We start from the raw sequence: 56,944 nt of genomic DNA, 5'->3' as shown, positions 1-56,944 counted from the left end.
GGCGTGCGGCGTGAAGGGCATTCGCCCGGGCACTTACTGCGAGCCCAAGATGACCACGGTCGGCTCTCAGGACACCACGGGCCCGATGACCCGCGACGAGCTCAAAGATCTGGCCTGTCTCGGCTTCTCCGCCGATCTGACCATGCAGTCCTTCTGCCACACCGCGGCCTATCCGAAGCCCATCGACGTACAGACCCACCACACCCTGCCGGACTTCATCATGAACCGCGGTGGTGTGAGCTTGCGTCCGGGTGACGGCGTCATCCACTCCTGGCTGAACCGCATGCTGCTGCCGGATACCGTGGGTACCGGTGGTGACTCCCACACCCGTTTCCCCATCGGCATCTCCTTCCCGGCGGGCTCCGGTCTGGTGGCCTTCGCCGCCGCCACTGGCGTGATGCCGCTGGACATGCCGGAGTCCGTGCTGGTGCGCTTCAAGGGCGAGCTGCAACCGGGCATCACCCTGCGTGATCTGGTCCATGCCATCCCCTACGCCGCCATCCAGAAGGGGTTGCTGACCGTCGAGAAAGCGGGCAAGAAGAACATCTTCTCCGGCCGCATCCTCGAGATCGAAGGTCTGCCGACCCTGAAAGTGGAGCAAGCCTTCGAGCTGGCGGACGCCAGCGCCGAGCGTTCCGCTGCCGGTTGCACCATCAAGCTGGATAAAGAGCCGATCATCGAGTATCTGAAGTCCAACATCGTGATGCTGAAATGGATGCTCTCCGAAGGCTACGGCGACGTACGCACCATCACCCGTCGCATCAAGGGGATGGAAGAGTGGCTGGCCAACCCGACCCTGATGGAAGCGGACAAGGATGCCGAGTATGCCGAGATCATCGAGATCGATCTGGCCACCATCAAGGAGCCGATCCTGTGTGCGCCGAACGATCCGGACGACGCCCGTCTGCTGAGCGACGTGGCTGGCGACAAGATCGACGAGGTGTTCATCGGTTCCTGCATGACCAACATCGGTCACTTCCGTGCCGCCGGCAAACTGCTCGAGAAGTATCAGGGCGAGCTGCCGACCCGCATGTGGATTGCGCCGCCCACCAAGATGGACAAGGATCAGCTGACCGAAGAGGGTTACTACGGCATCTTTGGTCGCGTCGGTGCCCGCATCGAGATCCCGGGCTGCTCCCTCTGCATGGGCAACCAGGCGCGGGTAGCGGAAGGGGCCTCGGTGGTTTCCACCTCCACCCGTAACTTCCCGAACCGTCTGGGTAAAGGTGCCAACGTCTATCTGGCCTCAGCGGAGCTGGCCGCCGTTGCCGCCATCCTCGGCAAGATCCCAACTGTGGCGGAGTACCTGCAGTACGCCAAGGCGCTGGATGCCACTGCGGCAGATACTTACCGCTACCTCAACTTCAACGAGATCGCCTCCTACACCAAGAAGGCCGATGCGGTGATCCTGCAACAAGCCGTTTAACGGAGTTCTTGCGCGATTTGCGCGATAAGAAGCCAATAATGCCGCGTATTTACGCGGCATTATTTATTTGTGTGTTATTCACCGTCTTTTTTGAAGATTGTTTGCACGATCCTTGCTAGAGAGATCCAACCACCTGTTTGGTGGTTCGTTTTATAAACGCTTTGGGTTATGTTGTTCGGTTATGTGCGGTAATGATGAGGCATCGTTATCGAGGGAAAGTGGATATCTGTTCACTGGGTGCTTGCGTTGGCAGGCCTGACGAATTGCGGCGTGGTTCTTTATGTTTCTGTTCAGGATCGATCTCTCCCGAACCGGGTTACGCTTCGGCGGTGCCTTGCTGGTCTTTACCCTGCCGCTGCTGGTGGGAGCTTGGCTCATCCACAGCAATTATGTGCAGGAGCTGAAAGCGGAATCCAGCGCCTCGGCCCACAAGGCCAGAACCCTGATGGAGTCGATGCTGGATCATGCGGAGCAGGCCAATCGCTCTGTGCTGCCTCTGGTGAATGCTCCCTGTCACGACAACCTGCTGGTGCTGCGCAAGAAGGTCGCCATCGAGCCTTTCCTGCGTTCGGTCAATCTGGTGCGAAACGGCATCATCAATTGCACCTCGCTGTTTGGTGAGGCCAATGATGCCGATGACGGCTCCATCTACACCGGCCGCAAGCTGTTGCTGATGAGTGGCAACCGGGTGCGGCAAAATCACCCGCTGCTGGTGGTGCGCACCGAACAGGGCAAGGATGCCGCCTTGAGCGCCATCGACAGTACCCAGCTCAGCTTCATGCTCTCCATGAGCGGAAAATCCAGTGCGCTCTATCTGCAGGTGGGATCGGCCTGGCTCAATGAGTCTGGCCGCTATCTGAGCGAGGCGCCCACCCTCCATCGCGGGATCAGCCAGGCCCTCCGCTCATCCCATTATCCTTTCACCATCCATGCCGGTTATGCCATGCCGGTCTACTGGAAGTCGCTGTGGGCCGCGCGGCATGTGGCGCTGTCGTGGCTGGCTGTTTCCTCGCTTTTACTGGCCTGGCTGGTGTGGTGGGTGCTGGGGCGTCCCGGCTCGCCAACAGATGAGTTGCGACGCGCCCTGCGGGCCAGGGAGTTTGTTCCCTATCTGCAGCCGCTGATTGCCAGCCACGATGGCAAGATGATGGGCGCCGAGGTGCTGATGCGCTGGGAGCATGTCAATGAAGGGGTGATCCGGCCCGATCTCTTTATCCCGCAAGCGGAGGAGTCGGGACTGATCGTCCCCATGACCACCCATATCATGAAGCAGGTGGCGACACGGTTGAACCGCTCTCAGGAGCAGTTGCCCGACGGGTTTCATATCAGCTTCAACATCAGCGCCGCCCATTGCCACGATTTTGCCCTGCTGGCCGAGTGCCGCGCCTTTCTCGGTCACTTCCTCCCCGGCAAGGTGGTACTGGTGCTGGAGCTGACCGAGCGGGAGCTGCTGATGTCAGATCCCCAGACCCTCTCCCTGTTCCGCCAGCTGGACGAGATGGGGGTCAAACTTGCCATCGACGACTTTGGCACCGGCCACTCCAGCCTGGCTTACCTGCAGCAGTTCCATGTGGATTACCTCAAGATCGACAAATCCTTTATTGCCCGCATCGGTACCGAGTCGCTCTCGGAGCATATCGTGGACAACGTGATCGATCTGGCGACCCGGCTCGGTCTGGCGCTGGTGGCGGAAGGGGTGGAGAGTGAGCGTCAGGCTGACTACCTCAGGGCCAAAGGGGTCGATTATTTACAGGGATACCTGTTTGCCCGCCCCATGCCGCTGCGCCAGTTCTGCGAGGAGCTGCTGCCGGAAGAGGCTCAGACCCGGCAGCCAGATGGGGTGCGAGGCATCCCGAATGCGACCTGATCTATCGGTGACAGACGGGCGGCCACGCTCCCGTCTGGCAGGGTAGGGGAGTGCTCTCTCCCTATCCCCCCTCGAGTGCAGGGGCTTGTTTTTCATGCCTTGCGGCTCACTTTTCGGTAGAATCAGCGCTCATTTTGACGTCAGTAAAAGATGAGGCGCGGTATGACGGTTCAGTTCCAGGCATTTCACAGCATCAAGGCGATCGGTAATCGGGAGGTGCTGTTCAACTGGTCGAGAACCAATCCCCTCGGAGCGCTGGATCAGGTGTGGCGCCCGAAAAGCCGCGACGAGTTGCAAATGCTGCTGCGGGAACACCCCGAGCGCAAGCTGCGCCTTATCGGCTCCGGCCTCTCCTTCGAACCCATCCACAGCGTCTATGCCGAGGGCAGTCAGGCACTGCTGGTGGACTTGCACCACCTGCGCGGCCAGCTGGCGAAAACTGCCGATACCGTGACCTATCAGGCGGGGACGCCGCTCGATACCGTTTATGCCGAGCTGATCGCCATGGAGCGGATGCTTCCCGCATCCCCCGGTGTCATCGGCATCCAGACCCTGGGCGGCGCCCTCAGCACCGGCACCCACGGTCAGGGGCTGCACCAGTCTGCCCTCTGCGATGCGGTGGAGGCGATGACGGTGATGCTGGCCAATGGCGACATCATCCTGGTGGATCGCACTGATCCGCGCTTCGGCGCCTTCGTGATGGGGATGGGGATGCTCGGCATCCTGCTCGACGTCACCCTGCGCACCGTGCCAAATCGCATTATGCGCTGCACCAAGTTCACCACCGACTACCCCTTCCTGCTGGAACACAACGAGCGGCTCAACCGCGAGCACGGCTTTGTGAAGAGCTGGTGGTTTGCCTGGACCGGCGAAAGCCACATCTGGCTGGTGGATCCCGCCTCTGATGAGGAGGTAGCCCGCTATCGTGCCGGTGGCAGCGAGCCGCTGCTGCTGGATGGCGATATCGACGCCCACATGAACGCTGCTCTTAATGCCACTATCGACGCCACCTTGCAGAAGATGGCGAAAGATACCAAGGATGAGGCGTTGGCTGGCGAGCACTTCGAGACGGTGCGCCGCTTCAAGGATGCCTCCGATCTGGTGGGCAACGTCTACCAAATTCTCTGCAAGGGGATCCCGGCACCCCAGATCAACTGCGAGGTGGCGGTACCGCTTCATCGCATGAACGAGGCACTGGAGACCCTGCAGGCCTGGCAGCAGACCAACCCGGGCGTGTTGCACTACCCCTTTATCCTGCGCTGCACCGGCCCTTCCGAGGCCTGGCTCAGTGCCGCTTATGGCCAGTCGGTCTGCTGGATTGGTTTTCTGGTCTATCTGGCGGCGGACGGCACCTTCGTCAACGGCTCCATGGAGCAGATGCGCGAGCTGCAGCAACTGCTGGTGCCGCTCGGTGGCATTCCCCACTTCGGCAAGCATCTGGCGATGGATCTCTATGACTTCCCGGCCCTGCTGCCGCGCTGGAACGACTTCGTGGCGTTGAAAGCCGAGCTCGACCCCCACGGCCGCTTTGAAAACCGCTGGCTCAGCGACCTGTTTGCCAACCGGTAAGGATCTGACATGACCGATATGCAAGATACCCGTATCCCAGTGACCCTGCTGACCGGCTTTCTCGGCAGCGGCAAGACAACTCTGCTCAACCACTGGGTCAAGCAGCCGGAGCTTGGCGAGTGCGCCGTGCTGATCAACGAGTTCGGCTCGGTGGGGTTGGATCACCATCTGGTGCAACAGGTGGATGAGCAGGTGATGCTGCTCGACTCCGGCTGCATCTGCTGCTCGGTACAGGGCTCTTTGGTGGAGGCGCTGCAGGGGCTCTTTATGAAGGCCATCCAGCGCAAGATCAAACCGTTCAAGCGGCTGATTATCGAGACCACTGGCCTCGCCGATCCTGCTCCCGTGCTCTTTACCCTGCGCGAAGAGGGCTTTATCGCCCAGCGCTACCGCTTCGATGGCACAGTCACCGTGGTGGATGCCGGCCATATCGAGCAGCAGTTGGCGGCTCAATATGAAGCGGTGAAACAGGTGGCGCTGGCGGATCTGCTGGTGGTGAGCAAGGGGGATCTGGTGGACGGCGAACAGCTGGCGCGGGTCGAAGCCCAGCTGGCGGCACTCAATCCTGCGGCCCCCATCCAGCAGGTGACCAATGGCGAACTGTCGCCAGCGGTGCTGGAGAAGCTCGGCGCTTACAACGAAGCGGCCGGGCGCGATGTGCGCCAGCTGCTGGCCTGGCTGCGCACCGAATCCCCCAGGCAGGGGCTGGCGTCACCCATGCAGCCGAAGATGCAACCGTTTGCCGCCAAGGTGGGCACAGCTGCGCCCACCCACTTCGAGCACGGCAACATCGAGAGTTTCTCCCTGCGTATCGGCGAGCCGCTCAAGCCCTCCCGCCTGCTGGCCGCCATCGATGCGGTGCAGGCCCAATATGGCGATGCCCTGCTGCGGCTCAAGGGGATCTTGCAGCTGGAAGGGGAGAGCCAGCCGGTGGTGATCCACGGCGTCCACGGCCAGCTCTATCCGCTGCAGGCACTGGGTGAGTGGCCGGAGGGCAAGGCCCAGTCCCGACTGGTGTTTATCGTCAAGAGTCAGGACAAGGCCGGTATCGAGCAGCTCTTTATGGCGACCCTCAAGGCCCCCGAGCCCACTCTGGAAGAGCGGCTCAAAGCCATGCTGGGTCAGCCCGACAACTGATCTTGCGCGTTGCAGCTCTCCTGCACCGGGTCAGGACGGCGACGGTTGAACAGCACAAACGCCACCGGCACAAAGTAGAACGAGAGCAGGGTCGCCAGCGCTGTGCCACCGGCGATGGCGATGGCAAAGGGGGGCCAGAAGCCGCCGCCCCCCAGCAATAGCGGGATGAAGCCGCCCACCGTGGTGATGGTGGTTGAGACGATGTGGCGGCTGCAACCGGCCACCAGGTCACGGATCTGCGACAGATTGCCCTGTTGTGCCAGCGGGTCTGCCTTCAGCTCGGCCAGAATGACGATGGCGGCGTTGATGGCCAGCCCCATCAGTCCCAGCAGGGCGATGATCACCGTAAACCCGAAGGGGTAGCCCAGCAGCCAGACCCACAGCAGGCCGAGCCCCGCCGACTGGATCGCCACCAGGGTGACGATGCCTGCCAGCCGGAACGAGTTGAAGCTGAGCACCAGCACGGCCACCAGCAGCACGGCGACCAGGCTGACATGGGCCATCAGATTGCCCACCGATTCATCCCGCTTGGCGGCTTCCCCGCCAAACTCCAGTCGATAGCCCGGCGGCAACGCCAGCGCCTTGGCGGCCAGCCTCTCTTTGACCTGCTCCAGCACGGTTTGCGGCAGTACGCCGACCGCCAGATAGGCCTCCAGCACATTGACCCGCTCACCATCCCGACGGCTGATCTCCCCCCAACTTGGCAGCAGCTCGGGAGTGGCCAGTGCCCGCAAGGTGAGAGTGGCTGCCTCTTGCTGGCCGGTGCCGGTGAGCGACAGCGGCACATTGAGCAGCGCATCCGGATCCTGACGCAAGGGCTCGGCCAGCCGTACCCGTACCGGTATTGACTCGGTGCCTTCCAGCACAGTGCCGCCCAACCTGCCATCCAGTGCGCCCGCCAGCCGGGAGGCAACATCGGTCAGACTCATGCCTGCCAGTCGGGCGGCCTCCTCATCGACCTGCAACCAGAGTTTGGGGGCCCCTGCCTGCAAGGTGGCGCGGGTCTGCACCACGGCCGGGGTATTGGCGAGCAGACTGCGCAGCTCCTCTCCCAGACGGTGCAGCTGTTCGAGGTCGGGGCCAAACAGCCGCAGTTCGACCGGGGCATTGAAAGGCGGCCCCTGTTCCAGCTTGCGCACCAGGATCTGCGCTTCGGGAAATTTTGCATCGAGCCGCTGCTGCAGTTGTGGAATGAGCCGCTCGGCAGCATCGGCATCCTGCAGGGTGATCATCCCCTGGGCGTAATCGGCCCGCCCCTGTTTTCTGGGCACCAGGTTGTAGTAGAAGCTGGGGGCGTTGTCGCCCACCACCCAGTCCTGACGAACCAGCTCGGGGAGGCTGGCCAGCTCGACGGAGATCCCCAGTGCCAGCTCGCGGGTGCGCGCCAGGCTCGCCTGTGGGGATAGGCTGGCCTCGATGTGGATCATGTCCCGGTCGGCAGGGGGAAAGAACTGTTCGGTGAGGCGGCCCGCCACCCAGAAACCGAGCAGGGGCAGCAGACTGACCAGCAGCAGGGTACGCCAGGGTTGAGCCAGCGCCATGGCGATGCTCTGCTGGAAACGGGCGCTCACCCGGGGCAGGTGCAAGCCATCCTGATACCAGCGTCCCCCCTGGTCACTGCCAATCCAGCGGGCTGCAAGGCCAGCCACCAGGGTGTGGGCGACGAGGTAGGATCCCAGCAGCGAGCAGATCACCGCCCAGGCGATGCCGCCGACAAACTCGCCCGCCGGGCCCGGCATCAGAATGATCGGCATAAAGGCGAGCATGGTGGTGAGGGTGGAGCCCAGCAGTGGCAGCCAGAGGTGGCCGATGGCTTCCAGTGCGGCGGCACTCATGGCCATGCCGTGGCGGCGCTGATACTGCACCCGATCCGCCATGACGATGGCGTTGTCCACCATGATCCCGAGTGCCACCACCAGACCGGTGACCGACATCTGGTGAATGGGCAGATTGATCAGGTTCATGCAGGCGAATGAGAACGCCACGGTAAGCGGCAGCGACAGGGCCACGATAATGGCGGCCTTGACACCCAAGGTCACCAGCAGCACGGCCACTATGATGAGAAAACCCTGCACAATGTTGATAAGCAGGGTGTCGAGCCGCTGATCGGTATAACGCTGCTGATCGAAGCTGGTGACGAGGCCGATATTATCCGGCAAGTCCTGTTGCAGCTGAGTCAGCATGGAGTCGACCCGTGCCGACCAGAGGTCGATACGGTGATCCTGTGCCATGCGCAGACCGACCACCACGGCCCGCTCACCATTGGCAAAGGCCAGCTGGCTCTCCGGCTGGTGCAGGGTACGCCGTACCTCGGCCAGATCGCCAAGGCGCAGGGTCTGGCCCTGCTCGCCAGTCCGCAGCGGGATCTGGCGGATCCGCTCCAGGGTATCGAGGGCACCGCGGATCTCCACCTGAAAGCGATTGTGGCTGCCCTGCAACTCCCCAGCGGCCACTTTGGCATCGGCACCGCTCAGCGCCTGGGCAAGCTGTTCGCCACTCATACCGCTGGCACTGAGGGCGAGGGGATCGAACCGTACCTCGATCTCCTCCTGCGGTGCCCCGACCCGCTCGACGTATTCGGTGCCCGGCAGCTGGCGAGCCCGGCGTTCCAGCTCGGCGCTGTAGCGGGCGAGACGATCCAGCTGCGGCTGGCCCGGCCCGCGCCAGACCACATTGACCAGCCGGGTGAAGGGGTAGCCCTTCTCGTCATCCAGCTTGGGGGCACTGGCGCCGGCTGGCAGCCCGGCGGCCAGATCTGCCAGCCGATCACGGACTCTGGACCAGACGGGTTCGACATCGCTGACCTCATCCTTGAGCTCCAGATTGATGATGGAGAGACCGGGGCGAGAGCTCGACTCGATCAGCTTGATCTCGCTCTGGGCCCGCAGCCGGTTCTCGATGGGCTCGCTCACCAGCGCCTCCACCCGCTCGGCGCTGGCCCCGGGGAAGTGGGTAACCACGCTGGCAAAACGGCTGGTGAGCTGGGGATCTTCGGTTCTGGGCAGGGTCTGCAATGCCGCAAGGGCGGCCGTCAGCAGCAGCGCGACCGTCAACAGCAACAGGCGGCCATTTTCGATAAACGGGCGGATCATGACTGTGGCTCCGGATGCGCCGCCTGATGATCCACGCTGGTGGTCAGGGTGACCTGCTGGCCCGGCACCAGTTTATGCAGGCCATCGGTCACCAGCTGTTCTTGTCCATTCAGGGCACCACTGATCCAGGCCCGCTCGCCATCTTGCTGCAGCAGAGTGACGTCCCGACTGACCACCCGGGGTGGCGTTTCGTCGTTGAGCAGATAGAGGGTCCAGCTGCCGCGCAATCCCTGGGTCAGCGCGGTGAGCGGCACTTCGTAGGCGCGGGTAGGCTCGCGGGTCTGATGCAACAGGGTGATCAGTTGCCCCTCTGCCAGTTGTTCGCCGCCCCGGGTCAGCTGGAAGCGGGCGGTGCGGGTGTGGGTCTGCCCGTCCACTTGTACCCCCAGATTAAGCAGGCGCCCCTCCAGTGATTGCGCACCGCTTTGCAGGGGGTAGTGTTGGCCGACGCTCAGGGACTCGGCCTGTTTCACCGGCACGCCGATATCGGCCTCCCACTGGCCGCTGCGGGTCAGAGAGAAGAGAGGCTGGCCTGCGGCCACCACGGCCCCCAATGCCTGCTCGCGGCTGACCACAATCCCGTTGAAGGGGGCGCGCAGCTGTGATTTCTCCTGTTTGACCCGGTTGGCTTCGAGGGCGGCGGCCAGCTGGTTGGCGCTTGCCTCCAGCATGCGGACTTTGCTTTGCTGTTCATCCAGCGCCTGTCGGGAGCTGAACTGCTGCTGGCGCAGGGCGGTGAGTCGTTCGAGCGTCTGCCGGGCAAGGGTCAGCTCGGCCTCGTTCTGGGCAGCCCGGGCGGCCAGCTCTTTGGCTTCCACTGCCAGCAGCCGGGTATCCAGTGTGGCGAGCAGTTCGCCAGCCGCGACCGGCTCTCCGCGTCCCTTGTGCAGGGTAGCGACCCGCCCTGCCAGCTCGAAGCCTATCTGGCTGTGCTCGGGGGCGATCACCCGGCCATTGAAGCGGTGCAGCACCGGGTAGTGATCGCTGGCTTGCAGCGGCTGGGCGATCACCCGGGTCAGGGCGGGTGTTTCTTCTGACTCTGTGACCGGGCTGCAGCCACTCAGTAACAGCGCCAGCAGGATTAAGCAAAGTGTCATGACATCATCCTCTGGTTGACATAACATCAAATCACACCGGTGAGTCTAGTTTTTCGAAACTAGACTGTCCAGTTTGATTGTGGAGGAAAAATGAACATTTCACCCCGTAGTCAGCAGAAGCGGGCTGCGATCCTCGATGCTGCCGGGCGGCTCTTCTGTCAGCACGGTCTGCATCTGGTCAGCATGGACATGGTGGCCAGTGAAGCGGGCGTCTCCAAGCAGACGGTCTACAGCCATTTTGCCAACAAGGAGTCGCTGTTTGCCGAAGCGGTGGGCAGCAAGTGCGTCAGCAGTGAGCTGATGCCGGAGGTATTGTTGCGTGGCAACAATGTGCGGGAGAGCCTGATTGCCTTTGGTCGCAGCTTTCGCAAGTTGATCCTGAGCGATGATGCCATCAATATCTTTCGCACCTGCATCAGCTGCAACGATGCCCAGCTGGCCACCCTTTTTTTCGAGGCGGGCCCGCTCTACGTGACCGAGATGCTGTCCAACTGGCTGGAGCAGCAGAAGCAGCAAGGCCTGCTTTGCCATCAAGACAGCGAACAGGCCGCCTTGCAGCTGTTGCTGATGTGGCAGGGCAAGGAGCGCATGCTCCGTGAGCTGGGTCTGTCGTTGACCCAGAGCGCTGCCGAGCAGGATGCCTGGACCCTGAGTTGTGTCGATCTCTTCCTGACCGCCGCCGCTCCCCCGCAAAAATAATGGAGGTGGCAATGAGCCACACAGTGACAGATGCTCAGCGCAAGTGGCTGCCCCTGCTGGCGGCGGTCGGTTTCTTTATGCAGGCGCTGGATGGCACCATTCTCAACACCGCCCTGCCCAGCATGGCCGAGACGTTGGGGGAGAGCCCGCTGCAGATGCAGTCGGTGATCATCGCCTACATGTTGACGGTGGCGTTGCTGATCCCGGCCTCCGGCTGGTTGGCTGACAGATTCGGCACCCGCCGCATCTATCTGGCTGCCATCTCGCTCTTTACCCTCGGCTCGCTCGCCTGCGCCGCCTCCAATTCGCTCTCCATGCTGGTGGCCGCCCGGGTGTTGCAGGGGATTGGCGGTGCGCTGCTGATGCCGGTGGGACGGTTGGCGGTGCTGCGGGTCTATGACAAGCACGAGCTGCTGCGGGTGATGTCGTTTGTCACCATTCCGGGGCTGCTCGGCCCGTTGATGGGGCCGGCACTCGGTGGCTGGCTGGTGGAAGTGGCGAGCTGGCACTGGGTATTTCTCATCAACCTGCCGGTGGGGTTGCTCGGCTTTATCGCCAGCTGGCACTTTATGCCGGAGCTGCGGCAGCAGACCGCCCGGTTCGACTGGCAGGGCTTTGTGATGTTCAGCGTCGGTATGGTGCTGGTGTCGGTCGGCTTGCAGGGTCTGGGGGAGCACAGCATCTCCACCGGTTGGGCGCTGTTTGCACTGATCTTCGGCTTGGCGGCGATGGCGAGCTACTGGCTCTATGCCGCCAATGCACAGCAGCCGCTCTTTAGCCTGAACCTGTTCAAGACCGCTACCTTTGCCATCGGCATCTGGGGCAACCTGTTTGCCCGCCTTGGCAGCGGTGCCATGCCCTTCCTCACCCCGCTGTTTCTGCAGCTGGGGCTCGGTTTCTCCCCGAGCAAGGCGGGGATGACCATGATCCCCACCGTGATTGGCGCCATGCTGACCAAGACGCTGGTGAACAAGCTGATTCCGAAGGTGGGCTATCGCCGCATTCTGATCGGCAACACCCTGTTGCTGGGGGCGATGATCGCCAGCTTCTACTTTATCGACAACCAGCTCCCCTACGGGGTCCTGCTGGGCTGGTTGGCGATCTTCGGCGCCATCAACTCGCTGCAGTTCTCCGCCATGAACACTCTCACGCTGCAAGATCTCAGCCCGACCCTGGCCAGCAGTGGCAACGGTCTGCTCTCGGTAGTGATGCAACTCTCCATGAGTTTGGGGGTGGCGATTGCCGCCAGCCTGCTCGGGCTCTTCTCGGCGGGTACCTCAGCGGCTAACGGCCAGTGGCTGGCCGGGTTCCACCTTACCTACCTCTGTGTCGGGTTGCTCTCCATGCTGGCGGCGCTGATCTTTGCCCAGCTGGCGCGTGATGGGGCTACGCCGTCGGCGAGGGCAGATAGCTGACCTCGCAGGGGAGCTGCGCCAGTACTTCGGCCAGATGCTCGGTCGCCAGCAGAAAGGTCTGCTCCGGGTGGCCCGGAGTCCAGGTGAAGGCGGTGTGGTTGAGCAGTTGCTGATCCACCAGTAGCGGAATATCGGCGCGGGGCAGGAAGGGGCAGACAGCCCCCGGCAGGCAGCCGATCTCCGCCTGCATCTCTTCGGCGGTGCAGATGGAGGGCTTGGCACCGAGTGCGGCCTTGACCGCCTTGTTGTCGAGCCGTCCGTCCCTGTGGGTCAGCAGCAGGGCGAAGCGGCCATCCTTGAACTTGAGAAACAGGGTCTTGCTGAACTCCGCCTGCCAGCCGAGGCGGGCCTTGACCTTTTCATCGGTGGCGTAGTCGAGAATGGGTTCATGCTCATAGCGCTGGTGGGGCAGTTCAGCCAGCAACTGGCAGTTGAAATGGTGAATGGTATCGAGTGGCATGGGGTTCTCCTGTAGTGGGCGCTATCCTGCCAGCCTCGCAGGGTCAGGCCCAATGACACTTTCTTATCCGTGATAAGCAACCCTGTCCGTGGAAACAACAAGGGCGCCGTGAGGCGCCCTTGCGGATCAGTGATGCTGCAATTCGCACGCTTCCCAGTGAAAGGGAATGGGGCACAGCTGCTGGGAAGCCTTGTCATAGGCTTGCCACAGCTCGCCCATGGTGCGGCCATCGACGGGGTGGCGCAGATTGGGGGCCAGTTCGGCCAGCGGCCACAGCACGAAGGCGTTAGTGAGCACTTCACCGCGCGGCAGCACCAGCGGGGTGTCACAGACCAGATCGCCATAGAGCAGCAGGTCGAGATCCAGGGTGCGCGGGGCGAACTTCTTGGCATCTGGCTCGCGGCCGTGGGCGAACTCCATGGCCCGCAGTCGCTGGCAGACGGTGGTCAGCGGCAGATCGGTCTCGGCAGCCGCCACCAGGTTGTAGAAGGGGCGGCCGTTGAAGCCGACCGCTTCGCTCTCGAATACCCGGGAGACCCGCAGCTCGCCAAATTCGGCGTGCAGGGCATCGAGCCCGGCGCGGATATGGCGATCCCGCTCGATGTTGGAGCCGAGGCTGATATAGATGGTGGTCATCAGTTGCTGCTCGCGGCCGGCGTGCGATGGCGCAGGATCTCGACGCCGACTCCGGCGGCATTGGGCACGGCGCCCGGCTTGGTAAGGGTCACCTTGACCCACTGCACCCGCTCGTCGGCGAGCACCAGCATGGCAACCTGCTCGGCCATGGTCTCGACCAGTTCGACGACTTTGCCGGTGACATGCTCGCAAATCTTGTTGGAGAGGTCGGCATAATCCAGTGCCAGATTGATGTCGTCGGTTGCTGCCGCGGGGCGGTTGTCGAACCCCATCTCGAGGTCAAAACGGAGCTTTTGGCGAATGCCCTTCTCCCACTCATATACACCGATGGTGGTCAAAACTTCGAGTCCGCGAATAAACACCTTGTCCATGACTGTACTTCTTCTTTACTCTTGATGGGCTGTGATGACAGCGCAGGGATGCTGGCCGGGCAACAGGCTTGCCGAGGCGCTCTGGGTGGGCATGGGCCCATGCCAGCGTATGTGGCCCGCATCATACCCCATTCATATCGTGGTAAAAACGACCAAGATGACGGCCCTGACGATTTTGATGATTATTCTGGCCTACCTGGGTGGTTCACTATCCAGTGCTGTGCTGGTCTCCCGTTGCACCGGTCTGCCCGACCCGCGGGATCATGGCTCCCACAATCCGGGGGCAACCAATGTGCTGCGCCTCGGTGGCCGGATGGCGGCGCTGGTGGTGCTGCTGCTTGATGTGCTCAAGGGGACTGTGCCCGTCTATCTCGCCTGGTATCTGCAGATCAAACCCGTCTACCTCGGCTTTATCGGGGTCGCCGCCTGCCTCGGCCATATGTACCCCATCTTCTTTCATTTTCGTGGTGGCAAAGGAGTCGCCACGGCACTGGGCACCATGATGCCCATCGGCTTTACCATGGGGGGCGCCGTGATTGGCACCTGGCTGCTGGTGCTGCTGGTGAGTGGCTACTCCTCGCTGGCCTCCATCATTACCGTGCTGCTGACGCCGCTGTTTACCTACCTGCTCAAACCCGAATATACCCTGCCAGTCTCGTTGCTCTCCTGCCTCATTCTGATCCGCCATCACGAGAACATCTCCCGCCTGCTCAAGGGGGAGGAACCCAGAGTCTGGGGGCGAAAACGCGCGGCCTGTGCCGAAGAAGTGGCAGAAATGGACGATGTTGCGCAAAAAAGAGACGAACGAGACAAAAAGTGAAATTTCCCGTTGACCATCCGCCTTAAAATCCGTTTAATAGCGCCCACGCCCAGATAGCTCAGTCGGTAGAGCAGGGGATTGAAAATCCCCGTGTCGGCGGTTCGATTCCGTCTCTGGGCACCAATTTTGGTGCCATGAAATAAAAAATTTGTTCATGCACAATGGTTTAAAGTGTGCCGGCTTAGCTCAGTAGGTAGAGCAACTGACTTGTAATCAGTAGGTCACCAGTTCGATTCCGGTAGCCGGCACCATTTGCCCAGATAGCTCAGTCGGTAGAGCAGGGGATTGAAAATCCCCGTGTCGGCGGTTCGATTCCGTCTCTGGGCACCAATTACAATTCCTCCTTAGTTCAGTCGGTAGAACGGCGGACTGTTAATCCGTATGTCACTGGTTCAAGTCCAGTAGGAGGAGCCAATTCAAAAAGCCCTTGTCGCAAGACAAGGGCTTTTTTCTATTTGGCGCAGCCATTTTTTAACCATAAAAACAACCACACACGCACAGATGAACCGCAGGATAGATATGGAAAATCATGTAGTTATAGAGTCAAAGGGGCGACTTGCCGCCATTCGGAACTGGATGGAACCCGTGCTGGTACTGCTTATTCTTGGCAGCCTGTTCGGTTACCTCGGCAGCCAGATGGGCCTCTCTGCCATGGTCAACACCCTCTTCAATACCGCCCACCAGCTGCTGCTCAATACCGTGCTCTTTATCATGGGGATCACGGTGCTCTCCGGTGCCCTCAGCCAACTCTTGAGCGAGTTCGGGGTGATCCGTCTGCTGGAGGTGCTGCTGGCCCCCCTGATGAAGCCGGTGTTTCGCCTGCCCGGTCGCACCGCGCTGGCGGCCCTGATGACCTTCTTCTCCGACAACCCGGCGGTGATCAGCCTCGCCAAGGACAGCCGCTTTCGCAAAGGCTTCACTCCCTGGCAGCTGGTGTCGCTCACCAACTTCGGCACCGCCTTCGGCATGGGGCTGATCGTGGTCACCTTTATGGCCACCCTGCAACTGCCGAGCGGTGAATCCACGGCCAGTGCGGCGCTGATCGGGCTGCTCGGTGCTCTGGTGGGCTCGGTGGTCTCTACCCGACTGATGCAGCGGATGATCCGCCCCTTGGTGGGGGAAGTGCTGAACGATGACGCTGTATCGTCCGACGGCCGCAAGGTCGGGGTAACCAAAGAGGCGGCTCCCGGCTGGCTGCGGATCCTCAACTCTCTGCTCGATGGCGGCAAATCTGGCGTGGAGCTGGGGATGGCGGTGATCCCCGGGGTGCTGATCATCAGTACCTTCGTGATGCTGCTCACCTTCGGCCCCGGCGACAAGGGCTATACCGGCGAAGCGTTTCAAGGGGTAGCCCTGCTGCCAGTGCTGGCCGCCAAGGTGAGCTGGCTGTTTGACCTGCTGTTCGGCTTCCAGCAGCCGGAGCTGGTTGCCTTCCCGGCTACCTCCCTCGGTGCGGTTGGTGCCGCCATGTCTCTGGTGCCCCCCTTTATCGCCAAAGGGTGGATCACCGGTAACGAGGTCGCGGTGTTTACCGCCATGGGGATGTGCTGGAGCGGCTTCTTGAGCACCCACACCGCCATGCTCGATGCCCTCGGCTATCGCCACCTCACCTCCCGCGCCATTGTCGCCCATACCATCGGCGGCCTGTGCGCCGGTGTGGCCGCTCACCAGCTCTATCTACTGCTGGGCTGAGTCGGGTTCAGACACGGATACAAAAAGAGGCTCTTCGGAGCCTCTTTTCATTTCTATTGGTCACGCCTTGTGGGCGGATCACCGCTCGATTAGTAAGCCCGCAGGTCGTTATTCGGTGCCTGATCGCTGCGGTGCTTTTGTCAGGTTTTACTCTGTTGGTGCCATCAGCAGCGCAAGTGGCTCAAAGAGTTGGCGATCAGGGGGTGAAAGGAAGGGGTCGCGGCTCGGGTGGGCGGCAAAACGCTTTGCCACCACATTGCCACTACCGCCCGTGGCGGCAGCCACTGGCCGCCTGACACCCCTTTGCGCTCGGCCATCTCCTGCGTGCTGGTTGAATAAATAGATCAGCCATTCAAGGGATTAGCCGGTGTGGTGCGTTTTATCATCGTGCTGGCCCCGCTTATGCAGACCTCTTGGCAACACCATCAAGGGTCGTTGTCGCGGAGAGTTATCATGATCAGCAGCCTGCTTCCCCTTGCCTCGATCGCCCTCAATCTGGGCAGTCAGCTGCTTGGCAGCAGTAGCAAACCCCAGCCCGTGCAGCCTGCCGTGCAGGAGGCTCGCCTTGCCCCGACCGTCCAGAGTTTGTTCCAGCGACTCGGCATCAAGGATGCCGACAGCGAGCAGAACCGCGCTGCCATCAACCACTTTATGGGTGAGCTGATGCAGACTCTGGGGCAGGAGAATGTCGGCCAATCCCTCCCGGCTGCCATCGATAGCGCCCGCAACCAGCTGGCGAGCGGCACCCAGAGCACCCGCCTCGATGCCCTGCAAAGTGAGCTCGATACCCTCAAGGATTCCCTCGGTGCCAGCCATCTCAACCTCGATCAGTTGCTCGGTGCCTTTAAACAGACCCTGCCAAATGGCAAGGGGGAGGGGGTGGGCAAGCTGCTAAATGCCAGCGCGTGAACGGGGGGTGAGTAAACAGAAACGGCAACCGAGGTTGCCGTTTTGCTTTCAACTTTGGATGACAAGCCGGTTGGCTTAACCCACCCGCTTGGCCAGCCACTGCTCTGCGGCGGTAAGGGCCGCTTCTACCTGCTCCCGGGCAACGCCGCCTTTGGCGACCCGTTTGGCGAGGGTCGCTTCCAGCTCCAGGTTGGGGTAGACGTCGAACTCGATCACCGGGCTGAAGCGCTGGAACTCGCCGATGGAGAGCTCTTCCAGCGGTTTGCCCATGCTGATGGCAAAGACCACGGTTTCGCCGACGATATGGTGCGCTTCACGGAACGGAATCCCCTTGGCTACCAGATAGTCCGCCAGCTCGGTGGCGTTGGCGTAACCCCCCTGTGCCGCCGCCATGGTGCGCTCGCCATTCACTTTCAGATCGATCAGCACCAGCGCCGCCATATCGAGGCAGTCGTGCCAGGTGTCGAGGGCATCGAACAGCCCCTCCTTGTCTTCCTGCATGTCCTTGTTGTAGGCCAGCGGCAGCGCCTTGAGGCTCATCAGCATGCCCATCTGGGCGCCGACCACTCGGCCGGTCTTGCCACGAATAAGCTCCAACGCATCCGGGTTCTTCTTCTGCGGCATCAGCGACGAGCCGGAGGTAACCGCGTCGGAGAGTTCGACAAAGCCCGCCTCGCCGGTGTTGTAGAAGATAAGGTCTTCGGCAAAGCGCGACAGGTGGGTCATGGAGAGGGACGCCACGTGCATCAGTTCCACCACGTGATCCCGATCGGAGACCGAATCCAGACTGTTGCGGGTGGCACCGGCAAAGCCCATGTCGAGCGCCAAGGCTTCGCGGTCGATGGCATAGGCGGTGCCCGCCAGCGCACCGCAGCCGAGCGGGCTGGTGTCGAGGCGTTTGAGGGCATCCTGCAGCCGGGAATAATCCCGCTCGAGCATCTCCACATAGGCCAGCGCCCAGTGAGCGAAGGTGACCGGTTGGGCCCGCTGCAGGTGGGTGTAACCGGGCAGCACGGCGGCCTGATTGGCACGGGCGGAGGCGACCAGTCCCTGCTGCAGGGCGGTGATGGAGCCGAGCAGCAGCTCGCCCTGTGCCTTGCACCAGAGTTTCAGGTCGGTGGCGACCTGATCGTTGCGCGAGCGGCCGGTGTGCAGCTTCTTGCCAAGATCGCCGACGGCGGCGATGAGCTGGCTCTCGACCCAGGAGTGGATATCTTCGGCGTCCGAGCTCAGGATCTGCTGTGGATCCTGCTGCACCGAGGCGAGCAGCACCTCCATCGCCTGTTGCAACTTGCCCTGCTCATCGGCGGTCAATACGCCCACTTTCACCAGCGCTTTGGCCCAGGCCATGGAGCCCTGAATATCCTGCTCCGCCAAGCGGTAATCGAACCGCAGCGAATCGTTGAACTGCTTGAACCGGCTATCGGCTCCCTGACTGAAGCGTCCACCCCAAAGTGCCATACTGCTCTCCTTGAATGCGTTGTCGGCGGCGCCCTGGCCGCCGAGCTTGAAATCGTGCCCTGTTTTTCTGCGAGCCTGTTATCTCACAGAAGCGGCCGAGGCGCTGCCGCTCTTGTCACACCGCCGATGATGGGTCAGGGGGCTATGCTCTCTGCCTGTAGAAGAGGGGGCCATGCCCCCTCAACGGAATCAACGGGTTATCGCGCTTGCTTAGCCGTGGGTGTGATCGCCACCGATAGCCTGATGTTGCTCCTTCATGGCGCGGATCCGGCTGGCCAGGGTGTAGAGACGGATAAAGCCTTCGGCATGGCTCTGGTCATACACTTCATCGGCGCCGAAGGTGGCGAAGTCTTCGGAGTAGAGGCTGTTCGGCGACTTCTTCTGCACCGCGGTGACCTGACCCTTGTACATCTTCAGCACCACTTCACCGTCGAGATCTTCGGCGATGGCGTTGGCCGAGGCGAGGATCGCCTTGCACAGCGGGGTGAACCAGCGACCGTCATAGACCAGATGAGAGAACTCGGCACCCAGCTTTTCCCGCCAGGCGCGGGTCGGGCGATCCAGTACCAGCTCTTCCACGGCGCGCAGCGCGGCGACCATCACGGTACCGCCCGGGGTCTCGTAGCAGCCGCGGGACTTCATTCCCACCATCCGGTTTTCGGTGATGTCGATGCGGCCCACGCCGTGCTTGCCGGCACGCTCGTTCAGGGTCATCAGGATCTGGTGCGGGCTGAGCGGCTGGTCGTCAACGGCCACCACTTCACCCTGCGCCACGGTCAGCTTGACGTACTCCGGCTGGTCCGGAGCCTGCTCGGCCGATACGGTCCACTGCCAGACCGCTTCGGACGGCTCGTTCCAGGTGCTCTCCAGCTCGCCACCCTCGGTGGAGATGTGCCAGGCGTTAGCGTCGCGGCTGTAGATCTTCTTCAGGGTCGCCTTGCAGGGGATGTTGCGGGTCTCCAGATAGGAGAGCAGATCTTCCCGGGAGCGCATGTCCCAGATCCGCCAAGGGGCGATCACTTTCAGTTGGGGGGCCAGCGCGGCGACCGCGCCTTCGAAACGCACCTGATCGTTACCCTTGCCGGTGCAGCCGTGGGAGATGGCATCGGCCCCTTCCGCCAGCGCGGCCTCGACCATCGCCTTGGCGATCACCGGACGAGCCATGGAGGTGCCCAGCAGATAGGTGCCCTCATAGACGGCGCCGGTCTTCAGGGTCGGGTAGACGTACTCTTTGACGAACTCTTCCCGCAGATCCTTGATGATGCACTTGGTGGCACCGGAGGCGATCGCCTTCTGCTCGATCCCTTCCAGATCGTCGCGCTCCTGACCCACGTCGGCCACGAAGGCGATGATTTCGGCGTCATAGTGCTCTTTCAGCCAGGGGATGATGGCCGAGGTATCCAGTCCACCCGAGTAAGCCAGTACGATCTTGTTGATTCCGCTCATGTTACTTCTCTCCGTGATGATTCGATGATGATTCAATAAAAGGGTCGTGATTCAGGTTGATTGCCGCGTTACTTGCCGCCGAGAAGGGTCAGCAACACGGCGTTCTGGATATGCATCCGGTTTTCGGCCTCGTCCATGATGAGGGAGGAGGGGCCATCCATCACCTGCGAGGTGATCTCCAGCTCCCGATGAGCCGGCTGGCAATGCAGCACATGCTGGATGCCGGTGCGGTCGAGCAGGGCCTGATTGATCTGGTAAGGCATAAAGAGGTCTTTGACCTGCTCCATCGGGGTGTTGTCGCCCATGGAGACCCAGGTATCTGTGTAGGCCACGTCGAACCCTTCGATATCAGCCACGTCATCGCTGATGTGGATGGTCGCCCCCGACTTGGCCGCCAGTGCCTGCGCCTGCAGGAAGATCTGGGTATCCGGGCCGTGGCCTTTCGGGCAGATCAGGGTGACGTCGGTGCCGAGGGTGGCCCCCAGCAGCAGCAGAGAGTGGCTGACGTTGTTGCCATCACCGAGGTAGGCAAGTTTCACCTTCGACAGGTCGTCGTAGTGCTCGGCAATGGTCATAAAGTCGGCCAGCCCCTGACAGGGGTGGTAGAGGTTGCACAGGCTGTTCACTACCGGCACTGTGCCGTGCTCTGCCAGCTCGACCAGGGTCTGGTGATCGAACACCCGGGCGACGATGGCATCACACCAGCGCGACAGGTTGGCGGCGAAATCCTTCACCGACTCCCGCTTGCCCAGCGCGCCGTTCTGCTGATCCAGATAGACGCTGTGGCCGCCCAGTTTGGCGATGCCGATGTCGAAGGTGACCCGGGTGCGCAGGGAGGGCTTCTCGAACAGGGTGACCACGCTCTTGCCGGCCAGCGCCTGGCTGTACTTCTTCGGGTCGGCCTTCACGGCCTTGCCCAGCGCAATCAGCGCTTCAATCTGGGCTTTGTTCAGATCACTGTCTTTCAGAAGATGTTGCATCGGATGTTCCTTGTTCCGGTGGAGATCAAATGGCCACTTGGGTGCCGACCGCGCCGCCAGCCAGCAGCTTGAGCAGCTGATCCGGGTAGCGCCAGCTGGCGACACAGACCGGCTTGCCGAGGGTCTCGGCGGCGTGCAGGGCCGCTTCAACCTTGACCGCCATGCCGTCGCGGATCACCCCTTTCTCCATCAGATCCAGCGCGGTCAGCTTGTCGAGCTGGGGCACCAGCTTGCCCTTGCCATCGAGGATGCCGCTTACGTCGGAGAGCATCACCAGATCGGCACCGAGCGCCTCGGCAATGGCGGTGGCCGCCTGATCCGCGTTGACGTTCATCAGCTGCCCCTCGGCGGTGATGCCGATGGAGCTCACCACTGGCAGGAAGCCCTGACCGAGGATGCCTGCTACCAGCGCCGGGTTGCCCGGCTTGCACTCGCCGACCGCGCCGAGATCCGGGTCGAGCTGGGTCACCTGACAGAGGCCGCCATCCGCCAGGCAGAGCCCCACCGCCGGAATGCCGGTGGCGATCGCCTTGGCCATCATCTGCTTGTTGGCCGTCCCGGCCAGCGCCCCGGCAATGAAGGGGATCTGCTCGAACGGGGTCACCCGCAGGCCGTTCTTCTTGGTAGAGGTGAGACCCAGCCCCTTGAGCAGGTCATCCACCAGACAGCCACCGCCGTGCACCAGCACCAGCGGACGGTGCTGATCGTCGAGAAAAGTTTTGAGGGTGGCGAACAGGGCGGTCAGCGCCTCGTCGTTCTCGATAAGGGCGCCGCCCAGCTTGATTACCAACGTCTGTTTGTCCATGTTCGAGATCCTTCCTAAGTCCTTAAATCAGGCCGGTGGCCGGTTCAAAACCAAATTTGATATTTATGCACTGCATGGCTTGCGAGGCGGCGCCCTTGAGCAGGTTGTCGATGGCGGAGACCACCACCAGCATGTTGCCCTGCTGTTGCCAGGCGATATCACAGTAAGGGGTGTTTGCCACACCGCGAATGGATGGCATCTGGCCGGTGAGGCGCACCAGCGGCTTGCCTTCGTAAGCCTTGAGGAAGGCCTGATCCACCTGGGTGGGGGTGACGCCGTCCGCCAGCTGCACATAGATGGTGGCCAGGATGCCGCGCACATAGTTGCCAAGGTGGGGCTGGAACAGCACCTCCTTGCCGAGGTGGTGGCTGATCTCCGGCTGGTGTCTGTGATTGAAGGTGCCGTAGGGATTGAGGCTCACTTCGCAGAAGCTGGTGTTGATGGCGGCCTTGCGCCCGGCGCCAGAGACCCCGGAGACTGCGTTGATGATGGGCTGCCAACCCTTGGCAATCAGGCCATCCTGCTGCAGCGGCTTGAGGGCGCACAGCGATGCGGTCGGGTAGCAACCCGGCACCGCAATCAGCTGGGCGCTGGCGATGGCATCGGCATTCCACTCCGCCAGGCCGTAGGCGGCCTGATCCAGCCACTGTTCGCTCTGGTGGGTGAAGCCATAGAAGCTGTCGTAGAAGCCCTGATCCTTGACCCGGAAGGCGCCGGAGAGATCGAACACCGGCAGCCCCTTGGCGAGAAACTTGGGTGCCAGCTCGGCGCTCACCTCGTGGGCGGTGGCCAACAGTACCAGATCGGCCTGGGTCAGGATCCGGGTCATGCCATCCTCGTCCAGCGGCAGCAGCGGTTGATCGAGGGCTCCGACCCACTGGGGATGCAGGGAAGAGAAGCGCTTGTGGGCATCCTGACTGCCGGCGGAGACATAGAGGCCGAACAGTTTGAGTTGTGGATGGTTCTGTACCAGTGCGGCCAGTTCGGCTCCCGCGTAGCCACTGGCACCGACGATAACGGTGTTAAGCATGTTGAATATTCCAAGTCAGAGTTCGAGATTCACAGCATGACGCTGCAGTGCACAAGGGGGTTCGATCGCCCCTTTGCACAAGTGCGGAGGGGCAATTCAGGCGGGTGTGTGTCGTCGGTTATAGATCAGGTGACAGAACATTAACTTTCCCTTACAACTAGAAGCCTTTGTTGATGAGCCAGATATTCAGGTAAAACTACAGAATATTCATGCACTCACTTTGCATTTGTATTTTCTAACAGAAACATTCCGGGGACGCAAGGAGGAGCTGATGGCCAATCTGGATTTTTTTTCACTTTATAAGAATATTATTGCGACTCCCTCTATCAGCAGCACGGATCCCAAGTGGGATCAGAGCAACGAGGCGGTGATCCGGTTGCTGGCCGACTGGTTCGGTCAGCTCGGTTTTCAGTGCGAGGTGACGGCGCTCCCCGACCTGCCGGGCAAGTTCAATCTGGTGGCGACGATCGGTCAGGGGGAAGGCGGTCTGCTACTGGCGGGTCACACCGATACGGTGCCGTTCGATGAGGGGGGGTGGAGCAAGGATCCCTTCAAGGTGACCGAAGAGGGCAACCGTCTCTATGGTCTCGGTACCATCGATATGAAGGGCTTCTTCGCCTTTATCGTCGAGGCGCTGAAAGATATTGACCTCACCAAGCTGACCAAGCCGCTGCGTATCCTCGCTACCGCCGACGAAGAGACCACCATGGCGGGGGCTCGCGCCATCGCCGCGGCGGCGGAGCTCAAACCCGACTACGCCGTGATTGGCGAACCGACTGGACTGGTGCCGGTGGTTGCCCATAAGGGGCATATGTCGGAGGCGATCCGCATTACCGGCAAGAGCGGTCACAGCTCGGATCCCGCCAACGGCGTCAACGCCATGGAGATCATGCACAAGGCGATGGGGCAGGTGCTGCGCTTGCAGCAGGATCTGAAAGATTGTTACGCCGACCACCGCTTTGCCGTGCCGCAGCCGACTCTGAACCTGGGTTACATTCAGGGCGGCGACAGCCCGAACCGCATCTGCGGCTGCTGCGAGCTGCATATCGACCTGCGACCCACTCCGCAGGTGGGGCCGGATGAGTTGATGGGGATGCTCAAAGAGGCGCTGTCACCCATCGAGATCCACCAGCCGGGCTGCCTGCATCTGCAACATCTGCACGAGCCTATTCCCGCCTATGCCTGCGCCGACGACTCTGTGCTGGTGCGCGAAGCTGAGAAGGCGAGCGGTCGTGCCGCCGAGTCGGTCAACTACTGCACCGAGGCGCCGTTTATCCAGCAGCTTGGCTGCGAGACCATAGTGATGGGCCCAGGTCATATCACCCAGGCGCACCAGCCAGATGAGTATCTCGACCTCTCCTTCGTCAAGCCGACAACCTCGGTGTTGCAGCACCTGATCAGACGTTTTTGCCTGTAGCGGCGGCGGTGAAAGGGGCGTAAAAACTGTAAGTAAGTTACATAACAAGCCGGTTGTGGAGTGGTGATGGAAATACATGTTCTGAATCGGCCTGTTATTTGACCTTGCGCAGACAATCTGGGTAGATTGTCACCCTAAGATGACGGAGCATATGTTGTAATCGCACAACAATAAGTGAGGTCGTCTAGCACCCCGGATGGGTGTCAGGCACCAACAAGATAAGGATGTGGAATGAACGAAAAGTACGCCGCACTACGCGCCAACGTAGGTATGCTGGGTCAGCTGCTGGGTAAATCCATCAAGGATCATCAGGGTCAGGCCTTTCTCGACAAGATCGAAACTATTCGCCAATTGGCCAAGTCCTCCCGCAAGGGCAATGAATCAGACCGGGAACGTCTGCTCGATACCCTGCGCACCCTGAGCGATGACGAACTGCTGCCAGTGGCCCGCGCCTTTAGCCAGTTCCTCAATCTGGCCAACGTGGCGGAACAGTTCCACACCATCTCCCGTCGCTGCGAAGAGCAGGTCTGCACCCCGGATCCGCTGGAGCAGATGTTCGACAAGCTGAAAGCGTCCAACCTGTCGCAAGAGGCCATCATTCAGGCCGTGCGCGAGCTGGATATCGATCTGGTGCTGACCGCTCACCCCACCGAGGTGACCCGTCGCACCCTGATCCACAAGCACGTACAGCTCAACGACTGTCTCGAGGCGCTGGAGCTCTCCGACCTGCTGCCCCGCGAGCGGGACAAGATCCTCAATCGCATCGAACAGCTCATCAATCAGGCGTGGCACACCAACGAGATCCGCGAACAGCGCCCGACTCCAGTCGACGAGGCCAAGTGGGGCTTCGCCGTGGTGGAGAACAGCCTGTGGCCTGCCATCCCAGAATTCATGCGCAATCTGGACGAGCGTTTGCAACACCATCTGGGTGTGCGGCTGCCGCTGGATGCCGCGCCGGTCAAGTTCACCTCCTGGATGGGCGGTGACCGTGACGGCAACCCCTTCGTCACCGCCAAGGTGACTGCCGAAGTGCTGGAGCTGGGCCGCTGGATGGCGGTGAGCCTGTTCTACAAAGACATCAAGGAGCTCACCTCCGAGCTCTCCATGTCCGACTGTACCGACGCTGTGCGCGCTCGCGTTGGCGATCACCCAGAGCCCTACCGTGCGCTGGTGCGCGAGCTGCGTGAAGCGCTGCGCGAAACCAAGGAGCACCTCACTGCCAAGGTGCAGGGTCAGGTGAGCGAGAGCCAGGATCTGGTCAAGACTACCGCCCAGCTGCGCGAGCCGCTGGAGCTCTGCTACCAATCATTGCACGCTTGCGGCATGGGTAATATCGCCGATGGCATGTTGCTGGACGTGCTGCGCAAGGTCGCCTGTTTCGGCATCCATCTGGTCAAGCTGGATATCCGTCAGGATGGCGAGCGTCACGGGCTGGTCTTCTCCGAGCTGACCCGCTATCTGGGTCTGGGTGACTACGCCGAGTGGAGCGAAGATGACAAGCAGGCCTTCCTGCTCAACGAACTCAACTCCCGTCGCCCGCTCATTCCTCACGACTGGGAGCCGAGCGCCGAGGTGCGCGAGACGCTGGATACCTGTCAGGTCATCGCCCAGCACGACCCCGATGCGTTCGGTATCTACATCATCTCCATGGCCGGTGCGCCGTCCGACGTGCTGTCGGTGCAACTGCTGCTCAAAGAGGCGGGCTGCAAGTTCCGCATGCCGGTCGCCCCGCTGTTTGAAACCCAGGATGACCTGATGGCAGGCACAGCCGTGATGGAGCGTCTGCTCTCGGTGGACTGGTATCGCGGCTACATTCAGGGCCGTCAGTACGTGATGATCGGTTACTCCGACTCTGCCAAGGATGCGGGCATGATGGCCGCAGGCTGGGCCCAGTACGCCGCCATGGAATCCCTGGTGGGTCTGGCCGAAGCCAACAATATTCGCCTCACCCTGTTCCATGGCCGTGGCGGTACCGTCGGTCGTGGCGGTGCGCCTGCCCATCAGGCGATCCTCTCCCAGCCGCCGGGATCCCTGCGCGGCGGTCTGCGTACCACCGAACAGGGGGAGATGATCCGCTTCAAGTTCGGTCTGCCGAAAGTGGCGATCAAGAGTCTGGAGCTCTACACCAGCGCCGTGCTGGAAGGGAACCTGCTGCCACCGCCCAAGCCGAAAGAGTGCTGGCGCGAGGTGATGGAACAGCTGGCCGCCGACTCCTGCGATCACTACCGCAGTATCGTGCGCGGTCATCCAGACTTCGTCCCTTACTTCCGTGCCGCCACCCCGGAGATGGAGCTCGGCAAGCTGCCGCTCGGCTCCCGTCCCTCCAAGCGCAAGCCCAACGGCGGCGTCGAGAGCCTGCGCGCAATTCCGTGGATCTTCGCCTGGACCCAGAACCGCCTGATGCTGCCGGCCTGGCTCGGTGCCCACAAGGCGCTGCAACAGGCCATCGACGGCGGCAAGCTGGCCGTGCTGGAAGAGATGAGCGCCCAGTGGCCCTTCTTCCGCACTCGTCTTGAGATGCTGGAGATGGTGTTCCTCAAAGCGGACGTCTGGCTCGCCGAGTACTACGACACCCGTCTGGTGCCGCAGGAGCTGTGGGGCCTTGGCAAACAGCTGCGTCAGGAGCTCGCCGAATCCATCGAGGTGGTGCTGAAACTGAGCCCGCGCGGGGATCTGCTGGAGGATCAGCCCTGGATCAAGGAGTCCATCAAGCTGCGCAATCCCTACACAGACCCGCTCAACGTGCTGCAGGCCGAGCTGCTCAACCGCTCCCGCAACCACCCGGAGACCCTGCACCCCGAGCTGGACAAGGCGCTGATGGTCACCATCGCCGGTATTGCTGCAGGGATGCGTAATACGGGTTGATTACCAGTCCAGGCCAACAGGCTTCAGCGATATCTATCAAGCCAAAGGGCGCCGACAAGGCGCCCTTTGTTTTTGGCTGTATTTCGTTGGGGGCACGCCTTGCTCCGCTCGGAAATGATCTTAGCTCGGACTCGTCTTGTGTTTCATACGGCAAGTGGCACATTTCACCTTGTTAATGGCACCCTACGTATTATCGGTGATGGGTACAGATTTCCCCTCCAACTTGCATCCTCCTTCACGCAGGCGCAGACTGTTTGGCCTTGTTTTTATGCGATTCGATTCAAGGCAACCATCATGACTCCTGCCATCAACCTGCTGAAGAAGCTCAAGATCCCCCACAAGCTCTACCCCTACGAGTGCGAAGCCCACGACGATTTCGGCAAGCATGCCGCGACCCAGCTCGGGCTGCCGGAGGCGCAGGTGTTCAAGACTCTGGTAGCCCATCACGACAAGCAGGCGGTGGTGGCCATCGTTCCCTCATCCGGCATGTGCAGTCTGAAACAGCTGGCCAAGGCGACCGGCCTCAAGAAGGTGGAGATGATGAAGCCGGCTGAGGCGGAGAAGCTGACCGGTTACAAGGTGGGCGGCATCAGCCCGCTGGCCCAGAAGAAACTGCTGCCCACTGTGCTCGACGAGTCGGCGCTGCAGTTTGACGAGATCCTGGTGAGCGGCGGCAAGCGCGGCCTCTCGGTCGGCGTGGCGCCGCAGGATATGCTGACGCTGATGAAGTGGATCGCCGCTCCCATCGGCGAAGAGTAGTGCCGGGCACAGTGTGAACCTGCCCTCCGGGCCTGTGGTGGCCCGGAGGCGATGTGACTCGTGAGGATATCTGCCCGCGTCCCCCTGTTTGTCGTGTTGCTTATCCTCGCACAGGCCGCGCCACGGTGGGCACCCACGCTCAGGGCTACACTGAAAGTACCCCTTCAGCCAAGGCGTGGTTTATGTCACCCCTGCATCTGCTGGCTGCCGCTCTTCTCTGCGTGTTGTCGCTGACCGGACAGGCGGCCACCCGGTTTACCTATATCAGCCCGGAGAGCGAGCGGGATCCGCGCACTACTTATGATCGAGAGCTGCTGCGGCTCGCCCTCGACAAGACCCGCGACCAGTTTGGCGACTATCTGCTGGAGCCTGCGCCGCCCATGACCAAGGCGCGCGAGCGGCTCAGTATGCAGCTCGACAGCTATCCCAACCTCTTTGTGATGGACAGCTACAGCAGCACCCGCGAGGATCTGGGGCTCGCCTATGTCCGTTTTCCCATCCATCTGGGCATCGTCAGCTACCGCATCTGTTTTGTCAGCCCGCAGCAAAAGGGGGCGGTGAGCAAAGTGACCGACCTCAAGGGGCTGCGCCAGTTCACCTTCGGTCAGGGCAAGGGGTGGCTGGATGTGGACATCCTGCGTTACGCCGGGATGGAGGTGGTGGAAGTGGAGGGGTACGAGAAGCTGTTCAAAATGGTGGCGCGGGGCCGCTTCGATCTCTTCTGCCGCGGGGTGAGCGAGCTGCGCAGCGAGCAGCTGACCCACAAGGAGATGACGGACCTGCTGGTGGATGACGCGCTGGTGATCTACTACCCGCTGCCCCGGGTTTTCTACACCAATCCCAACAATCGCGAGGCGTTGCAGCGGGTCGAGCGGGGGTTGCAGCTGGCGTGGCAGGATGGCTCGCTACAGGCGCTGTGGCGCAGGAGCTTTGGCCCGGCCATCGCCTTTGCCAAGCTATCCCAGCGCCGACTGTTGCGACTGGATAATCCCTTCCTCGACGGGATCAGCTTCGATTACCGCCCCTACTTCTACAATCCGCAAACCGATCGCTTCGGCGATTACTGAGGTGCCTGCCGCTGGCGGCAGAGGGCCAGCCAGGCCTCGGCGGTGCGCGACAGATAGCGCTCGCTCGGCCAGATCACCCCGAGTCGCCAGCTCAATTCGGGCTCCAGCGGCCGCAGCACCAGACCATCCGGGGTCAGCCGGTTGCAGACCGGCTCCGGCAAGAAGGCGACCCCCATGCCGCTGCGTACCATGGCGGTGAGAAAATCCCACTGGCTGCTGCGCGCCGCCACCTGCGGCACAAAGCCCGCCTCTTGACACGCCTGCTCCAGCCGCTCGCTCAGGGTAAACGCCTGGGTATAGAGCAGGAAGGGCTCCTCCTGCAGAGACTCCAGCCGCAGCGGTGCATCGCCATGCCAGCGCGGTTGATCAGGCAGCACCACCCGGATCGGGTATTGATCCAGCTCCAGCGCGCTGAGGGCGCCCCCCTCTTTGGTCGGCAGCATGGTGATGGCGAGATCCAGCTCCCCCTCCAGCACCGCCTGTTCGATGCGGCGACCGCCGTACTCCACCAGGGTCAGCTCCACCTTGGGATAGCGGCTGCGGTAGGCGCGGATCAGGTCCGCATAGACATGACCCACCATGGGGGGAATGCCGAGGGTGAGGCGACCATGTTGCAGGCTCTGCAGATCCGCCAGTTCGGCCTCCAGCTGCTGCATCTCCGCCAAGATGGTCTGGGCACGGTTGAACAGCACCTGGCCGCTGTCAGTCAGGGTGAAGCGGCGCCCTTCCCGGTTGAGCAGGGGCTGGCCCAGCTCCTCTTCGATATTGCGGATCATCTTGCTGATGGTTGGCTGGGTGACAAACAGCTTTTCAGAGGCGCGGGTGAAGCTTTTTTCCCGCACCAGTTCGACAAAATAGCGCAGGGCGCGAATATCCATGGACTCTCTCGACTCGTGTTGGCGGGTGCGGGATGAAGTATGCCTATGCGGCATGATTTTGATAATTTTAATTCATTTCTGGCAGGTTTTACTCAACTCTATACTGTGAGCCGGTTCACAGAAAGACGATGATCATGAAAGCCCTCTGCTTGCGCTGGTTACAGACTCCCTTCCAGATTGTGTTGCTGGCAGCCATCTGGCTGCTGGCCGATACCGCGGTGCGTACCCTCCATCTGCCGCTGCCCGCCAACCTCACCGGCATGCTGTTGCTGCTGGCCTGCATCCTGCTCGGGGTGGTTAAGGCCGAGTGGTTCAGCGCGGGGGCTCGCTGGCTGCTGGCCGAGATGCTGCTCTTCTTCGTCCCCGCCGTAGTCGCGGTGGTCAACTATCAGGATCTGCTGTTGCAGGAGGGGTGGCGCATCATGGTGGTGCTGCTGGTGAGCACTACCCTGGTACTCGGCACCACGGCGCTGGTGGTGGATCGGGTTTACCGCCTCGAACTGAAACTGGCCCGCCGGAGTCGCCGTCATGTCTGATACCCTGCTCGGGCTGATCTGTTTCGCCCTCACCCTGCTCTTCTACTACGCCAGCAAATGGCTCTATGGCAAGAAACGCATTCTGCCACTGATGCCGCTGCTGCTGGCACCGACCCTGCTGGTGGCCGTGGTGCTGCTGTTCCACATCCCCTATCAGGATTACATGGCGGAATCCCACTGGCTGCTCTGGCTGCTGGGCCCCGCCACCGTTGCCTTCGCGGTGCCGGTCTACGAGAACCGCCAGCTCATTCGTCGCCACTGGTTGTCGCTGTCGGTGGGGGTGGTCGCCTCAGTTATTATGGCGGTGGGGAGTACCGTGCTGCTGGCCCGTTGGCTGGATCTCTCCGACATGCTGCAACGCAGTCTGGCGATGCGCTCCATCACTACGCCGTTTGCGGTGGAGGCGACCCGCGCCATCGGCGGTCAGAGCGATCTTACCGCGCTGTTTGTGGTGCTGACTGGCGTCATCGGTATGGCGGTGGGGGAGAGCGTGCTCACCGTGCTGGCCATTCGCAGCCGTCTCGGCAAGGGGGCGGGGTTTGGTGCCTCGGCCCACGGCGCTGGTACTGCCAAGGCTTATCAGATGGGTAATGAGGAGGGAGTGGTCTCCAGCATGGTGATGATGATTGCCGGTATGGTGACCGTGCTGCTGGCGCCCCTGCTGGGCCGGATGTTCTGGTAGGCCTGGCTTCCCTTTAGAAGGCTGCTCGCCCCGGCGCTACACTCTAGTGAGCCTGTATTTCCGGGATGAGCAGTATGACCTTTCATCGCCTCGCTTCCTGCTTGCTGCTGTGCAGTCTTTCCCTCCTTGCCAGTCCCCTAAGGGCGAGCGATGTCATCACTCACATCAGCCCCGAGAGCGATCGGGACTTGCGTACCCTCTATTTTCGCGATCTGTTGCAGCTGGCGCTGGAGAAGACCCGCGACAGCTTCGGTGACTACGAGCTGCGAACCGCGCCGCCGATGAACCGTATCCGGATGCGACAGATTGTGCAGACTCAGCAATACCCCAATCTGTTTGTGGCCGACAGTCTGCGTCCGGCCGCGGAGAGCGGAGCGCTGGATTACGTCCGTTTTCCGGTGGAGCTTGGCATCCTCGGTTATCGCATCTGCTTTGTCAGTCCGCAGCAGGCCGACGCAGTGGCAAGGGTTAATACCCTGACCGACCTGCAGCAATTTCTGCACGGGCAGGGACGTGGCTGGCAGGATGCGGAGATCCTGCGTCATGGGGGATTCAAGGTGCAGGAGATCGACGGTTACGAGCGGCTGTTCAAGCTGGTGGCTCGCGGTCGCATCGATCTGTTTTGCCGCGGGGCCAACGAGCTCTTCATCGAGCAGGAGCAGCACAGTGATCTGCCCGGCCTCACCGTGGATCGGCGAGTGGCGCTGCACTATCCCTTCCTCCACCTCTTCTACACCCACAAGGATAATCAGGCCGCCATCCGCCGCCTCTCGGTCGGCCTCAAACTGGCGTGGCGGGATGGCTCGCTGCAACAGCTCTGGCTGCGCCACTTCAAACCTTCCCTTGAGCAGGCGCAGCTCCCCAGGCGCCTGCTGTTCGAGTTGGCCAATCCGCGCCTTGATAAGGTGGACTTTGATTATCGGGCCTACCACTACAACCCCGTCGACGGGACGTTCGGGCCCGGGCTGCCTTGATCCTGATGGTGTTGTTCCCGGATAAAGGGCCGGATCTGCCGATGCGCTTAAGCATGCCAAAAAGGCATGTTTTTTATTATTTAAATTCATTTTTTGAAGGTTGGTGCGCTGCATATACTGGGGGTCGCTTCACGGTTCAGGTTTGCTCCTGCCCGCTTCTGGCTTGTGCGAGTGAGCCTGAATCGTCCTGCTGCGGCGTCTTGATGTTCTGCATGAAGGCGTCCATCACTGGGCCGGGATCGATCCCGGCAGGTATTACAGCTGACGGAGCCTTGTTATGTTTAATCCCCACTCTTGCGCCCTGATTGTCGAAGGGGGCGCGATGCGCGGCATCTTTGCCAGCGGCGTGCTCGATGCGTTTGCTGAAAGCCACCACTACCCGTTCGATTTCGTCATGGGCGTCTCGGCCGGTGCCACCAATCTGGTCTCCTATCTGAGCGAGCAGCCGCGCCGCAGTCACCACATCATCACCGAGCTGGCTTGCAGCTCCCGGTTTCTCGATCCCCTGCGTTTCGTCAAAGGGGGCGATCTGGTGGACATCGGCTGGCTGTGGCAGGCCAGTCGCCATCGCTTCCCGCTCGATCTCGAGACCTTCTGCGCCCGCGACATTCCCTTCTACGCGGTGGCGACCGATGTGGCGAGCGGCAAGGCCATCTATCTGCCGGTGCGGCCCGACAACATGGATGAGGTGCTGACTGCCACCTGCGCTCTGCCGGTGGTGCAGCACGATACCCCCTGCGTCGATGGCCGCCCGATGGCCGATGGCGGGATCAGCGACTCCATTCCGGTGATCGAGGCCTATCGGCGCGGGGCGCGGCGGATGACAGTGGTGCTGTCGGAACCCTGGGGATATCGCAAGAAGCCGGCCCGTTTCTGCTGGATGGTCAAAGCCTTGCTGAAAACCCAGCCGGCACTGGCGCAAGCCATGCTGGAGCGGGATCGTGCCTACAACCGGGCACTCGATTTCATTGCCAATCCCCCTGCCGATTGCGAGATCGAGGTGATCGCGCCACCGGCCGATTTTATGGTCTCCCGTTTTACCCAGGACCCGGTCAAGCTGGAGTCCGGTTATCTGCAGGGTTACTGGCAGGGGCGCCAGAGTCTGTTGCGGGCCCGTGGAGAGGCGCGAGCGGTGGCCTGACTGGTTTGCCGGGTGCTGAATATGATGCGTTGAACATAAAAAGGGGAACCACGCGGTTCCCCTTTTGCATGCTTGCGCGGCGGCAGCTGCTTACAGCATCTGCTTGAGGCGATAGAGCAGGTCGAGGGCCTGACGGGGGGTGAGCTCGTCCGGGCGCACTGCTTCCAGCTCTTCCACCACCGGATGAGGCTGCGGGGCGAGGGCCACCGGTGCCGGGCGGCTTTCACCGGCGGCGACCGGAGTGGCGCTCTCCAGCTCGTGCAGCTTGTGGCGGGCCTGCTGGATCACTGATTTCGGCACCCCAGCCAACGCCGCCACTTGCAGACCGTAGGAGCGGCTGGCCGCCCCTTCCTGCACCGCGTGCATAAAGGCGATGGTGTCGCCGTGCTCCACCGCATCGAGGTGGACGTTGGCCAGCCCTTCCATCAGCTCCGGCAAGCGGGTCAGCTCGAAGTAGTGGGTGGCAAACAGGGTGTAGGCGCCGATCTTGCTCGCCAGCTGCTCGGCGCAGGCCCACGCCAGCGAGAGGCCGTCGTAGGTGCTGGTGCCGCGGCCAATCTCGTCCATCAGCACCAGACTGCGGGCGGTGGCGTTGTTGAGGATATTGGCGGTCTCGGTCATCTCCACCATGAAGGTGGAGCGTCCCGATGCCAGATCATCCGATGCCCCGATGCGGGTGAAGATGCGGTCGATGGGGCCGATGCGGGCGCTGTCGGCGGGGACGAAGGCGCCGATATGGGCCAGCAGCACGATCAGCGCGGTCTGGCGCATGTAGGTCGATTTACCGCCCATGTTGGGGCCGGTGATGATCAGCATCCGTCGCTCCCGCTCCAGCCGGATCGGGTTGGCGATGAAGGGGTCGGTCATCACCTGCTCCACCACCGGATGGCGGCCCGCCTCGATGATGATCTGATCTTCGTCGATGAGGGTGGGGCAGCGATAGTCGAGGGTCTCGGCCCGCTCGGCCAGGTTGGCCAGCACGTCCAGCTCCGCCAGTGCGGCGGCGGAATCCTGCAGATCGCCGAGGTGGGGCAGCAGGGCGTCGAGCAGCTCTTCGTAGAGCCGTTTCTCCAGCGCCAGCGCCTGGGACTGGGCGGTGAGTACCTTGTCCTCGTACTTCTTCAGCTCATCGATGATGTAGCGTTCGTTGTTCTTGAGGGTCTGGCGGCGGATGTAGTGGGCCGGCACCAGATGGCTGTTGGCGCGGCTCACCTCGATATAGAAGCCGTGCACCTTGTTGTAACCCACCTTGAGGGTGTTGATGCCGGTCAGCAGCTTCTCCCGCTCCTCGATGCGGGCGAGGCTGGCGGTGGCACCGTTGGCCAGATCCCGCAGCTCGTCCAGCTCCTGATTGAAGCCGTCACGGATGACGCCACCATCGCGGATCAGCACCGGCGGCACCTCCATCACCGCGCGCTCCAGCAGGTCGAGCAGCTCGGGGAAGGTGCTGGCCCGCTCGCGCAGCTGCTGCACCGCCTCGTGCTCGCTCTCCGCCAGCAGGCGCTGCAGTTCGGGCAGCTGGGCGAAAGCCTGCCGCAGCCGGGTGAGATCGCGCGGACGGGCCGAGCGCAGGGCCAGACGCGCCAGCACCCGCTCCACATCGCCGACCTGACGCAGCAATCCGCCCAACTCGTCATAGAGGTTCTGCTCGATCAGCTCCTTGATGGTGCTCTGGCGACCTTTGAGGATCACCCGATCGCGGATCGGCTGGTGGATCCAGCGCTTGAGCAGGCGGCTGCCCATCGGCGTGGCAGTGCAATCGAGCACGGCGGAGAGGGTGTTGTCATGGCCGCCGGCGAGATTCTGGGTCAGCTCCAGATTGCGGCGGGTGGCGGCATCCATGATGACCGCATGATCGGGCTGCTCGAGGCGCACGCTGCGAATGTGGGGCAGGGCGGTGCGCTGGGTGTCCTTGACGTACTGCATCAGACAACCGGCGGCGCACAGGGCGGTCTCGCTCTTGTCTACGCCAAAGCCCACCAGATCCTGGGTGCCGAACTGCTGGCAGAGCAGCTTGCGAGCGGTGCCCAGCTCAAACTCCCACTCCGGGCGGCGACGCAGGCCGCGGCGACCCTCGATATGGTGCAGGAACTCGAAGGATTCGGGATAGAGCAGTTCGGCCGGATTGGTGCGCTGCAGCTCTGCCAGCAGGGTCTCTTCTTTCTCGAACTGGTTGATGAAGAAGCGGCCGGAGCCGATGTCCATGGTGCCATAGCCGAAGCGGCGGCCATCGTGATAGACGGCGGCGATCAGGTTGTCCTGCCGCTCGCTGAGCAGCGCCTCGTCGGAGACGGTACCCGGGGTGATGATGCGAATAACCTTGCGCTCCACCGGCCCCTTGCTGGTGGCGGGATCCCCCACCTGTTCGCAGATGGCGGCCGACTCGCCGAGCTGCACCAGCTTGGCAAGATAGCCCTCGATGGCGTGATAGGGCACCCCCGCCATCGGGATGGGGCTACCCGCCGACTGGCCGCGCTTGGTCAGGGAGATATCGAGCAGCTGGGAGGCCTTGCGGGCATCGTCATAGAACAGCTCGTAGAAGTCGCCCATCCGGTAGAACAGCAGGATCTCCGGGTTCTCGGCCTTGAGGCCAAGGTACTGCTGCATCATGGGCGTGTGGGCGCTCAGATTGGCGCCGCTGGCTTGGTGTTGTGCGGTCATGTTCTGTTCCAGAAGGGGCCTCTGCGGGCCAGTGTCTGCGGTGATTAGCCTTGAGCTTGATGGCGCCATTCTACACATAAGCGCCGCGGCGGGGGAGCGGGTGTTCCGGGCGCGGTTGTTCTGCACTATTGAAGGCATGACACCGGTGCGGCACCTCACATTGCTGCAGGCAAGGGCGGTCTGCCGTGGTTGCGGGCGGCGCTAGCGGGATCGCATAATGTGCCTCTTGAGCGGATCAGAAGGAGTCGTGATGAAACTGGATGCAGAGATAGAGCACCTTGCCATCGAGCTGGGACGGGCCCTTGGCCAGCGGGGCTGGCTGGCAGCGACCGCCGAATCCTGTACCGGCGGTGGGGTGGCTACGGCTATTACCGACATCGCGGGCAGCTCCGGCTGGTTCGATCGCGGATTTGTCACCTACACCAACGAGGCCAAGCAGCAGATGTTGGGGGTGAGCAGCGATAGCCTTGAACAGCACGGTGCAGTGAGCGAAGCGGTGGTGCTGGAGATGGCCCGCGGCGCGCTGGCGTACTCGTCTGCCTCCATCAGCGTTGCTATCAGTGGCATCGCCGGCCCCGGCGGCGCCACAGAGGGCAAGCCGGTCGGCACCGTCTGGTTCGCCTGGGCCGATCGCAACGGTCGTCACCACTCCCTGCTCGCCCGCTTCGACGGGGATCGCCGACAGGTGCGCCAGCAGGCGGTGAGACAGGCCTTGTCGGGTCTGTTGGCCCTGCTCAGATAAATTGGGCTTGATACTGTATGAATAGACAGTATACTTAGCCCAACTTCACTTCTTACTCACGATTTCCAGCGGAGATTGGCATGGATCAGAACAAACAGAAGGCACTGGCGGCTGCGCTGGGTCAGATTGAAAAGCAGTTCGGCAAAGGTTCCATCATGCGTCTGGGCGACAGCAAGACCATGGATATCGAAGCCATCTCTACCGGTTCCCTCTCGCTGGACGTGGCGCTGGGCATCGGCGGTCTGCCGTGTGGCCGTATCGTCGAAATCTACGGCCCGGAATCTTCCGGTAAAACCACCCTTACCCTGCAGGTGATCGCGGAAGCCCAGAAGAAAGGCAAAACCTGTGCCTTCGTCGATGCGGAACACGCCCTCGACCCTATCTATGCTGCCAAGCTGGGCGTCAACGTCGACGACCTGCTGATCTCTCAGCCGGATACCGGTGAACAGGCGCTGGAGATCTGCGACATGCTGGTTCGCTCCAACGCGGTTGACGTTATCATCGTCGACTCCGTGGCGGCCCTGACCCCGAAAGCGGAAATCGAAGGGGAGATGGGTGACTCCCACGTTGGTCTGCAGGCCCGTCTGATGTCCCAGGCGCTGCGCAAGCTGACTGCCAACATCAAGAACGCCAACTGCCTGTGCATCTTCATCAACCAGATCCGGATGAAGATCGGCGTCATGTTCGGTAGCCCAGAGACCACTACCGGTGGTAACGCGCTCAAGTTCTACGCCTCCGTGCGTCTGGATATCCGTCGTATCGGCGCCATCAAGGAAGGCGACGAAGTGGTCGGTAACGAGACCCGCGTCAAAGTGGTCAAGAACAAGGTGGCCCCGCCCTTCAAGCAGGCCGAGTTCCAGATTTTCTATGGCGCTGGCATCTCCAAAGAGGGTGAGCTGGTGGATCTGGGCGTCAAGCACAAGCTGATCGACAAGGCCGGTGCCTGGTACAGCTACAACGGTGAGAAGATCGGTCAGGGCAAGGCCAACGTGATGAAGCTGTTCGCCGAGAACAAGGCGATGGCTGGCGAAGTGGAAGCCAAGCTGCGCGAGCTGCTGCTCTCCGGTGCCGTGCCAGTCGATGACAAGGCTGCACCGGTTGAGGCAGACGAGTTCGATGCCGAAAGCGAACAAGAGTTCGAATAAGGAACAAAGGAAGGCCGGGTATCTACCCGGCCTTGTTATTTATGATGGTTGATGAATCCGTTACCGAACCGGTCGAGCCTGCCGAGCCGACCTTTGCCGAACAGCTGGCCGCTGCCCGTGGCTATGCCATGCGCAGTCTGGCCCGCCGCGAGAGTGCCGAGTCGGAGCTGACCAGACGCCTGCGCCAGCAGGGCTATCAGGAAGAGGTGATCGAGGCGGTGGTCAACTACTGCCGCGGTTACAACTGGGTCAATGACGAGCGATATGGTGCCATGGCGGTGCGGGCCGGTGCCGCCAAGGGGCATGGCCCGCTCAAGATCCGTTTCGACCTGCGCCGCAAGGGGCTGGACGATGGCCAGATCGATGCCGCCTTCGAGCAACCCGAGCTGGACTGGTTCGAGCTTGCCTTCGATCTGTTGGAGCGACGGGCAAAAATTGCCGATCTGGCGGATTTCAAGCTGCGGATGAAGTGGCTCAAGTATCTGCTGGGGCGCGGCTTTACCCAGGATCAGGCTCGTTACGCCATCTCTGCCCTGCAGGAGCGGGAAGAGTAACGCCACTGCGTGGCAAACGTTGTTTCACCTCTCCTTATGGCAGGTTTTTCCTGCCCGTTCAGTAGCTTGCGCGCACAATCCCGAAAAAGCGGCCTTTTGTTTATCTCATCCCTCTTTATGCGCTGCTTTTTTGCCTCTCGATAGTGAAAAAAGCCACTGTGAGCAGTGGCGCTCTTTTCTGGCCCGTTTATGTGCGCTTTTTCGCCCGTGGCGGCCCTGTCCGTTTTACTTTACCCCGCAGAAAACTTACATTAATGCGGTTAAAAGTCCGTATTCGAATCAAGCAGGATTTTCCATGTATATGTCCACGTCAGAGATTCGCGCTGCGTTTCTCGAGTATTTCCGTTCCCAGGGGCACCAGGTTGTCTCCTCCAGCTCGCTGGTACCGCATAACGACCCGACCCTGTTGTTTACCAACGCGGGTATGAACCAGTTCAAGGACGTGTTCCTTGGCGCAGACAAGCGTGCCTACAATCGCGCGACGACTTCCCAGCGTTGCGTGCGTGCCGGTGGTAAGCACAACGATCTGGAAAACGTCGGCTATACCGCTCGTCACCACACCTTCTTTGAAATGCTGGGCAACTTCAGTTTCGGTGACTACTTCAAGCAGGATGCCATCAAGTTTGCATGGGGCTTCCTGACCGAGGTGCTGCAGCTGCCGAAAGATCGCCTGCTGGTGACCGTCTACGCGACTGACGATGAAGCTTTCGATATCTGGGAAAAAGAGGTTGGTGTCCCGGCCGATCGCATCGTGCGCATCGGTGACAACAAGGGGGCCCCTTACGCTTCCGACAACTTCTGGGCGATGGGCGATACCGGCCCGTGCGGTCCCTGCACTGAGATCTTCTATGACCACGGCGATCACATCTGGGGCGGCCGTCCCGGCTCACCGGAAGAGGATGGCGACCGTTTCATCGAGATCTGGAACGTGGTGTTCATGCAGTTCAACCGTCAGGCTGACGGCACCATGGAGCCGCTGCCGCGTCCGTCCGTGGATACCGGCATGGGTCTGGAGCGTATCTCTGCCATCATGCAGGGTGTCCACTCCAACTACGAAATCGACATCTTCCAGGCGCTGATCAAGAAAGCGGCCGAGATTGTCGGCACCACCGATCTGAGCAACCAGTCCCTGCGCGTCATCGCTGACCACATCCGCTCCTGCGCCTTCCTGGTGGCAGATGGCGTGATGCCGTCCAACGAAGGTCGTGGCTATGTGTTGCGTCGCATCATCCGCCGCGCCGTGCGTCACGGTCGCAAGCTGGGCGCGACCGATGTCTTCTTCTACAAACTGGCTGCCGAGCTGGCAGTGCAGATGAAGGATGTCGCTGCCGAGCTGATCGCCCAGCTGCCGCTGGTCGAGCGCGTGCTGCGCATCGAAGAGGAGCAGTTCGTCCGCACCCTGGATCGCGGTCTGCTGCTGCTGGAAGATGCTCTGGCCAACCTGGGTGATGCCAAGGTTATTCCGGGTGAGGTGGTGTTCAAGCTCTATGACACTTACGGCTTCCCGGCCGACCTGACTGCCGACGTGGTGCGCGAGCGCGAGATCGGCATCGACGAAGAGGGCTTCAAGGCCGAGATGGAGAAGCAGCGTGCTCGTGCCAAAGAGGCCTCCAGCTTCGGCGTGAACTACAACGAGATGCTCAAGCTCGACTTCGAGACCCCCTTCACCGGGTACAAGACCCTGACCGAGCGTACCCGCGTGGTCGGTATCTACAAGGGTGTGGAAGAGGTGAGCGGTCTTATCGCCGGTGACGAAGCGGTCATCGTGCTGGAAGAGACCCCCTTCTACGCCGAGTCCGGCGGCCAGATCGGCGACAGCGGTACCCTGAAAGTGGACGACGGTATCTTTGCCGTGACCGACACCCTGAAAGCGGGCAAGGCGATCATCCACAAGGGCTACATGGAGCTGGGTACCCTGGAGAAGGGCGCCGAAGTGGAAGCCGTGGTAGACGCTGACCGTCGTCAGGCCATCGCCCTGAACCACTCCGTAACTCACCTGCTGCATGCTGCCCTGCGTCAGGCTCTGGGCGAGCATGTCACCCAGAAAGGTTCTCTGGTAGGGGCCGAGCGCATGCGCTTTGACTTCTCCCACTTCGAGGGGCTGACCATGGCGACCATTCGCCGGGTCGAGGAGCTGGTCAACAACCAGATCCGCGCCAACCATGAAATCACCACCCAGCTGATGGATCTGGAAGCGGCCAAGTCCGCCGGTGCCATGGCGCTGTTTGGTGAGAAATATGAAGACGACGTGCGCGTGGTGCGCATGGGCGACTACTCCACCGAGCTGTGCGGCGGTACTCACGCCAAGCGCACCGGCGATATCGGCTTCTTCAAGATCATCGCCGAGAGCGGTATCGCAGCTGGCGTGCGCCGTATCGAAGCGGTGACCGGCAAAGCCGCCATCGACTTCATGCATCAGGTTGGCGAGCAGATCGAAGAGGCTGCCGCACTGGTGAAAGGTGATCAGTTCTGCATCGCCGACAAGGTTCGCCAGATGCTGGACAAGGCCAAGATGATGGAGCGCGAGCTGGAGCAGCTCAAGGCCAAGCTGGCCGCTCAGGCCGGTAACGACCTGCTGGGTCAGGTGATCGAGATCAACGGTCAGAAGGTGCTGGTTGCAGCGCTGGAAGGGGCCGATCCGAAATCCCTGCGCGGCATGCTGGACGAACTGAAGAACCAGATGAAGTCCGGTGTTGTACTGCTGGCCACCTGTGCCGACGGCAAGGTCAACCTGATCGCCGGCGTCACCAACGACCTGACCGGCAAGGTCAAGGCCGGTGAGCTGGTCAATCTGGTTGCCCAGCAGGTGGGTGGCAAGGGCGGTGGCCGTCCGGACATGGCACAGGCGGGTGGTACTCAGCCTGAGGCGGTGCCGGCAGCGCTGCAATCCGTTCACTCCTGGCTGGAAGAGCGCCTGTAATCGGGCGAGGTGATCTGTGGCACTCTATGTACAGAAGTACGGCGGCACCTCGGTCGGCACACTGGAGCGGATCGAGGCGGTAGCTGAGCGGGTCGAGCAGACCCGCGCCCAGGGACACGACGTGGTGGTGGTTGTCTCCGCCATGTCGGGCGAAACCAACCGGTTGCTGGGCATGGCCCAGCAACTGGATCCTGATGCCAACCGGCGGGAGATGGATGTACTGGTCTCCACCGGTGAGCAGGTCACCATAGCGCTGCTGGCGATCGCGTTGAACAAACGCGGTTGTCCTGCGGTCTCAATGACCGGTGATCAGGTACGGATTCACACCGATTCCGCCTATGGCAAGGCGCGCATCACCCACATCGACACCGAGCTGGTTCATACCGAACTGGCTGCGGGCAAGGTGGTGGTGATCGCCGGTTTCCAGGGCCGTGACGAGCATAACGCCATCACAACCTTGGGCCGCGGCGGTTCGGATACCACGGCGGTTGCCGTGGCGGCGGCCATCAAGGCCGATGAGTGCCAGATCTTTACCGATGTGGATGGGGTATACACCACGGATCCGCGCATCGAGCCCAAGGCGCGTCGTCTCGACACCATCACCTTCGAGGAGATGCTGGAGATGGCCAGTCTCGGTGCCAAGGTGTTGCAGATCCGCTCGGTGGAGTTTGCGGGCAAGTACCGCGTCCCGCTGCGGGTGCTGTCGAGCTTTATCGATGGAGAGGGAACCTTAATCACATATGGAGGTGATAGGATGGAAGCTCCCCTGGTATCCGGGATCGCTTTTAACCGCAACGAGGCCAGCCTGACCATTCTGGGCGTGCCGGACAGACCAACCGTTGCCGCGCAGATCCTGAATCCGATCAGCGACGCCAACATTGATGTCGACATGATTGTGCAGAACACCCTGGGAGATGGCACCGCCGACTTCACCTTCACGGTGAATCGTGACGACTATCGCCGCGCTCGGGCACTGCTGGAGGAGACCGCCACCGAACTTGGCGCCTCCTGCGTGCAGGGAAATGGCGAAATTGCCAAGGTTTCCATTGTCGGTGTCGGCATGTGGAACCATCCCGGTGTTGCGCGCACCATGTTCAAGGTATTGGGCGAGGAGGGGATCAACATGCAGTTGATCTCGACCTCTGAAATCAAAATCTCTGTGGTGATTGACGAGAAGTATCTGGAGCTGGCGGTGCGAGCCCTGCACGCGGCTTTCGGGTTGGATCAGGCACCGCAAGAGCAGCCCTTGGGCTAACAATCTCTGATTGATTTAGTTTCAACCATTTACCATATCGGTATCTTTGTTAGATAATGTCGCATATCGATATAAAAACAAAACAGGATACAGGAGCAAGCGAATGCTTATTTTGACTCGTCGTGTTGGGGAAACCCTGATGATTGGTGATGAAGTGACTGTCACCGTACTGGGCGTTAAAGGCAACCAGGTCCGTATCGGTGTTAACGCGCCGAAAGAGGTCTCCGTACACCGCGAAGAGATCTACCAGCGCATCCAGGCCGAGAAAGTTCCGGGCCAACCGAGCTTCTAAGCCACTTTCATGGCTGTGACAAGGCGACACCTCATGTGTCGCCTTTTGTTTTTCCGGCCCCCTGAAATTGCCCTGCAGGGCGCGAAACTGCGGGATAAGTGCTGATATTGTTTGAATATTCCACGCTTTGACCAAATGCTGAGCGAACGCACTTTTTTCTCCAAAAAAGTGTTTGACTAAAAATCCCTGTGAAGTATTATCAGCCCCGCAAACGGAGAGGTGGCCGAGAGGCTGAAGGCGCTCCCCTGCTAAGGGAGTATGCGGCTTATACCCGCATCGGGGGTTCGAATCCCCCCTTCTCCGCCATTTGCGCCCGTAGCTCAGCTGGATAGAGTACCTGGCTACGAACCAGGTGGTCAGAGGTTCGAATCCTCTCGGGCGCACCATATTACGACTCAAGCAAGAGTCATGTGTTGACCATCAGCAAGTCGACACTTTGGAAAAGGCTTACTGATAAGTAAGCTTTTTTTATCGTTTTAAAACAGGGCGCCCGTAGCTCAGCTGGATAGAGTACCTGGCTACGAACCAGGTGGTCAGAGGTTCGAATCCTCTCGGGCGCACCATTTAAAACGACACAACGATTTATGAGCGCCCGTAGCTCAGCTGGATAGAGTACCTGGCTACGAACCAGGTGGTCAGAGGTTCGAATCCTCTCGGGCGCACCATTTTTCAAGCAGTACACAAAAGTTTGTGAGCGCCCGTAGCTCAGCTGGATAGAGTACCTGGCTACGAACCAGGTGGTCAGAGGTTCGAATCCTCTCGGGCGCACCATATTTCAAGCAGTACCAAAAGTTTATGAGCGCCCGTAGCTCAGCTGGATAGAGTACCTGGCTACGAACCAGGTGGTCAGAGGTTCGAATCCTCTCGGGCGCACCATACAGACAGCCTCGACTTCGGTCGGGGCGGTTTTTTTATGGGCGATATTTAACTTTTTGGTGCGGATCCCCGTGCGCTGTTGCGGGTGGATCGCCCGTTTACCTAGCTGTTCTTGTCCTTATTTCTTCCCCTTTCTGTGATTGCGCACAGTTCTTCTGATCGTTGCCCCGCCTCACCACCCTTTGCCTCATCTATAGGCGCCTTGTATGCCTGCTGTTGTAACGGCAGATGCCGCGCAGCCATCACTAAGGGTTCGCTCATCAACATCCTGCAAGGCCTGCAGAGGCGTTCTGCGGGCAATAAAAAAGGATGCCGCAGCATCCTTTTGTGTCGAGATATTTACTCAGCTTTTCAGCCATTTGCGAATGCGGTTGGCATCGCCTATAGGGGTGCGTTTGCCCACCGAGTTGAGCAGCACGATGGCAAGCTCGCGGCTGTCCGGTTTGGCGCGCATCACCAGACAGCGCCCCGCTTCGTCAGTGAAGCCGGTCTTGGAGAGGCGTACGTCCCAATCCGGGTTTTTCACCAGCGGGTTGGTGTTGTTGAACATCAGGCTATAGGCGGGGGTGCTGAAGCGCATCTCCCGGTTCTCATCCTGAGTGAACTGACGGATCAGCGGCTGACGATAGGCGGCGGCGGCCAGCTTGCCGAGATCCTGGGCGGTGGAGACGTTGCGGGTGGAGAGGCCGGTGGAGTCGTAGAAGTGGGTATTACGCATTCCCAATTGTCTGGCCTTATTGTTCATGGCCCGCACGAAGGCGCTGCGACCGCCCGGATAGTGACGCGCCAGTGCCGAGGCCATCCGGTTTTCGGAGGACATCAGCGCCAGATGCAGGGCGTCGCGGCGGGTCACCTTGGTGCCCATGCGGATGCGGGAGTGGGTGTGTTTGACCCGATCCAGATCGTTCTTGTCGACCGTGATGGTCTGGTTGAGATTCTGTTTGGCATCCAGCACCACCAGCGCTGTCATCAGCTTGGTGAGAGAGGCGATGGGACGCACCTTGGTGGCATTCTTCTGGTAGAGTGTCTTGCCCGTTTTTACATCCACGACCAGAGCGCTGCTTGAGCGTACTTCCAGTTTGGCAGGGTTGGGTGCCGCGCTGACCGCAGGCAATCCCAGCATTCCCATCAACCCGACAACCAGCGCTGCTGCGCGAATCCGACACCACATACAACCGACTCCATTCCCATCCAAAAAAAGGCGCTAGATTCACTCATTTTTACCCCGGCTTTACAAGGGCCGAGCGGGACTATTTCTGCTATTTGCGCAAAATTGGCGATCAAAAAAGCCCTCTGGCGAGGGCTTTCGGGGCGGGCGTTGGGCGAGGGGTCAATCCCGCGGCTGCGCTGCCCTGCGTTTGCTGATCCAGCGCCAGACCAGCGCCACCATGCCACCCACCAGCAGAGCCACCGGCAGATAGATGATGATATTGAAGAACTGGGTCTGGTATTCGGCGGCCAGCTTGGTGTGGCTCAGGTAGTAACCAAACCCGACCAGCGGGCAGATCCACATGATGGAGCTGATCAGATTGACGATGAGAAAGCGCCCCTGGGGCAGCTCGGTGGCACCGACGATGTAGGGGTAGGCGGTGCGCACGAAGGCGATATAGCGCGCGGTGATCAGGGTGATGATCCCGTACTTGTCCAGCAGGTGGTAGACCTTCTGTTGGTGCCGCTCTTCCACGTGGGACATCAGCCGATGGTAGAGCTGGGTGTGGCCGAGAAAGCGCCCCTGCATGTAACCGAGCCAGGTGCCGACAAAGGTAGCCATGATCAACAGCGGGATCACCCCGAGAGACAATACATCCTGATAGATGAGCACGCCGGTGAGGATCAGCAGGCTGTCACCGGGCAGAAAGGCGGTAGGGATGAATCCGTTTTCCAGTACCAGAAACGTCAGAATCACACCACAGATCATGAAGGCCATCTTGGGATCGGAAAGTGTGTTCAGATCGTGATTCATAAAGGCGTGAGCCAGTTGGTAAAACTGCTCCATACTTGCAAACTCCGCAGGTTAGCTGGGTTGATCGGTCAAGGGCATGGCGAGCACCTTGTCGATGCGCAGGCCATCCATGTCAACTATTTCCAGTTGCCACTGTTCCAGTGCCACCAGGTCTCCGGTTTGTGGAACACGACCAAGGAGCAGCATGATAAGCCCTCCGAGGGTGTGATAGTGATGTTTTTCTTCTTCAGGCAGACGAACCAGCTCCAGACAATCCTTCAACTCCGGCAGCGGGATCAGGCCATCGAGCAGCCAGCTGCCGTCGGCGCGCCGGAAGGCCCAGTTGTCCTCGCCATCCTCCTGCTGGAAATCCCCCGCCAGCGCCTCCAGCAGATCCTGCTGGGTGACCAGTCCCTGCAACTCGCCATATTCGTCCACCACCAGCGCCATCTGTTCGCTGTGGGTGCGGAAGTGGTTGAGCAGCTCGACGCCGTTGAGGGTCTCGGGCAGTAGGCTGCCCTCCTGGGTCAGGGCAGCCAGATCGATGGGCTCCCCCTTGATATAGGCGTGCAGCACCTTGCTGACATTGATGATACCCACCAATTCTGACAGGTTGCCGTCGCAGACCGGAAAATAGCTGTGGCGATACTCCACCAGTCGCTGCAGGTTGGTCTCCAGCGGCAGCGCCAGATCCAGATAGCGGATATCGCTGCGCGGCACCATCAGGGAGGAGAGGCTGCGCTCGTCGAGACGGAAGACGTTGCGCAGCATGGTGTGTTCATGATCCTCGATCACCCCGGCTTCAGAGCCCTCCACCAGCATGGCGTGGATCTCCTCCTCGGTAACGTTGGCGCTGCCGTTCTGGTTGACCCGCAGCAGCCGCAGGCTGGCATTGGTAGAGGCCGACAGCAGCCAGACGAATGGGCGGGTCAGGGTGGCGAGCCAGTGCATGGGGCGGGCCACCAGACAGGCGATGCGCTCGGCATTGAGCTGGCCAAGGCGCTTGGGCACCAGCTCCCCCACCACGATGGAGAGGTAAGTAACCACCACCACCACGATGACGGTGGCGATCAGGCCGCTGCTCTTGGGGGATAGTCCCCACTCCTGCAACCAGAGGGAGAAGGGCTGGGCCAGCAGGGATTCGCCGTAGATACCGTTGAGCAAACCTATGCTGGTAATGCCGATTTGGACGGCAGAGAGAAAATGGGTCGGGTCTTCGCCCAGTTTGAGGGCAATGGCGGCGGAACGGTTGCCTTCAGAGGCAAGCTTGCCAAGGCGAGCCTTGCGTGCGGTGACGATGGCGATTTCTGACATGGCGAAGACGCCATTAAGCAAAATCAATCCCAGCAGGATCAATATTTCCATACAGCAACAGCACTCCTTGAGTGGATAAGATCGCTGGCAGTGTAATGAATTTGGCGGCGATGCGCTTGTGAAAGCGGGTGATCCGGCTCGCTAATTTGATGACAACGCTCTGCGGTGGCCGAAAAAGATGGCCGGAAAAGGGAAGGATGACCTCGCCAAACGACGTAATGGGTGAGGCGGGTGCTTGGCGAAGTGGCATTGCATGCAGGATGGAAAAGGGCGGGAAGTCCCGCCCTTGCTTGTCACTTGTCAGGCAACCGTTGTCAGAACTGCTGGAACCAGCGCTGGATCTGGGCCGGATCCTTGCTCTGGGTCAGGGAGAGCATCAGCAGCACCCGCGCTTTCTGCGGGTTGAGAGTGCCGGAGGCCACGAAGCCGTACTTGGCATCATCGATCTCGGCATCCAGGGTGGTGGCGCCGGTCGGCACGCGGGCGGAGCGCACGACGCGGATGCCATCCTTGCTCGCCTTGGCCAGGGTGTCGAACAGGGTGTGGTAGAGGTTGCCGTTGCCCACCCCGGCGCTGACGATGCCGTCGAACTTGGCATCCACCATCGCCTTGGCCGGCAAGTCGGTGGCGTTGGCGTAGCTGTAGACGATGCCAACTTGCGGCAGCTTGTCGAGCTTGCTCACGTCAAACGGCGTCTTGCTGGTGTGCAGACGGGCCGGGCTGCGCTGATAGTCGATCTTGCCGTTGTGGATGTAACCGAGCGGGCCAAAGTTGGGGGAGGCGAAGGTTTGCACCCCGGTGGTGTTGGTCTTGGTGACGTCGCGGGCATCCAGCACTGTGTCGTTCATCGCCACCATCACGCCACGGCCCTTGGAGGCGGGGTCGGAGGCGGTCACTACGGCGTTGTAGAGGTTGAGCGGGCCATCGGCACTCATGGCGGTGGAGGGGCGCATGGCGCCGACCAGCACCACCGGCTTGTCGCTCTTGACGGTCAGATTGAGGAAGTAGGCGGTCTCTTCCATGGTGTCGGTGCCGTGGGTAATGACGATGCCATCCACGTCATCCTTGGCCAGCAGCTCGTTGACCCGCTTGGCCAGCTTGAGCCACACCTCGTCGTTCATGTCCTGGGAGCCGATCTTGACCACCTGCTCACCCTGCACATCGGCCACGTTCTTCATCTCGGGCACGGCGGCGATCAGGGTTTCGATGGCCACCTTGCCAGCCTCGTAGTTGGACTGGGTAGCCGACTGGCCTGCCCCGGCAATGGTGCCGCCGGTTGCAAGAATATGGACGTTGGGCAGCGCCATGGCCATGGGAGAGAGGGTCAGGCCAACGACGGCGGCGAGCAGGGTCTTGCGGATCGGTAGGGTCATGCTGCAAATCCTTATGGTTGGAATAATCGCAGCAAGTTTGCCCGTTTAATAACCCCGGTCTGTGATAAAACTCACCAAAAGACAGGTGAGTACAGATTTTTAACCTGTTTTATACCTCTATAGAGATAATTTAACTCGCAGAGAAACCCTTGGCTTCAATCAGGGCGATCAGCTCGGCCTTGTTCAGCTCGCTCTCGATGACGGCCTTGCTGCTGGCAAAGTCGACGGTCGCGGTGGTAACAGTAGGCTGGGCCTGCAGGGCTTTTTGCAGGCTGGCGGCGCAGCCACCACAGGACATGCCGGAGACGGTGAGTTCGATGGTCATAAATGCTCTCCTCGGTTGATATGGCACAAGGGTACAGCTGTCGCCTGCGGCAAGGTCAAGCCGTCAGTACATAAGCCCCAGATAGTTCATCAGAGTTGCCCCCAGACTAGTGGTGAGCAGTGAGCCGAGGGTGGTGGTGGCGATGATGTTTGCGGCCAGCACGCTGTTGCCCCCCATGGCGCGGGTCATCACATAGCTGGCGGCAGCAGTCGGAGTGGCGCTGATGAGAAATAGAATACCCAGCTCCAGATGGCTGAAGCCGAGCAGGGCAGCCCCCAGAGTGAACACCGCAGGAATGAGGCAGAGCCGCATGATGCTGGCCCAGCCCGCAATGGCTGCACCACCACGCAGAGCGTCGAGGCTGAGGGAGGCGCCGGTGCAGAGCAGCGCCAGCGGCAACGTCATGTTGGCGAAGTAGCTGCCGGTGGTGAGCAGCAGTTGCGGCATCTTGATACCGAGCAGGGTAAACGGCAGCGCCGCCACAATGGCGATGATCAGCGGGTTCTTGATGATGCCGAGCAGGATGGGGCGGATACCGGTGGCGCCGCCGAGACTGCGGGTGAGGGTGATCACCGCGAGAATGTTGTAGAGCACGGTCACCGCGCCGACATAGAAGGCCGCCGCCCCCAACCCTTCGTGGCCGTAGGCGTTTTGCACATAGGCGAGCCCGATAATGGCGCTGTTGCCGCGAAAGCTCCCCTGCACGAAGATGCCGCGCAGTCGCTGCTCCCCGATAAAACGTTCGGCCAGCAGCTCCAGCACCAGATAGCTGATAACGGTGGCGAGCAGGCCATAGCCGATAAACCAGAGGCTCGGCATGGTGGCGAAGTTGGTACCCAGAATACTGAGAAAGAGCAGAGCGGGCAGGGTGACCTGAAACACCAGCCGCGAGGCGGATTCGGTAAAGGGATCCGGCAGCAGCCCCAGCCGCTTGAGCAAGATGCCGAGCAGCAGCACCACGCAGATGGGGCCTGTGATGGAGAGGGAGAAGAGCAGACTGGCCAGCAGATCCATGATGGGCATCCTGTGCTGTGCCCACACACCCTGACGGCGGGGCAAAAAGGGCATTCTAACGCCATGGGCTTGTATTCACAGGGGTTAATCACAACAATGTGGGCAATTCCACCGCCTAGCCTCCTGTGAGCCAATTCATGGACAAGAAACTGACCATCCTCGATATCGCCAGACTGAGTGGCGTCGGCAAGTCGACCGTCTCCCGGGTGCTCAATCAGGATCCCAAGGTGAAGCAGGAGACCCGCGAGCGGGTGGAGCAGATCATCGCCGAGCACGGCTTCGTGCCGAGCAAGTCGGCGCGGGCCATGCGCAGCCAGAGCCAGCAGGTGGTGGGGATCATCGTCTCGCGGCTCGACTCCGGCTCGGAGAATCAGGCGGTGCGCGGCATGCTGGAGACCCTCTACCAGCGCGGCTACGATGCTGTGCTGATGGAGAGCAAGTTCTCCCCCGCCAAGGTACAGGAGCATCTGGCGGTGCTGGAGCGGCGCGGGGTGGATGGCATTATCCTGTTCGCCTTCAATGACTTGGACTATGCCGCCATGGCGCCGCTGAAAGAGAAGCTGGTGCTGGTCGCCCGTGAATATCCCGGTTTCTCCTCGGTCTGTTTTGACGACGCCGGTGCGGTGCGCACCATGCTGGCGCAGCTGGCAAGCCGTGGCGCCCGCGACATCGCCTATCTGGGGGTGGATGCCTCGGATCTCACCACCGGCCAGCGTCGCCTCGACGCCTATCTCGCTTATTGCGCAGAACAGGGGTTGCGCCCGCGCAGCGCCCTCGGTGATCTCAGCCTGCAGAGCGGCTACCGGCTGGCGGCCGAGCTGCTTACCCCCTCCACCCAGGCGCTGGTCTGCGCCAGCGACACCCTCGCCATCGGTGCGGCAAAATACCTGCAAGAACAAGGGCGTAGCGAGGTGCTGGTGACCGGACTTGGCAACAATCCCATGCTCAGTTTCCTCTTCCCCAACGCCCTCACTCTGGATCTCGGTTACAAGGGGGCAGGGGAGCAGGCGGCGCGTCAGCTGCTCGGCCAGATTGAGCAGGATCAGCCTCCGCTGGTGACTATCGCCCCCTGCCGAACCCTGTGAGCCCCATCACTTCAGACTGAACAAAAAGTGTGCTTTTTGTGACGCTGGCCACGAATTGGGAACGTTCCCATTCCGATCTGGCCAGATTGTCGGCATGCTAAATGGGAACGATACCAAAAACGCTCCGGCCGACAGACTGGCTCAAAAGGGCGATACAGACCACTATTCAATGGCGTCACAGAGGGAAGACCCATGTCCAAGATCAACGCACAGCAGCTTGCCACCCTGATCGACAAGATCGGCGGCAAGGAGAACATCGCCACCGTCAGCCACTGCCTGACCCGGTTGCGCTTCGTCCTGAACGATCCGGCCAAGGCCGACAGCAAGGCCATCGAAACCATTCCGGCAGTGAAGGGAAGCTTCACCCAGGGCGGTCAGTTCCAGGTGGTGATCGGCAACGAGGTGGAGCAGTGGTACAAGGCGCTGACCGAACAGCTCGGCGTCAGCGGTGGCAGCAAGGAGACCGCCAAGCAGGCGGCGCGCCAGAATATGAATCCGCTGGAGCGGGGCATCTCCCATCTGGCGGAGATCTTCGTGCCGCTGCTGCCCGCCATCATCACCGGCGGTCTGATCCTGGGCTTTCGCAACGTCATCGGCGACATCAAGATGTTCGACGATGGCACTCACACCCTCACCGAGATCAGCCAGTTCTGGGCTCAGGTACACGCCTTCCTCTGGCTGCTGGGCGAGGCGATTTTCCACTTCCTGCCGGTAGGTGTCTGCTGGTCTGCAGTGAAGAAGATGGGCGGCTCCGAGATCTTGGGTATCGTGCTGGGGGTGACGCTGGTGTCGCCGCAATTGATGAACGCCTACGGCATCGGTCAGCAGACCCCGGAGGTGTGGGACTTCGGCCTGTTCGTGATCCAGAAGGTGGGTTATCAGGCCCAGGTCATTCCGGCGCTGCTGGCGGGTGTCTTCCTCGCCTGGGTTGAGACCAACCTCAAGCGGATCATTCCGGCTTACCTCTATCTGGTGATTGTGCCGTTTGTCTCGCTGCTGCTGGCAGTGATCGTGGCCCACGCCTTTATCGGCCCGTTTGGTCGCTGGATTGGTGATGGCGTCGGTTTCGCTGCCAAGGCCGCCATGACTGGCTCCTTCGCTCCCATCGGCGCTGCCCTGTTCGGTTTCCTCTATGCACCGCTGGTCATTACCGGTATCCACCACACCACCAACGCGGTGGATCTGCAGCTGATGCAGAGCATGGGTGGCACTCCGATTTGGCCGCTGATCGCTCTCTCCAACATCGCTCAGGCATCTGCCGTAGTGGGCATCATTCTGATTAGCCGCAAGGAGAACGAACGGGAGATCTCGGTGCCTGCCGCCATCTCCGCCTACCTCGGGGTGACCGAACCGGCCATGTACGGTATCAACCTCAAGTACAAGTTCCCCATGCTGTGCGCCATGGTGGGCTCCAGCCTTGCCGCCCTCATCTGCGGTTTTGCCGGTGTGATGGCCAACGGCATCGGGGTAGGGGGCCTGCCGGGCATCCTCTCCATCCAGCCGCAATACTGGGCGGTGTTCTCCATCGCCATGCTGGTTGCCATCGTGGTGCCGGTGGTGCTGACCCTGCTGGTCTACAAGCGCCAGCAAGCCGCTGGCAAGTTGGCCCAAGCCAGCGCCTGACACTGATTATCAGGGCGACCCGCGGGTCGCCCTCTCCATTTCATATTCGAGACAAGAGAAAGACCCATGAGCCAAACACCCTGGTGGCAGAGTGCCGTGATTTACCAGATTTACCCCAAGAGCTTTCAGGATTCCGCTGCCCGTGGCACCGGCGACCTCAAGGGGATCATGGCCCGCCTCGATTACCTCAAGACGCTGGGGGTCGATGCCCTCTGGCTGACCCCGGTCTACGTCTCGCCGCAGGTGGACAACGGCTACGACATCGCCGACTACTACGCCATCGACCCCGCCTACGGCACCATGGCTGATTTCGAGGCGCTGCTGGCCGCCGCCCACGCGCGCGACATCCGCATCGTGATGGATATCGTGGTCAACCACACCTCCACCGAGCACGCCTGGTTCAAGTCGGCGCTGGGGGATAAAAACAGCCCCTACCGCGACTACTACATCTGGCGCGATCCGGTGGATGGCTGCGTGCCCAACAACTGGCAATCCAAGTTTGGCGGCAGCGCCTGGGAGCTGGACTCTGCCACCGGTCAGTACTACCTGCACCTGTTTGCCCGCGAGCAGGCGGATCTCAACTGGGAAAATCCGGCGGTGCGTGCCGAGGTGAAAAATATCATCCACTTCTGGGCCAAGAAGGGGGTGGATGGGTTCCGCCTCGACGTTATCAACCTTATCTCCAAGGATCAGGCGTTCCCGAACGACGAGATTGGCGATGGCCGCCGCTTCTACACCGACGGGCCGCGCATCCACGAATTTTTGCAGGACGTGAGCCGCGACGTGTTTGCTCCTGTCGGCGCCATGACGGTGGGGGAGATGTCCTCTACTTCACTGGAGCACTGTCAGCGCTATGGCGCCCTCGATGGCTCCGAGCTCTCCATGGTGTTCAACTTCCATCACCTCAAGGTGGATTACCCCAACGGCGACAAGTGGACCAAGGCTCCGTTCGATTTCATCGAACTCAAGCGCATCTTCAACCACTGGCAGAGTGGCATGCACGGCAAGGGGTGGTCGGCGCTGTTCTGGTGCAACCACGATCAGCCGCGCATCGTCTCCCGCTTCGGTGACGAGGGCGAGCATCGGGTTGTGGCCGCCAAGATGCTGGCCAGCACGCTGCACGGTTTGCAGGGCACCCCCTACATCTATCAGGGGGAGGAGATCGGCATGACCAACCCCGGCTATCAGCGCATCGATGACTATCAGGATGTGGAGAGCCGCAACATCTTTGCCATCAAGCAGGCCGAAGGGATGAGCGAGGCCGAGATCCTCGCCATTCTCGGTGCCAAGTCCCGCGACAACTCGCGCACCCCGATGCAGTGGAGCGCTGCGGCCAACGCCGGTTTCACCAACGGGACACCCTGGCTCAAGCCAGCCGCCAACTATTCCGAGATCAATGCCGAGGCGGCGCTGGCCGACCAGCACTCGGTGTTCTGGCACTACCGGGATCTCATCGCCCTGCGCAAGGCGCACCCCATCTTCACCCAGGGGGATTATCAGGAGCTGCTGACCGGGCACCCGCAGATCTGGGCCTATGCCCGCCGCGCCAACGGTCAGACCCTGCTGGTGGTGAGCAACTTCTACGGCGAGCCGGTGGAGTTTGCCTTGCCTGCCGAGCTGCAAAGCGGGCAAGGTCGGCTGCTGCTCGGCAACTACCCGGATAGCCCGGCCCAACCGCAATCGGGTATGCTGCGCCCTTATGAATCCCTGATCTGGCTGATGGAGTAGGTAATGGAGAAGGTGGTGCGAGGTGCCGAGTGGCAGAAGATGGTGACAGGGGAGCCTTATGATGCGGGCGATCCCGAGCTGAAAGCGGCGCGCGAGCGCTGCCGCAGGCTCTATCACACCTTCAACACCAGCTGGCAGGAGAAACCGGCGCGGGATGCTTTGCTGCACGACCTGCTCGGTAGCCGCGGCCAGGAGTGCGCCATCAATCCGCCGTTCTTTTGCGACTATGGCGCCAACATCTTCGTCGGCGAGAACTTCTACGCCAACGTGGGCTGCACCATCCTCGACGTCTGTGAGGTGCACATCGGCGACAACGTGCTGCTGGCGCCCGGGGTGCAGATCTACACCGCCGCTCACCCGGTGGCGGTGGCGCCGCGCATCAGGGGTGTCGAGTTCGGCAAGCCGGTGCGGATCGGCCACAACGTCTGGATTGGCGGCAGCGTCGTCATCTGCCCCGGTGTCACTATCGGTGATAACAGTGTCATCGGCGCCGGTTCGGTGGTGACCAAAGATGTGCCCGCCAATGTGGTGGCGGCTGGCAACCCTTGCAAGGTGCTTCGGGCGATGACGGCACAGGAGCTTGAAGACGTCATCCAGCGGTGAACAGGGGCCATGAATGCAATTGCTATCTGACTGATAGAAAAGCAACTTTCAGATTGTTTTGCATTCAGTGCTTATGTTCGGGGCCGCTTGGCCGATACTGTTGAGTGCAGGAGGAACCCTATGGATATATCAAGTTCTGCAAATGCGTCGTTTGGTTCTGCTCTGATGACGGCCAGTCTGGCCAAGAAACAGCAGACCCAAGAGGGCGAAGCTGCGCTGAATCTGCTGCAAAACGCAGCGCAATCAGCACCGGTTGCACCGACATCGGCCAGCGCTTCTCTGGGAAGCAAGATCGATATTCGCGTCTGACCCTAATGAAAAAGCCCCCATCTTGCGATGGGGGCTTTTTTATCTCTGCGATTTTGGGGTCAGACCGGGAAAGGTGCCGGCGCCTCGAAGGTCATCCGCTCGCCGCTACGGGGGTGACTGATGGTCAACATGGCCGCATGCAGGTAGAGATGGGGCGCAGCCGCCAGCGCATCCGGATGGGCGTAGAGGTTGTCACCCAAGATCGGGTGCCCCAGCTCCAGCATATGGACGCGCAGCTGGTGCGAGCGACCTGTGATGGGGGTCAGCTTGATCAGGCTGTTGCCGTTCTCCACTTTCAGTTTTTCCCACAGGGTCAGGGCGTGACGTCCCTCCTCGTGATCCACCTTCTGTTTCGGGCGGTTGGGCCAGTCGACGCAGAGTGGCAGGTCAACCTGACCCGACTCTGCCTCCGGCTCACCCCACACCCAGGCGAGGTAGTGCTTCTCGGTCTCCCGCTCGCGAAATTGCCGACTCAGCTCCCGATGAGAGTTGGGGTTGAGAGGAATGACGATGACGCCAGTGGTGGACATGTCGAGGCGATGAGCTGCCGCCGCCTTGGGGTGCTGCTGTTTCACCCGATGCAGGACGCTGTCTTCATTCTCGGGGCCGCGCCCGGGGACGCTTAGCAGGCCAGTGGGCTTGTTGACCACCATGATGTCCTTGTCCTTGAACAGGATATCGAGCCAGGGTTCCAGAGGCGGTGAGTATTCAAACATAAATGTCTCGCATCAGAAGGTGGGGGCAAGCCCCCATCAGTTATGGGTAACCACGACAAAGCGGCCTTGGGTATCCAGTTTGAGCTGGGTCTGGCCGCTATCAGTCGGTACCTTGTCAGTTATGGGTGACCACGATAAAGCGGATGGCATCCAGCTTGAGCTGGGTCTGGTCGATCAGGTTGTGCAATTCTGCCTGCAGATTGCGCAGATATTCCAGCTCGCTGTCGCGCACGTTCGGGTTGACCGCCTTGAGCGCCTCCAGACGATCGAGATCCTGCTGCAGGGTTTGCGCCATCTGGGCGCGGGCCTTGTCGACAATCCCGGCCTTCAGCTCTTCGGCAATCGCCTGACCCTGGCCAATCAGACCATGGATCACCGGCTGGGACGCAGTCACCAGCTTGCTACCAAGGTGGCGGTTAACCGGCGTCAGCTGGCGGTTGAACGCATCGAACGCCACCTTCTCGCCGAGGTTGTTGCCGTTCTTGTCCATCAGCAGGCGGATCGGTGTCGGCGGCATGAAGCGGTAGAGCTGGGGATGAGCCGCAGACTCGGCGACGAAGATCAGCTCCAGCAGGATGGAACCGACCGGCAGCGCCTTGTTCTTGAGCAGAGCCACCGAGGTGGCACCGATCTCGGAACCGAGGATCAGGTCGATACCGCCGCGCATCATGGGGTGATCCCAGGAGAGGAACGACATATCGTCCCGCGACAGGGCTGTGGTGCGATCAAAGGTGATGGTCATGCCGTCTTGCGGCAGGCCCGGGAAGCTGGGCACCAGCATGTGATCGCCCGGCATCAGCACCAGCGCATTCTCGCCGCGATCATCCTGATTGACGCCGATCTCGTCGAACATTTTGAGGGCGAAGGAGATCATGCCGGTGTCGTCATCTTCGGCAGCCAGCTTCTCGACCAGCTGTTTGGCAGCTTCGCCACCGCTGGAGTGGATCTCCAGCAGACGATCGCGGCCCTGTTCCAGCTTGGCCTTGAGCGGCTCGTGCAACTCGCGGGTGCGGGTCAGCAGCGCTTCCAGGGGCGCCTGATCACCGGTATTGGCGGCCAGCAGCTCGAACAGTTCGTCACGCACGGCTTCAAATACCGGGCGGGCGGTCGGGCAGGTCTGCTCGAACGCATCGAGGCCATCGTGATACCAGAGCTGCAGGGCGCGCTGGGAGGTACCCTCCAGATAGGGAACGTGAATTTCGACGGTGTTCTGCTGACCGATGCGATCGAGACGGC

48 protein-coding genes and 10 tRNA genes (2 of these 58 cut by a window edge) are annotated in these 56,944 nt (G+C 61.2%); 38 read left to right on the top strand and 20 right to left on the bottom strand.

Annotated features, from left to right (window positions below; translation table 11 throughout):
* From acnB to I6L46_RS14740, 4 genes are all read left to right on the top strand, one after another.
* On the top strand, positions 1-1,426 hold the 3' portion of the coding sequence (gene acnB, locus I6L46_RS14755) for a bifunctional aconitate hydratase 2/2-methylisocitrate dehydratase (protein WP_064339268.1). The gene continues 1,172 nt to the left of window position 1, outside the view; only the last 1,426 of its 2,598 coding nucleotides appear in the window; its start codon lies beyond the left edge, outside the window; its stop codon occupies positions 1,424-1,426.
* A 280-nt stretch (positions 1,427-1,706) separates the two neighbouring features.
* Positions 1,707-3,293, top strand: coding sequence for an EAL domain-containing protein (locus I6L46_RS14750; RefSeq protein WP_216976148.1), 1,587 nt, complete (start codon positions 1,707-1,709; stop codon positions 3,291-3,293).
* Positions 3,294-3,455: 162 nt separating this feature from the next.
* Positions 3,456-4,862: a D-arabinono-1,4-lactone oxidase gene (locus I6L46_RS14745; RefSeq protein ID WP_216976146.1), complete on the top strand. Its 1,407-nt coding sequence runs from the start codon at positions 3,456-3,458 to the stop codon at positions 4,860-4,862.
* A 9-nt stretch (positions 4,863-4,871) separates the two neighbouring features.
* Complete coding sequence (locus tag I6L46_RS14740) at positions 4,872-5,999, top strand: GTP-binding protein (RefSeq protein ID WP_216976144.1); 1,128 nt, start codon at positions 4,872-4,874, stop codon at positions 5,997-5,999.
* Here I6L46_RS14740 and I6L46_RS14735 read toward each other — a convergent pair.
* Together I6L46_RS14735 and I6L46_RS14730 are read right to left on the bottom strand one after the other, a co-directional pair.
* Complete coding sequence (locus I6L46_RS14735; RefSeq protein ID WP_216976142.1) at positions 5,984-9,091, bottom strand: efflux RND transporter permease subunit; 3,108 nt, start codon at positions 9,089-9,091, stop codon at positions 5,984-5,986. The genes I6L46_RS14740 and I6L46_RS14735 overlap by 16 nt on opposite strands.
* The gene (locus tag I6L46_RS14730) at positions 9,088-10,188 is read right to left on the bottom strand and encodes an efflux RND transporter periplasmic adaptor subunit (protein WP_216947855.1); all 1,101 of its coding nucleotides are present in this window, start codon (positions 10,186-10,188) and stop codon (positions 9,088-9,090) included. Before I6L46_RS14730 ends, I6L46_RS14735 begins: the two co-directional genes overlap by 4 nt.
* Positions 10,189-10,278: 90 nt before the next feature.
* Between I6L46_RS14730 and I6L46_RS14725 the strand changes: the two genes are divergently transcribed.
* Entirely contained in the window at positions 10,279-10,887 is a 609-nt protein-coding gene (locus I6L46_RS14725) for a TetR/AcrR family transcriptional regulator (RefSeq protein ID WP_216947857.1), read from the top strand.
* 11 nt (positions 10,888-10,898) lie between these two features.
* On the top strand, positions 10,899-12,302 hold the full coding sequence (mdtD, locus tag I6L46_RS14720) for a multidrug transporter subunit MdtD (RefSeq protein ID WP_216976139.1): 1,404 nt from the start codon (positions 10,899-10,901) through the stop codon (positions 12,300-12,302).
* Here mdtD and I6L46_RS14715 read toward each other — a convergent pair.
* The 3 genes from I6L46_RS14715 to folB all read right to left on the bottom strand — a co-directional run bounded on the left by I6L46_RS14715 (position 12,274) and on the right by folB (position 13,769).
* A complete protein-coding gene (locus I6L46_RS14715; protein ID WP_216976137.1) occupies positions 12,274-12,762 on the bottom strand; it encodes a YbaK/EbsC family protein in 489 nt (162 codons plus the stop codon). The genes mdtD and I6L46_RS14715 overlap by 29 nt on opposite strands.
* 126 nt (positions 12,763-12,888) lie before the next feature.
* Positions 12,889-13,398: a 2-amino-4-hydroxy-6-hydroxymethyldihydropteridine diphosphokinase gene (gene folK, locus I6L46_RS14710; RefSeq protein ID WP_040068957.1), complete on the bottom strand. Its 510-nt coding sequence runs from the start codon at positions 13,396-13,398 to the stop codon at positions 12,889-12,891.
* Positions 13,398-13,769 carry a dihydroneopterin aldolase gene (gene folB / locus I6L46_RS14705; protein WP_005356584.1) on the bottom strand — a complete coding sequence of 124 codons (372 nt, stop codon included), beginning with the start codon at positions 13,767-13,769 and terminating at the stop codon, positions 13,398-13,400. The genes folK and folB overlap by 1 nt, the downstream gene beginning before the upstream one ends.
* Positions 13,770-13,926: 157 nt before the next feature.
* Between folB and plsY the strand changes: the two genes are divergently transcribed.
* The 7 genes from plsY to I6L46_RS14670 all read left to right on the top strand — a co-directional run bounded on the left by plsY (position 13,927) and on the right by I6L46_RS14670 (position 17,190).
* The gene (plsY, locus tag I6L46_RS14700) at positions 13,927-14,589 is read left to right on the top strand and encodes a glycerol-3-phosphate 1-O-acyltransferase PlsY (protein ID WP_031227839.1); all 663 of its coding nucleotides are present in this window, start codon (positions 13,927-13,929) and stop codon (positions 14,587-14,589) included.
* Positions 14,590-14,636: 47 nt separating this feature from the next.
* Positions 14,637-14,712, top strand: a tRNA-Phe gene (locus I6L46_RS14695).
* Between the two features lie 52 nt (positions 14,713-14,764).
* Positions 14,765-14,840 (top strand) — tRNA-Thr (locus I6L46_RS14690).
* Between the two features lie 3 nt (positions 14,841-14,843).
* A tRNA-Phe gene (locus I6L46_RS14685) sits at positions 14,844-14,919 on the top strand.
* Between the two features lie 8 nt (positions 14,920-14,927).
* Positions 14,928-15,003: transfer RNA gene (locus I6L46_RS14680), tRNA-Asn, on the top strand.
* Positions 15,004-15,108: 105 nt separating this feature from the next.
* Positions 15,109-16,281, top strand: a complete 1,173-nt coding sequence (locus I6L46_RS14675; RefSeq protein ID WP_005355060.1) for a nucleoside recognition domain-containing protein — start codon at positions 15,109-15,111, stop codon at positions 16,279-16,281.
* A 453-nt stretch (positions 16,282-16,734) separates the two neighbouring features.
* A complete protein-coding gene (locus I6L46_RS14670; RefSeq protein ID WP_204382250.1) occupies positions 16,735-17,190 on the top strand; it encodes a hypothetical protein in 456 nt (151 codons plus the stop codon).
* Between the two features lie 75 nt (positions 17,191-17,265).
* Here I6L46_RS14670 and argH read toward each other — a convergent pair whose 3' ends face one another.
* The 5 genes from argH to argC all read right to left on the bottom strand — a co-directional run bounded on the left by argH (position 17,266) and on the right by argC (position 22,912).
* Complete coding sequence (gene argH, locus I6L46_RS14665; RefSeq protein WP_149152044.1) at positions 17,266-18,651, bottom strand: argininosuccinate lyase; 1,386 nt, start codon at positions 18,649-18,651, stop codon at positions 17,266-17,268.
* A gap of 210 nt (positions 18,652-18,861) precedes the next feature.
* Positions 18,862-20,097: an argininosuccinate synthase gene (locus I6L46_RS14660; RefSeq protein WP_021231255.1), complete on the bottom strand. Its 1,236-nt coding sequence runs from the start codon at positions 20,095-20,097 to the stop codon at positions 18,862-18,864.
* A gap of 68 nt (positions 20,098-20,165) precedes the next feature.
* Positions 20,166-21,077: an ornithine carbamoyltransferase gene (locus I6L46_RS14655; RefSeq protein ID WP_216976135.1), complete on the bottom strand. Its 912-nt coding sequence runs from the start codon at positions 21,075-21,077 to the stop codon at positions 20,166-20,168.
* A gap of 25 nt (positions 21,078-21,102) precedes the next feature.
* Complete coding sequence (gene argB / locus I6L46_RS14650; RefSeq protein ID WP_005336097.1) at positions 21,103-21,882, bottom strand: acetylglutamate kinase; 780 nt, start codon at positions 21,880-21,882, stop codon at positions 21,103-21,105.
* Positions 21,883-21,904: 22 nt separating this feature from the next.
* Positions 21,905-22,912 (bottom strand): N-acetyl-gamma-glutamyl-phosphate reductase, encoded by a 1,008-nt coding sequence (argC, locus tag I6L46_RS14645; protein WP_064339283.1) that lies wholly within the window; start codon positions 22,910-22,912, stop codon positions 21,905-21,907.
* A 271-nt stretch (positions 22,913-23,183) separates the two neighbouring features.
* Between argC and argE the strand changes: the two genes are divergently transcribed.
* The 4 genes from argE to I6L46_RS14625 all read left to right on the top strand — a co-directional run bounded on the left by argE (position 23,184) and on the right by I6L46_RS14625 (position 29,020).
* Positions 23,184-24,329, top strand: a complete 1,146-nt coding sequence (argE, locus tag I6L46_RS14640; protein WP_216976133.1) for an acetylornithine deacetylase — start codon at positions 23,184-23,186, stop codon at positions 24,327-24,329.
* Positions 24,330-24,560: 231 nt separating this feature from the next.
* A complete protein-coding gene (gene ppc / locus I6L46_RS14635) occupies positions 24,561-27,194 on the top strand; it encodes a phosphoenolpyruvate carboxylase (protein ID WP_216976131.1) in 2,634 nt (877 codons plus the stop codon).
* Between the two features lie 294 nt (positions 27,195-27,488).
* Complete coding sequence (gene ybaK, locus I6L46_RS14630) at positions 27,489-27,953, top strand: Cys-tRNA(Pro) deacylase (protein ID WP_005336092.1); 465 nt, start codon at positions 27,489-27,491, stop codon at positions 27,951-27,953.
* Between the two features lie 182 nt (positions 27,954-28,135).
* The gene (locus tag I6L46_RS14625) at positions 28,136-29,020 is read left to right on the top strand and encodes a hypothetical protein (protein ID WP_216976129.1); all 885 of its coding nucleotides are present in this window, start codon (positions 28,136-28,138) and stop codon (positions 29,018-29,020) included.
* Here the strand turns inward: I6L46_RS14625 and I6L46_RS14620 are convergent.
* Entirely contained in the window at positions 29,014-29,898 is an 885-nt protein-coding gene (locus tag I6L46_RS14620) for a LysR family transcriptional regulator (protein WP_113740406.1), read from the bottom strand. The two genes, I6L46_RS14625 and I6L46_RS14620, sit on opposite strands and share 7 nt — an antisense overlap.
* Before the next feature lie 134 nt (positions 29,899-30,032).
* On the opposite strand from I6L46_RS14620, the gene I6L46_RS14615 reads away from it, so the two are divergent.
* The 4 genes from I6L46_RS14615 to I6L46_RS14600 all read left to right on the top strand — a co-directional run bounded on the left by I6L46_RS14615 (position 30,033) and on the right by I6L46_RS14600 (position 33,231).
* A complete protein-coding gene (locus I6L46_RS14615; protein WP_040069042.1) occupies positions 30,033-30,434 on the top strand; it encodes a CidA/LrgA family protein in 402 nt (133 codons plus the stop codon).
* Entirely contained in the window at positions 30,427-31,116 is a 690-nt protein-coding gene (locus I6L46_RS14610; protein ID WP_041210813.1) for an LrgB family protein, read from the top strand. The genes I6L46_RS14615 and I6L46_RS14610 overlap by 8 nt, the downstream gene beginning before the upstream one ends.
* Before the next feature lie 74 nt (positions 31,117-31,190).
* Positions 31,191-32,090: a hypothetical protein gene (locus I6L46_RS14605; protein WP_216976126.1), complete on the top strand. Its 900-nt coding sequence runs from the start codon at positions 31,191-31,193 to the stop codon at positions 32,088-32,090.
* 277 nt (positions 32,091-32,367) lie between these two features.
* Entirely contained in the window at positions 32,368-33,231 is an 864-nt protein-coding gene (locus tag I6L46_RS14600; RefSeq protein ID WP_216976124.1) for a patatin family protein, read from the top strand.
* 90 nt (positions 33,232-33,321) lie between these two features.
* Here the strand turns inward: I6L46_RS14600 and mutS are convergent, their stop codons facing one another.
* Positions 33,322-35,892, bottom strand: coding sequence for a DNA mismatch repair protein MutS (mutS, locus tag I6L46_RS14595; protein WP_216976122.1), 2,571 nt, complete (start codon positions 35,890-35,892; stop codon positions 33,322-33,324).
* Positions 35,893-36,142: 250 nt separating this feature from the next.
* Between mutS and pncC the strand changes: the two genes are divergently transcribed.
* The 12 genes from pncC to I6L46_RS14535 all read left to right on the top strand — a co-directional run bounded on the left by pncC (position 36,143) and on the right by I6L46_RS14535 (position 43,676).
* Positions 36,143-36,634 (top strand): nicotinamide-nucleotide amidase, encoded by a 492-nt coding sequence (gene pncC, locus I6L46_RS14590; RefSeq protein ID WP_040068991.1) that lies wholly within the window; start codon positions 36,143-36,145, stop codon positions 36,632-36,634.
* An 80-nt stretch (positions 36,635-36,714) separates the two neighbouring features.
* A complete protein-coding gene (recA, locus tag I6L46_RS14585) occupies positions 36,715-37,779 on the top strand; it encodes a recombinase RecA (protein WP_216976120.1) in 1,065 nt (354 codons plus the stop codon).
* A 44-nt stretch (positions 37,780-37,823) separates the two neighbouring features.
* On the top strand, positions 37,824-38,333 hold the full coding sequence (locus I6L46_RS14580) for a regulatory protein RecX (RefSeq protein ID WP_216978058.1): 510 nt from the start codon (positions 37,824-37,826) through the stop codon (positions 38,331-38,333).
* Positions 38,334-38,628: 295 nt separating this feature from the next.
* Entirely contained in the window at positions 38,629-41,253 is a 2,625-nt protein-coding gene (alaS, locus tag I6L46_RS14575; protein WP_005336056.1) for an alanine--tRNA ligase, read from the top strand.
* 16 nt (positions 41,254-41,269) lie between these two features.
* Complete coding sequence (locus I6L46_RS14570; RefSeq protein ID WP_100646953.1) at positions 41,270-42,508, top strand: aspartate kinase; 1,239 nt, start codon at positions 41,270-41,272, stop codon at positions 42,506-42,508.
* Between the two features lie 103 nt (positions 42,509-42,611).
* Positions 42,612-42,800 (top strand): carbon storage regulator CsrA, encoded by a 189-nt coding sequence (gene csrA, locus I6L46_RS14565; protein WP_158110307.1) that lies wholly within the window; start codon positions 42,612-42,614, stop codon positions 42,798-42,800.
* Between the two features lie 213 nt (positions 42,801-43,013).
* Positions 43,014-43,106, top strand: a tRNA-Ser gene (locus I6L46_RS14560).
* A gap of 3 nt (positions 43,107-43,109) precedes the next feature.
* Positions 43,110-43,186: transfer RNA gene (locus tag I6L46_RS14555), tRNA-Arg, on the top strand.
* Between the two features lie 100 nt (positions 43,187-43,286).
* Positions 43,287-43,363: transfer RNA gene (locus I6L46_RS14550), tRNA-Arg, on the top strand.
* A gap of 25 nt (positions 43,364-43,388) precedes the next feature.
* Positions 43,389-43,465, top strand: a tRNA-Arg gene (locus I6L46_RS14545).
* 29 nt (positions 43,466-43,494) lie between these two features.
* Positions 43,495-43,571 (top strand) — tRNA-Arg (locus tag I6L46_RS14540).
* Between the two features lie 28 nt (positions 43,572-43,599).
* A tRNA-Arg gene (locus tag I6L46_RS14535) sits at positions 43,600-43,676 on the top strand.
* A 343-nt stretch (positions 43,677-44,019) separates the two neighbouring features.
* Here the strand turns inward: I6L46_RS14535 and pbpG are convergent.
* The 6 genes from pbpG to I6L46_RS14505 all read right to left on the bottom strand — a co-directional run bounded on the left by pbpG (position 44,020) and on the right by I6L46_RS14505 (position 49,644).
* On the bottom strand, positions 44,020-44,847 hold the full coding sequence (gene pbpG / locus I6L46_RS14530) for a D-alanyl-D-alanine endopeptidase (protein WP_203118959.1): 828 nt from the start codon (positions 44,845-44,847) through the stop codon (positions 44,020-44,022).
* Between the two features lie 159 nt (positions 44,848-45,006).
* On the bottom strand, positions 45,007-45,672 hold the full coding sequence (locus I6L46_RS14525; RefSeq protein WP_005343012.1) for a DedA family protein: 666 nt from the start codon (positions 45,670-45,672) through the stop codon (positions 45,007-45,009).
* Between the two features lie 18 nt (positions 45,673-45,690).
* Positions 45,691-46,983 (bottom strand): hemolysin family protein, encoded by a 1,293-nt coding sequence (locus I6L46_RS14520; RefSeq protein WP_216976118.1) that lies wholly within the window; start codon positions 46,981-46,983, stop codon positions 45,691-45,693.
* 263 nt (positions 46,984-47,246) lie between these two features.
* Positions 47,247-48,305 (bottom strand): L-asparaginase 2, encoded by a 1,059-nt coding sequence (gene ansB / locus I6L46_RS14515; protein ID WP_005348754.1) that lies wholly within the window; start codon positions 48,303-48,305, stop codon positions 47,247-47,249.
* Between the two features lie 130 nt (positions 48,306-48,435).
* Entirely contained in the window at positions 48,436-48,630 is a 195-nt protein-coding gene (locus I6L46_RS14510; RefSeq protein ID WP_216976116.1) for a heavy-metal-associated domain-containing protein, read from the bottom strand.
* A gap of 63 nt (positions 48,631-48,693) precedes the next feature.
* A complete protein-coding gene (locus tag I6L46_RS14505; protein ID WP_216976114.1) occupies positions 48,694-49,644 on the bottom strand; it encodes an AEC family transporter in 951 nt (316 codons plus the stop codon).
* Positions 49,645-49,781: 137 nt separating this feature from the next.
* Between I6L46_RS14505 and treR the strand changes: the two genes are divergently transcribed.
* The 5 genes from treR to I6L46_RS14480 all read left to right on the top strand — a co-directional run bounded on the left by treR (position 49,782) and on the right by I6L46_RS14480 (position 54,992).
* Positions 49,782-50,729 carry a trehalose operon repressor TreR gene (gene treR / locus I6L46_RS14500; protein ID WP_216976112.1) on the top strand — a complete coding sequence of 316 codons (948 nt, stop codon included), beginning with the start codon at positions 49,782-49,784 and terminating at the stop codon, positions 50,727-50,729.
* A 192-nt stretch (positions 50,730-50,921) separates the two neighbouring features.
* A complete protein-coding gene (treB, locus tag I6L46_RS14495; protein ID WP_216976110.1) occupies positions 50,922-52,352 on the top strand; it encodes a PTS trehalose transporter subunit IIBC in 1,431 nt (476 codons plus the stop codon).
* A 66-nt stretch (positions 52,353-52,418) separates the two neighbouring features.
* Entirely contained in the window at positions 52,419-54,080 is a 1,662-nt protein-coding gene (treC, locus tag I6L46_RS14490) for an alpha,alpha-phosphotrehalase (protein WP_216976108.1), read from the top strand.
* Positions 54,081-54,083: 3 nt separating this feature from the next.
* Positions 54,084-54,683 (top strand): sugar O-acetyltransferase, encoded by a 600-nt coding sequence (locus I6L46_RS14485; RefSeq protein ID WP_216976106.1) that lies wholly within the window; start codon positions 54,084-54,086, stop codon positions 54,681-54,683.
* A gap of 120 nt (positions 54,684-54,803) precedes the next feature.
* Entirely contained in the window at positions 54,804-54,992 is a 189-nt protein-coding gene (locus I6L46_RS14480; RefSeq protein ID WP_216976104.1) for a hypothetical protein, read from the top strand.
* A gap of 59 nt (positions 54,993-55,051) precedes the next feature.
* Here I6L46_RS14480 and rluA read toward each other — a convergent pair whose 3' ends face one another.
* Complete coding sequence (gene rluA / locus I6L46_RS14475; protein WP_042081022.1) at positions 55,052-55,708, bottom strand: bifunctional tRNA pseudouridine(32) synthase/23S rRNA pseudouridine(746) synthase RluA; 657 nt, start codon at positions 55,706-55,708, stop codon at positions 55,052-55,054.
* A gap of 115 nt (positions 55,709-55,823) precedes the next feature.
* Positions 55,824-56,944, bottom strand: the 3' end of a protein-coding gene (rapA, locus tag I6L46_RS14470) for an RNA polymerase-associated protein RapA (RefSeq protein WP_216976102.1). It continues 1,747 nt past the right edge of the window; the window shows 1,121 of its 2,868 coding nt (coding positions 1,748-2,868); its start codon lies off the right edge, out of view; it ends in the stop codon at positions 55,824-55,826.

This window comes from Aeromonas sp. FDAARGOS 1416 (genome assembly GCF_019048085.1).
Classification (GTDB): domain Bacteria; phylum Pseudomonadota; class Gammaproteobacteria; order Enterobacterales; family Aeromonadaceae; genus Aeromonas; species Aeromonas veronii.
This window is presented reverse-complemented; position numbering and strand designations above follow the sequence as displayed.

Bases quoted from the DNA above. Each gene is read 5' to 3' on its own strand.
- I6L46_RS14750 (WP_216976148.1), top strand. From the start codon at position 1,707: ATGTTTCTGTTCAGGATCGATCTCTCCCGAACCGGGTTACGCTTCGGC.
- I6L46_RS14745 (WP_216976146.1), top strand. From the start codon at position 3,456: ATGACGGTTCAGTTCCAGGCATTTCACAGCATCAAGGCGATCGGTAAT.
- I6L46_RS14740 (WP_216976144.1), top strand. From the start codon at position 4,872: ATGACCGATATGCAAGATACCCGTATCCCAGTGACCCTGCTGACCGGC.
- I6L46_RS14735 (WP_216976142.1), bottom strand. From the start codon at position 9,091: ATGATCCGCCCGTTTATCGAAAATGGCCGCCTGTTGCTGTTGACGGTC.
- I6L46_RS14730 (WP_216947855.1), bottom strand. From the start codon at position 10,188: ATGACACTTTGCTTAATCCTGCTGGCGCTGTTACTGAGTGGCTGCAGC.
- I6L46_RS14725 (WP_216947857.1), top strand. From the start codon at position 10,279: ATGAACATTTCACCCCGTAGTCAGCAGAAGCGGGCTGCGATCCTCGAT.
- mdtD (WP_216976139.1), top strand. From the start codon at position 10,899: ATGAGCCACACAGTGACAGATGCTCAGCGCAAGTGGCTGCCCCTGCTG.
- I6L46_RS14715 (WP_216976137.1), bottom strand. From the start codon at position 12,762: ATGCCACTCGATACCATTCACCATTTCAACTGCCAGTTGCTGGCTGAA.
- folK (WP_040068957.1), bottom strand. From the start codon at position 13,398: ATGACCACCATCTATATCAGCCTCGGCTCCAACATCGAGCGGGATCGC.
- folB (WP_005356584.1), bottom strand. From the start codon at position 13,769: ATGGACAAGGTGTTTATTCGCGGACTCGAAGTTTTGACCACCATCGGT.
- plsY (WP_031227839.1), top strand. From the start codon at position 13,927: ATGACGGCCCTGACGATTTTGATGATTATTCTGGCCTACCTGGGTGGT.
- I6L46_RS14675 (WP_005355060.1), top strand. From the start codon at position 15,109: ATGGAAAATCATGTAGTTATAGAGTCAAAGGGGCGACTTGCCGCCATT.
- I6L46_RS14670 (WP_204382250.1), top strand. From the start codon at position 16,735: ATGATCAGCAGCCTGCTTCCCCTTGCCTCGATCGCCCTCAATCTGGGC.
- argH (WP_149152044.1), bottom strand. From the start codon at position 18,651: ATGGCACTTTGGGGTGGACGCTTCAGTCAGGGAGCCGATAGCCGGTTC.
- I6L46_RS14660 (WP_021231255.1), bottom strand. From the start codon at position 20,097: ATGAGCGGAATCAACAAGATCGTACTGGCTTACTCGGGTGGACTGGAT.
- I6L46_RS14655 (WP_216976135.1), bottom strand. From the start codon at position 21,077: ATGCAACATCTTCTGAAAGACAGTGATCTGAACAAAGCCCAGATTGAA.
- argB (WP_005336097.1), bottom strand. From the start codon at position 21,882: ATGGACAAACAGACGTTGGTAATCAAGCTGGGCGGCGCCCTTATCGAG.
- argC (WP_064339283.1), bottom strand. From the start codon at position 22,912: ATGCTTAACACCGTTATCGTCGGTGCCAGTGGCTACGCGGGAGCCGAA.
- argE (WP_216976133.1), top strand. From the start codon at position 23,184: ATGGCCAATCTGGATTTTTTTTCACTTTATAAGAATATTATTGCGACT.
- ppc (WP_216976131.1), top strand. From the start codon at position 24,561: ATGAACGAAAAGTACGCCGCACTACGCGCCAACGTAGGTATGCTGGGT.
- ybaK (WP_005336092.1), top strand. From the start codon at position 27,489: ATGACTCCTGCCATCAACCTGCTGAAGAAGCTCAAGATCCCCCACAAG.
- I6L46_RS14625 (WP_216976129.1), top strand. From the start codon at position 28,136: ATGTCACCCCTGCATCTGCTGGCTGCCGCTCTTCTCTGCGTGTTGTCG.
- I6L46_RS14620 (WP_113740406.1), bottom strand. From the start codon at position 29,898: ATGGATATTCGCGCCCTGCGCTATTTTGTCGAACTGGTGCGGGAAAAA.
- I6L46_RS14615 (WP_040069042.1), top strand. From the start codon at position 30,033: ATGAAAGCCCTCTGCTTGCGCTGGTTACAGACTCCCTTCCAGATTGTG.
- I6L46_RS14610 (WP_041210813.1), top strand. From the start codon at position 30,427: ATGTCTGATACCCTGCTCGGGCTGATCTGTTTCGCCCTCACCCTGCTC.
- I6L46_RS14605 (WP_216976126.1), top strand. From the start codon at position 31,191: ATGACCTTTCATCGCCTCGCTTCCTGCTTGCTGCTGTGCAGTCTTTCC.
- I6L46_RS14600 (WP_216976124.1), top strand. From the start codon at position 32,368: ATGTTTAATCCCCACTCTTGCGCCCTGATTGTCGAAGGGGGCGCGATG.
- mutS (WP_216976122.1), bottom strand. From the start codon at position 35,892: ATGACCGCACAACACCAAGCCAGCGGCGCCAATCTGAGCGCCCACACG.
- pncC (WP_040068991.1), top strand. From the start codon at position 36,143: ATGAAACTGGATGCAGAGATAGAGCACCTTGCCATCGAGCTGGGACGG.
- recA (WP_216976120.1), top strand. From the start codon at position 36,715: ATGGATCAGAACAAACAGAAGGCACTGGCGGCTGCGCTGGGTCAGATT.
- I6L46_RS14580 (WP_216978058.1), top strand. From the start codon at position 37,824: ATGGTTGATGAATCCGTTACCGAACCGGTCGAGCCTGCCGAGCCGACC.
- alaS (WP_005336056.1), top strand. From the start codon at position 38,629: ATGTATATGTCCACGTCAGAGATTCGCGCTGCGTTTCTCGAGTATTTC.
- csrA (WP_158110307.1), top strand. From the start codon at position 42,612: ATGCTTATTTTGACTCGTCGTGTTGGGGAAACCCTGATGATTGGTGAT.
- pbpG (WP_203118959.1), bottom strand. From the start codon at position 44,847: ATGTGGTGTCGGATTCGCGCAGCAGCGCTGGTTGTCGGGTTGATGGGA.
- I6L46_RS14525 (WP_005343012.1), bottom strand. From the start codon at position 45,672: ATGGAGCAGTTTTACCAACTGGCTCACGCCTTTATGAATCACGATCTG.
- I6L46_RS14520 (WP_216976118.1), bottom strand. From the start codon at position 46,983: ATGGAAATATTGATCCTGCTGGGATTGATTTTGCTTAATGGCGTCTTC.
- ansB (WP_005348754.1), bottom strand. From the start codon at position 48,305: ATGACCCTACCGATCCGCAAGACCCTGCTCGCCGCCGTCGTTGGCCTG.
- I6L46_RS14510 (WP_216976116.1), bottom strand. From the start codon at position 48,630: ATGACCATCGAACTCACCGTCTCCGGCATGTCCTGTGGTGGCTGCGCC.
- I6L46_RS14505 (WP_216976114.1), bottom strand. From the start codon at position 49,644: ATGGATCTGCTGGCCAGTCTGCTCTTCTCCCTCTCCATCACAGGCCCC.
- treR (WP_216976112.1), top strand. From the start codon at position 49,782: ATGGACAAGAAACTGACCATCCTCGATATCGCCAGACTGAGTGGCGTC.
- treB (WP_216976110.1), top strand. From the start codon at position 50,922: ATGTCCAAGATCAACGCACAGCAGCTTGCCACCCTGATCGACAAGATC.
- treC (WP_216976108.1), top strand. From the start codon at position 52,419: ATGAGCCAAACACCCTGGTGGCAGAGTGCCGTGATTTACCAGATTTAC.
- I6L46_RS14485 (WP_216976106.1), top strand. From the start codon at position 54,084: ATGGAGAAGGTGGTGCGAGGTGCCGAGTGGCAGAAGATGGTGACAGGG.
- I6L46_RS14480 (WP_216976104.1), top strand. From the start codon at position 54,804: ATGGATATATCAAGTTCTGCAAATGCGTCGTTTGGTTCTGCTCTGATG.
- rluA (WP_042081022.1), bottom strand. From the start codon at position 55,708: ATGTTTGAATACTCACCGCCTCTGGAACCCTGGCTCGATATCCTGTTC.